Raw genomic sequence first — 57,671 nt, 5'->3', positions numbered from 1 at the left:
ATCTTTTCTTGCCCTTTCGGCCACTTTGTCCTGGAAAATCCACCGGCGAAACATTTACTGCCAGAGTATTGGATCCGCTTCGATTAACTATAGAGGTAACATCAAAGGCTTTTGAATTAAACATACCAGCCATGTTTCCAAGTTTTTGACCATTAAGCCATATTTCACTTTTGTAGTTAATCCCGTGGAATTTTAACCAGATCTTTTTATTCGAGAAGGTCTTTGGAACTTTAAATTCTGTTCGGTACCAATAATGGTAAAACTCCCTTCCGGCATCTGCCATATCAGGAATAACTTTCTTGGTACGCCTGTTAACATCCCCATAATAAGGGTCAGGATATATTTCATTCTCCACCAGAGAAGTAAGCACTGTCCCAGGAACAACCGCTTTCATCCATTCATCTTTATCACCATTTCCAGGTATAGAAATCTTGTCACCACCCGGAGCCAGTGAATCATATTTCTTTAATTGCCACTCTGAATTTTTTGAATAAGCAGGGTTGGAATTTAAGAAAATGGATTGCTCAGAAGACGGCTCACTAATATGTTGTTGAGACACCTCTTTATCTACCTTTATGCTTTGCGCATTAACGAATAAGGGTAGAGCATATATTATAATTATCAAACGATGAATAATCCTGTTTTTCATAAGTTGTTTTTTTGACTATTTATTTTCTTTAGCAATTTGGTTCTTTCCCCATACCACATCCTGATTTACCTCTACATCTTTTTTCAAACTATTTCTGGCCAGCCATAAGAGTACTAAGGCTAATAAGAATAGAGTGCCTGCGAGTACAGAGAGAATGTAAAGACCTTCATTAAAGTTTTTTACGGCAAAAAGGAGTAAAGAACTAAGAGCTACTGCAAACATGATAAACATGGGAATAAGCACGAAGTACGAGTTCACCTGTTTCTTAATTAACCACACTGCTACTGTAAGTAAGGCAAGGGCAGCCAGTAACTGATTTGCAGAACCAAATATGGGCCAGAGAGTAGTGAATTCCCCGGTGGTAAGAAGAACAACAGAACAAAATACTACAATAAGAGTAGCTATATATCGATTTCCTCCTATTTTCTTTCCCGCATTATGCTCTACACCATCAAAAAATTCCTGAAATGTAAATCTTGCCAAACGTGTGCAAGTATCCAGCGTGGTAAGCGCAAATGCCGACACTGTTAGGGCTACAAAAGATGTTGCCAACGCATTAGATATCCCTGTAGCTGAAATTATTTGTCCTAAACCATCAGCAAATAGCGTGACGGGTCCATCAGTAACTAAACTGCTTACGTAATCTGTCCTTGAAATCACCATCACCGCGCCAACAGATAGAATTGCAAGAAATGTCTCTATTAACATTCCTCCAAACCCTACCATTTTGGCATCTGATTCTTTATTAAGCTGTTTGGAGGTAGTTCCGGAAGCTACTAAAGAATGAAAACCACTAATTGCTCCACAGGCTACGGTAACAAATAATACCGGAAATATGTAACCGAGATCCTGCGTATACAGAACAATATCGTTGTCCATTTTTACTTCGGGATTGGCCACAAACACGCCAACGACTGCGGCAATCATAAGACCATACAGCAAATAACTAGTGAGATAATCACGAGGTTGCAGGAGAAAAGTAACCGGAGTTACTGAGGCTACAAATGCGTAAGCCATCAATATAAAGATCCATAATTTATAATCTAGGACTACTGGAATCTGCATACCAATGTAAACAAAGAAGTACATTAATATTACTCCAATAATTGTGGTGATAATAAATGCTGGCTTTGTATTCTTTAAAATTTTATTGATCAGACCAAAAACAACGGCTAACAATATAAATAGAATAGAGGCCGAAGCCACATATGGATTATTGACAAAAGTCTTTGCTATAATATCTGCAAATACACCAATAATGAGGATCAAAGTGGAAAAACTAAAAATCAGGAAAAGTATTTTACCAGTTTTTCCGATCTGCCTTTCAATAACATATCCAATAGATTTTCCCTGATGTCTTACAGAGGCAAGCATACTGGTTAGATCATGTACCGCTCCGAAAAAAATTCCACCTACCAAAATCCATATAACAGCGGGAATCCAACCAAAGGCAACAGCTATAACAGGGCCTATAATTGGACCTGCACCTGCGATGGAGGCAAAATGATGCCCGAGTACTACTGGAGATTTTGTAGGTACATAATCCACACCGTCCTCCAGGTTATGGGAGGGAGTAATATTGCGGTCGTTAATCCCTAACTTATTTGAAATATATTTCCCATAGGTAAAGTAGGCAGCCACTAAAATAATTCCGGAAATAACGATAAGCACAATAAGATTCATAAACTTTCTATTCTATTATACCTTATTCCCTAAACAGGGTTATTACATAGGTATCTTTAATTATTTTTAATCGATTACCTGTACTACTACCTTTCCAAATCGATGTCCAAGGCTCAACGTTTCTTCTCTATAATGTAATGTTGATGCTATCGTCATTGGTTAAGTTTTCAGTCTTGAATATAATCCTTTAAAAAGGCAGGATAAGTCTTCCCATTAGCCGTACCCTGTCCCGGAACATTCTTTCCATATGTTATGGAATCCCCCAAGCATAAAATGGTACTACCAGGTTTGAGCCAGCTTTCATTTTTAAGAACTTGAAAAATTTCTTTTGCAATTAGCCTATAACCTTTAGCTGTAGGATGAACACCATCTTCTTCTTCACTATTAAGCTCATTTTTGATATACAGATCTCTATTATGATCTGGGACTTCCTTGTCTTTAAAAATTCTGTTTATATCAACAAAAAGAGCATTATTATTTAGAGACAATAACCTCATAAAATGGGCTACGGAATCCAGTTTGTCATTTGGTGTATGATCATATAGTGTTTTATCATGTCTTTTATACAAATAGTTAGCATCCACTGGCGGTGGGCTTACCAGAAGAGTTCTTATATTATGTGTATTTAAATGCTTCAGCAAAAGACCAAGGTTATGTTCATATTCGCTATATGATATCATGTTTTTTGTATTCAGCATATCATTGGTTCCTACCATTATTATCACTACATCAGGATTTAATTCAAGTACATCGGCATTTATTCGATTCAATAAATTCACAGTGGTATCGCCACTAATTCCAGCATTTATAACAGTGATTTTTTGAGCAGTTACCTGATGTAATGAGAAAAAAACACCGAGAACCACTACGATAAATATCCTCCAAACTGTAACAAACATTATATCAATAAAATTTTTATCAAATTAGCCTCCACCATATTTACTAAACATTCCTTAATAACCTTATTTTCGGCCTATTTACTCTTGCTCAATTTGAGTACCTGACCGTCTTTTACCAGTTCTTCTTTAAGGACCTCATAATTAATCTCCTGGATAGGTACATTCTTATCAGTAGCGATGGCAGCTACAGTAGCAGCACTCTGCCCAAGTATCATGAATACCGGCTCCATGCGAATGGAACCAAAAGCAATATGAGAGCTTGATACTGCAAGAGGAACCAGAAGATTAGCACATTCTTCCTTTTTAGGCATTATTGTCCCGAGAGCAATTTGATAAGGTTCTTTAGCATGAACACCTATATCACCTTCGTTCTGAACATAACCTTCAGAGGTTATATAACGCTGCACGTTGTGAGAATCCATAGTATAAGATCCCATTCCTATTGATTTGGGCACCTTACGCTTCCCTAGAATGTCATGCTCTGTCATTACATAATCACCAAGCATGCGCCTTGCCTCACGCACATAGATTTGGTGAGGCCAATGATTATTATCCTTAAATTCGTCCTTCGCATATCCCCATTTTTTGAATTCCTGCTGAACATCTTTTGGAACTCTAGGATCATTTGCAATAAAATACATAAGACCCTGTTGATAGTTCACATGTTCCTGAACAATTTCAGCTCTCCGTTCGTAAGATGCTTCAGGATATTCATAGTTGGCTCCTATAAAATCAGTACTAAATGGCCCGTGATTATTGGTATCTGTCTTTAAATTGGGAATAGGGTCAAACTTATTAAAGGTTTGATCCCAACCAGAATCGTATAAACGCGCCAGAAGTTCATATCTTGCAGGGTCGTAATCTTCTGGTTTGTAAAAAGGAACTCGGTTTTCTTCAACTGTAGTAAGACACAACCTGAAATTGTAAGCCTGTACTTTTTCATCGGCCTCGCCATACTTACCCGGATCTTCAGCAGACACGCCTTTTATAAGACCACTTGACGGATCTCCAGGAATTTTATGGGGGCTAATTTGAAAATTTTTAAAATTATGTTTATGATGAAAAACATCAACTTGTACACCATTCCATTGTTCCCCATAGGTTGCATTGGATTCCCGTCCCACATCATAACTCACACCTGCGGCAGCCATTAAATCACCTTCATAGGTTGCATCTATAAAAACCTTACCAATGTAAGTTTTTCCAGAAAGGGTGGTAAAACTCTTAATTTTTCCATTTACCATTATTACCCCATTCTCCCGGTTTAACATCTCCTCCTTATGAACTGAAATGTCATTTTCTCTAATAAAATCATCAAAAACCTGTTCAGCTATATGAGGTTCAAAAATCCACATGGTTCTATTATCTCCGTCAATAGCAGGTGTCCCCTGACCCTGGTTACCATAATCCTCACGAAGTTGCCATCTCCAGCTATCGTCCTTGGTATAATAATTATAAACCCGCTGATAGAACTCCCGTGAAAGCCCACCTATAACTTCTTTCTTTCCAGTATCTGTATATCCTAAACCGGAGGACGAAAGTCCACCAAGATGTTTATCTGGAGAAACCATAATTACAGATTTCCCCATCTTTTTTATTTGTACTGCCGCAGTTACTGCTCCAGAAGTTCCTCCATATACAATAACATCAGCTGTAAAATCTTCAGTTGCTTTTTTTGCTTCTTCTGTAGAGTTTTCTGATGCCAATTTGCAACTTGAATCCATAGCAACTATTACTAAAACAAGTAAAACTTTTCTTAATCCAATCATAACTAAAAATTCCTGATTATTTGAAATTAAAAAGTAGTGGAATTACCTTTTAAAATTTTATTCAATTCCGCTTTCATTTGTTGAACTCTTTCCGGATGCTCATTAGCAAGGTTCGCCGTTTCGGAGGGATCTTTTGACAAATCATATAATTCATAATAGGGCTCTCTTTCCTTTCTCGGTACCTCTATAAATTTCCAGTTATCCTGTCTCAACCCATATACATCGTTTCCGGCTTTCACTACTACCGATCTCCTTTTATTCTTCTTTTCCCCCGCAAAGGCTGATAGATTATTTAGTCCATCTGTGGTGACGTCATTATCTAATTTATAACCGGCCACGGGTGCCAGTGTAGCCATAACATCAGTAAGAGAAAAAATTTCATCTGTTTCTTCTCCTTCAGGGAAATGACCTGGCCATCGTGCAATTAACGGAGTACGTACACCCCCTTCCCAGGCACTCCGTTTAACTCCACGTAATATACCATTAGGACTATGCCTGTCCAGGGTTGATAAATCTTTTGGAGCCATATACCTTCCTTCGGAATCAATAAAATGACCGGGTAATTTATTAGCTGCATTTGAAGCATCCATGCCATCATATGAAGTACGAAAAGCAGAACCATTATCACTTGCCAAAATAACTATAGTATTATCGGAAAGCCCCAGATTGTCTAGACCTTTGAGTAATTTACCGATATAAAAATCGAGTTCATGTACGTAATCTCCATATGGACCAGCCTGAGTAGAACCCAGAAATTCCTTGCTTACCGCAAGTGGAACATGTGGGACATATGGTGAGTAGTACAAGAAAAATGGCTTATCCTTTTTCGCACTCGCATTTTTTAAAAATTCCAGTGAAGCATCTGTAATGTAAGGCAGATAATCATCCATAGGAATCATATCAATGCTTTCTTTATTGGGCGTTTCATCTATTGTATAAAAGTCATGTTCAAGCGCACCAATTATAGTTTTATCTTTAAAAACAAAACATTCACTTGCGCAACTAAAACCTATCCAATGATTAAACCCATGGTCTATGGGCCCGTCTGACACCTCTCCAAAAAGGTCAATATTTCTTCCATTATCAGGCTCGTAAAACTTACCATAGCCTACCGGTTTTTCCCCATCCAAAGTAGGGAAAAGCGTTCCTAAATGCCATTTCCCAAAGCCTGCCGTAGTATAGCCAGACTTCTGGAACATTTGAGGTAATGTGAGTTGACCATCCTTCATCATGGATCTCTCATAATTTCGCATTACACCGTGCTTTTTTCTACTGCGCCATGCATATGTCCCGGTCAATAAAGAATATCTTGTTGGAGAGCAAATAGCAATAGGACAGTAGGCATCGGTAAAACGAATACCTTGTGAGGCTAAAGTATCAATATTAGGAGTGGGTACAAGTGAGTATTCATTGTAAACGCCAATATCTCCATAGCCTAAGTCGTCGGCTAAAATGAGTATAACATTTGGCTTAGGCTTTTTAGCTTCAACATTTTTTTGAGAGTCGCAGGAACTTAATATTCCTGCACTCACCAAAATTATGAGAATGGTGCATGAGAATTTCATAGAAAAGATTTCTAGATTACGTTAGAATTTAAATAAGAATAAAGGAGCCGGATGAAATTTCCGGCCCTCATATCAGGCTAATTCAACCCCATTAATATCCCGGATTTTGGTCTCCAGGTCCTAGTGCCGGGTTATTATTTATTTCATCTACTGGTAATGGAAGAAGTAAACTAACGTCATCCCAGACTTTTCCTGTAGCCTCAATAGCCTCCTTTGCTCGTCCAGTTCTGAGTAGATCATTCCATCTCTTCATTTCCAAGTTTAACTCATAAACCCTTTCTTCGAGCACAACATCTTTAAAATCTGCATAATTCATTCCTTCAGGGAAATCCACATTAGAAGGTGAATCCAACGGTACACCATATCCTCTTCTTCGAACAATATTTAACCTTTCAGTAGCAAGAGGAGTTGGTCCTCCGTTAACTTCGCTTGCAGCCTCAGCATAAATAAGATACATTTCAGCCAAACGATAAAAAGGAATATTATTTCTGCCATCAAAACTACCGGTAGTTCCAGCATCCCTATACTTATTAAAAAGTTTAGGAGTATCTGCAGGCAGTGGAGTAACTTCTCCATTACCATTTACATATTCTGTATAAATAGAGAATTGTTGACGAAGGTCGGTAGTATCCCAGTCCCAAACCAAACTTCCTTCTACAGGTAACCAAGCGTGGTATCCACCCACAGAATAACCTGTATTTCGCAAATGAATATGTGTAGCTATCCCGTTACCATTAGTTATCGACTGATGTGCAGAAAAAATTTCACCACTATGAGTAGTTGATTCAGGACCATAGATTTCAAGAAAATCGTCTGCCGCCTGTACTTCGACCAAAGAAAAAGGACCGCTATTAATTATATCATCTGCCATTTCCATAGCTTTAGACCATTCTTCAATATTTAGATATGTATCGGCTAAGGCCGCTTTTGCCGCCCAAGAGGTAACCCTACCAGTTTCAGACTCGGGAAAAGTATCGGCCAGATCAGGAATGGCTTCATGAAGATCGCTTATTATTAGTTCCCATACTTCAGAAGCCGATGCTCTCGGAGCTGGAATCTGGTCTAAGGATGTAAATTCTTCAGTTCGAAGTGGAACCCCTCCCCAATATTTAACTAAATTCATATAGAAAAATGCCCGTAGAAACCTTGCTTCTGCAATGTACTGGTTTCTAAGATTTGCATTCATGTTATCTATACCAGCTACATTGTCAATCACGGCATTAGCCCGGTTTATACCCCTATATAAATCATTATAAGCATCCCATACCCTACTCTGACTCGTATTGTCCATAGGCGAATCGTATACACTGAAACCCGCCTGGCTGCCACGTCCGTTAGAATAATCTGCTCTATTTTCTAATAAAGACATGTAATAAATACTGGGAAACTCACCCTCTCGACTAAAAATTCCATAAACTGCGGTAAGAGCTGCAAATGCATCTGTCTCGTTCTGATAAAAATTTTCTTTTACAAGACGGCTCTTAGGATATTCCGCAAGCGCATCTTCACATCCAGTAAAACATAGGTTTATTATTACTATCGCTAGGAATATTATTAATTTTCTCATTTTTATTTTTTTTTAATTAAATCTTGAAATTAAACCCAATAGTGAAAGTTTTCGCAGTTGGATAAGCGGTCTGTGCAATTCCTATTCTTAGATCGCCAGTTCCTCCCCGGGTATTCACATCTGGATCCAATCCTGGGAAATCTGTAGAGGTAAGAAGATTTTGTCCGCTTACATATACTTCCATCGAACTCACCCCCCAATTCAATCGATCTCCAGATAGAAAATATGCCAGCTTAACGTTTTTCAGGCGTAAATAAGAAGCGTCCTTTACAAAGCGGTCTGATATCCTTAACTGCGCACGATTAGAACTAGGAGCCGGATAAGCTGCATCGGTATTCTGAGGAGTCCAGTAATCGTTGTAAACATCTACGAGCTGATTACCCCCCGTACTAAAAGAATTAGCGATATATCCACCGGTAGCCCAGAAGAGTTCATTCCCTTGAGAACCTTCTATAAAAATGTTAAGACTTAAATTCTTATATCGCAAAGTATTATTGAGACTATATATATAATCAGGATAGGGATCGCCCAGAATCGTCTGATCTTCACTGTTAATTTGATCATCTCCATTCAGATCTTTATACTGAATTACTCCATTCTCGTCGTACCCGTCCTCAATATATCCATAAAACACTCCTAATGGCTCTCCTTCCCTGGCAAGGTTTATCGAAGAATTAAAAGGAATATCTAATGACCCTCCTAAAATATCCTGTCCAATGGTAATCACTTCGTTTTTATTAAATGAAACCATTGCATTAACATCCCAGGTAAAATCGCTTTTACCAAAAAGAGCTCCGGCACTAAATTCCATACCTGTGTTTTGTATCTCTCCAAGATTAGTGATTTGAGAAGTAAATCCTGTTGAACCTGGAAGTGGTATAATTGCCAATAGGTCTTTTGTGTTTTTCTTATAATAGTCTACAGTAAGTCTATACCTGTCATCAACAAAAGCTGCATCCAAACCTATACCTAACTGGGAAGTGGTTTCCCATTTAAGGTCTGGGTTAGGAGCAGAGACATTGGCAAAACCTATAACGTCCGAGTCGCCGAAAGTAGCCCGTTCTTCTGCAAGAGTATTTAATGATTGATAAGCTGCAATAGCAGTACTACCCGTCTCGCCATAACCCACTCGAAGTTTGAGATCTGAGAGGTCCTCAAAATCCTTTAAAAACTCCTCATTACTTATTCTCCATGCAAAGGCACCTGAAGAAAACACTCCCCATTTATTATTTTCACCAAACCTGGAAGACCCATCAGCTCTTACACTTGCAGTGAATAAATATTTATCATTTAAATCATAATTTATACGACCTAACCACGAAAGTAATTTCCAATCGGTAACATTGGAAGAATTGGGATTCGTATTTTCGGCACTTCCTAATGAATTATCTTCAAGTATATCCGTGGTGAAACCGCTTGCACTTGAACTATTAAATTTTCGACTATAGGTCTGTACAGTGAATCCAGCCACAGCTGATAGATTATCATTTTGACCAATAGCAGAATTATAAGATAAAATGTTTTCATTTAAATAAGAAATATCCCTGGTCATCCGAAAAGAAGCCAAACCTTCCGGTGTTCTATTTACAATGATAGAAGGCGAATAATAGTTTCGCTCCAAATACTCTTGCTCTACACCTCCTAGCACCTTAAATTTCAACCCCTTAAAGATATCTACTTCAACCGCCATATTAGTCAGAATTTTGGATGACGTCAATAATTCCTTTCTCTCTTTATACAATAGTGGATTACTTAATGCAGTAGGGCTAAAGGGATAAATACCCACATCGCTAAAATTTCCCTCTTCATCATAAACAGAAATAGTTGGCGGAGCCTGTAAGGCAGCTGACCAAATATTATTTCCGGCATTTCCATTATTTACGTCGGCATCGTTTATTTCGCTGCGTGTAGCCACAGCATTGGCGGTTAATCTTGTCCAGTCGTTTACTTTTTGATCTAAAGCAAGTCTAAGGGATCCCCTTTTTTGCCCCGTACCTTTGATAATTCCGTCCTGATCAAAATAATTGGCTGATGCCGAATAAGACGAACCATCAGTTCCACCTGAGAACGTAAGTGTATGATTCTGTATACCTGCGGCTCTAAAAATTTCATCTTGCCAATCCGTTTGTACATTAGACAGGTTATTAAGATCAAAAGGCTCAGGTGTACCACTGTTTTGAGCAGATATATTTGCCATCTCCGCAAATTGCTGAGAATTCATAAGATCATAAGTTTTCAGTACGTTCTGCACCCCATAATAACTCTGTATATCGATAACACCTTTTTCACCTCGTTGACCTCCTTTAGTGGTAATCATAATCACCCCATTTGCTCCACGGGAGCCATATATTGCAGTAGCAGAAGCATCTTTGAGAATATTGATAGTTTCAATATTTGCTGGATTTAAAAATTCTATACTTCCCGTAATAGGGAAACCGTCTACCACATATAAGGGATTATTATTTCCAAGATAAGAATTTCCCCCACGAATCTGAACTTGAACTCCTGAACCAGGTTGCCCAGAATTTTGAGAGACCCTTACACCCGCAGATCTTCCTTTTAAAGCCTGCTGAACATCTGTTGTCGGCAGAGCATTTATCTCCTCCGACCCAACAGTGGAAACAGCACCAGTTACATCTCTTCTATCAACGGAGCCGTATCCAACTACAACAACTTCATCAAGTCCGCTTTGGCTCTCCATTAAACTCAGATTAATAGTGGAAGAGTTACCTACCAGAACTTCTTTAGACTGAAATCCTAAAAAACTGAAAATTAATACTGATTCTTCACCTGATACAGTTATTGAATATTCTCCATCAAAGTCTGTTACGGCCCCATTTGAAGTTCCTTTTTCGATTATATTCACTCCTGGGAGTGGCATCCCATTTTGATCAGTGACAATACCCGTTAATTCCTTTTGGTCCTGTACCTTGATTAAACTGGAAGTACTCTCATACCCTTTAGGTTTCGCTATAGGCTTTAGAAGGACCTTCTCATCATAGATCTCATAGGTGGTCACACTTTCGTCAAAAAGCAAATCAAGGATTTTTTCTAAACGCTTCTTTTTCACATTAACACTGACAATTCGGTTAAGATCTACAGTATTAGTATTGAAAATAAACTTAAATTCTGTTTGAGCTTCAATTTCATCAATAATTCTCTCGAGCTTAACATTTTCGAGATCCATAGAAATAGGAGTCTTTTGAGAATACGAACTACCCGCTTGCACTGCAAACGTTATCGTAAAAAGAATAAGTGAAAGTTTCATTTTTAGGTCGTATTTGAATATCCACAAGTTCTGATTGGATTTCCATAATTTTTTCATAATTTTCAATTGATTTTAGTGATTACCCTATTAAATCACTTCTAATTGATCGGGGAATGTTGGAGCATTCTCCGATTTTTTTTAGAGGAAGTGATTACTTTTTCAGAATAGAAATGATATTACATAAGCTATGATTTTATTTAATATTGATTTCATTATTTATTATTCGATAATCTATACCATAGATCCTGTTAAAATATTCCAGTACCTGCTCTAGACTTTCACTTTCAACATCAATAGTTGCGTTGAATTTCTCCTTGGCCAGATCAGCATTGGTATTGTGAATTTTTACATTATAGTGACGCTCAAGTTTTTTAACAATATTTTGAAATGGAGCCTTTCTGAATACTACAAGTCCATCTGTCCACGACGTATAAATTGAAGTATTCACTTCCTTGGTTTGAATCTTATTTTCCGATTTCTTAAAAATTCCCTTCTGTCCAGGAGCCAGTAAGGTCCCTTCTTCTTCAGAATGGTCAGACTTAAGTAGGACAGACCCCCCAACCAGTACGACTTCTGTTGATATATCCTCCCTGTAATTAGCCACATTGAATTTTGTCCCTAATACCTGGATATTTAGCGAATTTGCAGCAACTACAAACGGATGTAACGAATCATGCGCAACATCAAAATACGCCTCTCCTTCTAAAAACACCTGTCTTTTTTTTCCGTCAATAAAATTTACTGGATATTTAAATTCGCTTCCAGCGTTAAGCATTATTTTAGTTCCATCGGAAAGTTTAATCTTGAGCTGCTTTCCGTAGGGAATTTTAAGAGTATTGTAGACCAGCTCTGTTGCAGATTTCTTTTTAGCGTAAATCAATTCTTCACCATTCTGCTTTCCTATTGTATTTCCATTATTATCGGTAAGTATTATGCTTCCATCATTCTGAAGCACTTCAACTTCCCCATTTTCCCGCTCTAGTATAATCATTTCCTCCCCTGACACAATCTCAGCACTTTCTTGAGATATAAAAATCTGATCTCCGTAGTAATAAAATAGGCCAACCATAACAATCAAAACTGCAGCATATTTAAAAATAGCATTACGTCTTCTTTGTACTCGGAATTTCTGCTTTTCATTTCTTATCTCCTTAAGTAAGCTCTCTTTCATTTTGGTTATATCCTGGTTATTCATCCCTAAATTAATTGCGAAATGGGTTTTCAAATAATCTTTAAATTTTTCCAGGTGTAATGGGTCTTTTATCCATTCGTTTAAAACATCAAGATCATTTCTACTAGCAGCTCCATTGAGATATCTAAGAATTGATTTTTCTATTTTATTGTTTTTCATAAGAGAGAATATCTTCTATAAGTATTACAGAGTCAATTAACAATACCCTAACATTTTATTCTTTTTTTTTATATATTCGGATTTTTCATTGATAAACATTAAGGAATATGAAAGTTAATTATGACTTTAAAGACAATGCTATTCTTATAGAATATCTAAAGAAGGGAGAAGAAAAAGCCTATGTCTTTCTACTTGAAAAGTTTCATAGAAGATTATTTGCGTATGCCCTCACTTTTGTAGATGAAAAAGCGCTAGCCCAGGATATTGTACAAAGTGTATTTCTCAAGACCTGGCAGTATCGCAAAAAGCTAAACCCTGAATATTCTATCCAAAGCTTTTTATACAAGGCAGTATATAATGAGTTTATTAATACTTATCGTAAAGATAAAGCTACAATGATGTTGGAAAAGAAATACTACGAAGCAATGTATACAGTTGTGGAAGAGATGGACGAAAGGAATTTATCTGAAATCATTGAAGCGGTAACGCGGGAAATTGAATTATTGCCTAAAAGATGTAGACAAGTATTTACTTTGAGCAAACAGGAGGGCCTTACAAATAAGGAAATTTCCGAATACTTAAACATCTCAGTGAAAACAGTCGAGGCGCTTATCACCAAAAGTTTCAAAATACTACGTAAGAAACTAGATAATAAATATGAAAGTATTTTGTTCTTTCTATTCTCAAATCAAACTCAATTCCTAACTAAATCCTAGTAGCTTCTCAATAAAATCACGTCAACATGCTTCGAACCCGTAAAATCATGAAAAAAAAAGTTAATCTTAAGATGATTTTGAGATGCGTGTTTTATTTTTGAACCATTCCCGTAGTCTCGATCAAGATTTTTGTGTTCATTGGCAATCGCTAATTGCTCAAGGCATACCAAATCTATGCTGAATTTCTCCTTTGTTAAATGCTTATATCCTACCGAAAAATTTTATTCAAATAAGTTTCTTTTATGAATATCATATGCATAAAATGAAATCATGTACTAGAGAATCATACAAGAAAAGGGATTTTCAATTCAAAGTAAAAACATCATTCTTAGGGTGCTGCAGCTTAAAAATCATTACCAGGACCTTACTTAATTCTAACCGAAATTTTCATTAACCAATTAGAACTTATTATAGTAAAGGTCTTCAATTTTAATCATTAAAAGTTAAAATTTGTTAAAGCGAGACCAATCCGGTGACCAATTTTTTCAAGGCTATGTAAAGGCGTGTAAACTCTATATATTTTAAAAATTGGTCGTTCCCTCCGACTCCACTCTATAGCCCCGAATCACCAATGATATCGGGGCTTTTTATTTACAGGTGACAATTTAGGTGACAATTCGATAGTTCTTATTTTATGAGAATTATTCGATTTTCAAAATTTTTAAAAATCACCAGAGCCTGCATCTATACCGTAATCTTTTGGGATAAAATACTATATTCGTTTTGATATAACGTGTTGTGCAAAATTCTCAAAAGAGCATGAAGAAAATAATTTTTCTATTTCTTATTACTATTATTAGCAGTAGTTGTAATAACCATAAAAAAGAAAATCTTTCACTCAAAAATCAAATTGAAAAGGAGAAAAAGAAAGTTGATAGTTTACAAAAAATAATAGATACTCTACAGACTAAATTCATATTTGATAATTTGAAAATACTTCATATTCCAAATAAAAACCAACCAATAAAAGAAGGAAAAGAATTTAGTGGAAAAATCTATTTCGTGGCGTATAATAGAGAGGACCGTATCCTATTTTCAGATAAACTTGAATTTAAAAATCCAGATACAATTTCAAAAATTGACTATGGTGGATTTGAATATAAATCAGTTGGTAGAAAAGGTGAAAACAATTTTTATTTCAAAGCTCTGATTAATGACAGAATTTCTTTAAAATCTAGAACAGGTTCTTTTGATGGGATCTTAATGAGTTATAAGATTATTACAGAATGAGAACTTTGCACAACAACAATTCATCGCAAATAACGGGTATTGCCGAAAAAGTGTAATTTAGAAAACCAGGAAATAAAAGATTAATCCGACAAATACGAGTCCCTACTCCCGCTACTTGTCCATAACCGTAACCGTTGTAGCAAATTTTTGAAGAAAGTAATCTACATATCAATTATTCTAATTTTAAGTTTATTCTCTTGTAATCAAAGGGAGGAAAAGAATTGTTTCGAAAATGAAATTTATTATTATCCAGAAAGGGGAAAATTTAATGATAGAACTAATCTTTCAGATATATTTATTGAGGATATCGAAGATTATTCAGAACTACTAAAGGAAATTGATCGAATTGCTTGTAAAGATTCTATTCCTATAATAAATTATTCAACTAAAAAAGCAAAATTTAAGCTCTTTCCCTGGTATGAATGTTCAGAAAACAATATTGTAAGTTGTCCAACATTTCGGTCGCGAATATTCATTCAAAATGATACAATTCTCACCAATTATAAAATCAAACACTCTATAGATAGTTTAGGAATAATTCTAAAAAGACATCTTTTAAATAATGGTAAAGATTTCAATTATTCCGATTCACCAGATCGTGCTGGAATAGAAGTATATTTTGAAGGAAAGACTAAGTCGGATGAATTTGAAGATTTTTTAATTAATTTATCAGAAAAATTCAACCAACTAAATAAGGAAAATGTGGACACTTTATACTTGAAAATATATTTTAGAGATAGACCATTAAGAATGGTTCCAATGCCCCCACCGCCTCCTCCTAAACAAAATTAGAGAACAAAAACTTGCAACAACAATGGTTAATCGCAAATAGACGGCATCGAGAAAAAAGAAAAAAAATTAACCTGACCAACAAACCAATACTAAGCCGACAAATCAGCGTCCCTACTCCGCCAACTGGCGATAACCGGAACCGTTGGCTGTAATTAATTAGAGTGAGTGTAACTAAAGCAATTTTATTAGCCCTTCTACTAATAATAGTTTTTCTCCTTGTTCAGCTAGGAGTATTTGGCTTATTTAATTTATTCGATCAACCAATTTCATTATCAAATTCACATCTCAAAGGTGTAAGCAAAATCTTAGGTTTCTTAATTAGCTACTTCACTATCTTTCAAATATTCTGGAAAACAGAGATTCCGAGAAAAGCTGAGTTCAAATTAAATAATTATAAATTTTCAATTTTAAAATACTTAATAATCGTTTCAATAGGATTAGAACTAATTTATCAACCTCTATTTGACTTAGATAAATTAATAGAATTCTATGTGAATGGTTTTATAGATTTTCCGAAAACAAATCATTCAATTGATAAAACTGATTTAATTTATCAGATTTCAACTGTTATTTTTATAGCTCCAATTTTAGAAGAATTATTTTTCAGGAAATTTTTAATCTCAAAACTTCTAAAAAAATATAAAACATCAACTTCCTTATTAATTTCAAGTTTTTGCTTTGCCATTATTCATATAGAAACGCCTTATAATTTAATTCCTTCATTAATATTTGGCATACTGAGTGGTTTGATTTTTCTAAAAACTAGAAAAATTCTCTACTCGATTTTTTTTCATATTTTAATGAATAGCTATTATTTCATATTTCTAGTTAATGCTGAGAATTATAATAATTGGATCAATAGCTTAAATTTTAATTATGTCTACTGGAGTTTAATAATTTTAGGATTAATATTTACATTCGTGGGGATGAAGAAAATAACTATAGCCAACAACCTATATCGCAAATGGCGGGTTTAATAGAAAAGAACTAAATTAGTTCCCATAATAAACAAAACCGTTAAACCGACAAATTCGCATTCATAATTCCGCAACTTGCGGTGACCGTAACCGTTGTAGCTAATGGCTCAACATCACTCTGAACTCAATTATTTAATTCGATTATATGTATTTTTGCTATAAATAAATACAACACAATGTATGAATAAGTCAAAGTTCTCAAAGATTATTGCCGGTACCATGACATGGGGTGTTTGGGGGGAAAATTGCAACGGAAAGCAGATGATTGAATTGATGAATTGTTGTTTAGAAAATTATATCACTTCATTTGATCACGCTGATATATATGGTGATTATACAACGGAGAGTGCTTTTGGAGATGCTTTTAAAGAAAGTAAAATAGAGAGAAGCAAAATACAATTGATTTCTAAATGTGGAATTCAACTAGAGTCGGAAAAAAGAAAAAATTCAATAAAACATTACGATTATTCCACATCCTATATAATTAATTCGGTTGAACAAACATTAAGAAACTTAAGAACCGAGTATTTAGATTTACTTTTGTTACACCGCCCCAGTCCTTTAATGAAAGTAGATGAAATTGCAGAGGCGGTTGAAAAACTCAAAAGAGATGGGAAAATTTTAGATTTTGGAGTTTCAAATTTCACACCACAACAAACTGACTTAATTGAAACTAAAACCAAAATAAATTTTAACCAAATTGAGTTTTCCATAACTGATTATGAAGCTATGCTAAATGGAAGTTTAGATCATATGCAGATAAATACCATCACACCCATGTGCTGGTCTCCTTTAGGAACAGTCTTTAAAGAGGATAACGAGAAGTCACATCAGTTAAAAAAAATTGCTGCAAGTTATTCTTTAAAATACGATGTCCCAATTGATGTCATATTTCTAGCATGGATTTTAAAACATCCTTCGGGAATTTTACCTGTTTGTGGAACTACAAACCATTCAAGACTAACGGATTTAATGAAAGCGACCACAGTAAATATGGAATTGCAGGATTGGTTTGAACTTTGGTCAGTTAGTTCAGGTATTCCAGCACCATAATTTAAATATGAGATATCCTTCTATGAAAAACATAAAAGCTCATAATCGTTTAATCACCACTAGCTACAACATCTGTTAAGCGCAAATAGCTGGATTAGTCGAGAAAGTGTACTTAGATATCTATAAAAAAACAATAAAGCCGACAAGAACATGTTGCCTACTCCACGCAACTTGCGATAACCGGGAACGTTGGCAACAATAACTCAACACTATTCTTAAATCCTAATTTTTTGTTGTTAATTGAATAAAAAAGATAAAAGCGAAAAACAATTTAAGCTATATAATTATAGACAATGAAAATTTTAAGGATCTCTTTATTTATAACAATATTAATACTCATTTTTAGTTGTTCTTCAACAAATGAAAAACTAGTAATGACTGATAATAAAGGTGGTTATATATTTCACCTTTTAGATAATGATGAATACAATGAAAATGGGAAAGTAGAAGTTTTTGGTCAAGTTGTAGATATAGAAACAAAAAAACCTCTAAGTAATAGTGAATTGATTATTGGCTGTAAGAAAGTTATAACTTCTACTACAGGGAAGTATTCCATAATTATTGAAAAAGATCAATTATTCTACGTTCAAGTTTCTTCAATTGGATATAAGAAGGTAGAAACAGATTTTATAAAGTTTCAAAATCAAAACTCAATTAATTTAGATTTCTTCCTTGATGAGGATGATAAGCCTTTAATAAATTGTGAAGGCAATATTTAAGTAACTCGTTATTAATATCAAGTTACTTTTTAGCCATTCTAGATTTGATATAAGTTAATTCAAAAATTTAAAATAATTACAATTTTCGTTACGCTTGGCAACAACGGCTCATCGCAAATAGACGGTAGCGTTAGAAAGAAAATAATTAACTTGACCAACAAACTAACACTAAGCCGACAATTCCGTGCCCCTTACTGCGCCAACTGGAAATCACCGTAACCGTTGACACTAATATTTATGAAGAAAATAGTTTTAATAATACTAATCCTTTTTTCAGGAATTGAAGTTCTGGCTTGTAGTTGTGAAACTCCAAAAAAAGCGATAGAATTTTACTATTCTGACTATGTTTTAGAAGCCATAGCAATTGAAAAGTCGGTAAGGTTAGATTCTTCTAATTATGATGTTAGATTTAGAATTATCAAACAATACAAAGGCTTGAAAAAATCTAAATATGTGACATTTAATTTCAGATATCAAAAAGATGATGAAAGAGATTCATGTTACTGGGAAATCGATGAAAATCAAAAATGGTTAATTTACGCTCGTCGAAGAAATGGAGAATTGACGTTCAGTTATATGTGTTCAAACTCAAAACCTTTAAAAAAAACTCTAGATAATGAATATCAATTCTTCCTTAAAAATGGTAATAATTTCGACCCGTCAAAATATACATTTTCATCGCTTGATGATTCTTTTAAATTATCTAAACCTAAAAAAGATATAGATTCAATTATTTCAGATTTAATAAATAGTAAAAACTATACAACTAAAAGAGTTAATGTAATAATTGATATAGATGAGAATGGTGATTTAATTGCTGCTAATTTATGGTCTGAAAAATTTTCAGACAGACTTGGAGAAAAAATTACTGATAAAATGTATGGATTAAATAAGACTCCAAATATAAAATATAGGAATCCGGAAAATCAAGCAGAAACAGATTTACTAAATATCAATAGAAATTTAAAAAAGTGGGATAAAGTAAATATTCCGAATACAGAAACTTCAGTGAAATTTAGACAATATTTACAGTTTTATATTGAACAAGATACAAACAAATTGTATTACTAAATACTAGTGCCAACAACGGCTCATCGCAAATAGACGGTAGCGTTAGAAAGAAAATAATTAGACTTGACCAACAAACCAATTTTAAGCCGACAAATCCGCGTCCCCTACTCCTTCAACATGCGAACCGGAACCGTTGTGGCTAATTTTTTAAAAAGCATACTGATTATTAAAAAACTCAAAAATTTGGCAACTTCAAAATATTAGTACATTTAGAAGATTGAGAGGTAAAGAATGATTAAAAATAGAAAAGCTAAATGGATCGTAAGAGTACTATTACTCGTTGGAACGATAATCTCAATGTTTTTTGTACCATGGATTTTGGTAAAGGCTTGGATTTTGCCGTTACCTGATACAGTCCAAAAACAAGTAGATGAAGCAATTGGACATGGTTTTGACGGCATGATTATTTATGTGGATCAAGCAGGAAAACCACCTAAATATTACACGGGTGGTTGGAAAGATAGAGAAAATAAAATTCCAGCCGAACCAAATTCATTATTCAAAATTGCCAGTATTAGCAAATTATATACCGCTGTAGCAGTTACTAAATTGGTCAGAGAAAATCTTTTGTCTTTTAATAAATCACTCATTGATTATCTTCCAGAACTTAGTGATAGGATTGAAAATGCTGAGGAAATTACCTTGGAGATGATGATTCAACACCGTTCTGGTATTCCAAATTTCACAGATAATCCAACTTATTGGGAAAACGAACAGGTAAATAGCAAAAATGCTTTGGATTTTGCTCTAGACCTACCAGCCAGTTTTAAACCCAATGAAGGATATGAATATTCAAACACGAATTATTTATTGCTACGTAAAATCATGGATAAGGTTTTAGGATACAACCATAACGAATATATTAAGGAAAAAATATTGAATCCTCTCGAGCTTAAGAATACCTTTTTTTCGATTAGCCAAGTTGATTTAGACAATGTAATGAGCGGTTATTATGTAGGACATAATGAGGATTTTAAGGCCCGTGAATATGGAATGTTGGCTACAGCAGAAGACGTTGGTATTTTCTTACGAGCCTTAAACGATGGTTCAGTGTTTGACAAGGGAGAAAAGGAAATTTATCCATACGAATATAGTCACGGGGGTTTGGTTGTTGGTTATCAGAGCCTTGCAGAATACCATGAAGATATTGATGCTGTAGTTGTGCAATTTATTAACACTACGGATTTTGAGGGATATGAATGGAATTTATCGGAGATTGTATTTAACCGAATTGTGAAAATAATTCGCAAAAAAACTAGCCACAACAATGAACTAAGATAAAATCCAGATACTTTTAAGCTAATTCCAACATATAATCTTCTTGTAATAGATTCTTAGTTGAGAAATGTAAAATGCTTGACTGAGCTAATAGTCAATATTATAAGGGAGTTATTGAAAATGGGTAAAATACCCAATATGAAAGATTTTTGAGGAGTCTTACAGGTAAAAGTTGAATTTGAAGTCCGATAAGTTTTTTTTAAAGGCATTAATTAATTATTCTGTTAGGAAATTCGATTTTTGGAACAAAAGGTCTAATCGTATCCTTTTTTACACATTCATCATTATAATTAAAGTGTAGTTCTATTTGCTGGTAATCATCCAAAAATTTAACTGTAACGATCCAGCAAAATTGTTCTCTTCCATTGATCCATTTTGGTTCTTGCTCCAAATCCATTTTAATTCCTATCACTCGAAGTTTTCTTTTGTTTGCGCTAATTTGAACAAAGAAAGGATCTAAACTTATAATCTGATTATCTACCCTCATTAGAATGAAATTTCATTTTCCGGTGAATCCCATGGAGTCCCAATTAAACTCGCAGACCGGCTTGGACGAGGGTTCGGGACCTGCATAGCTCCACTCTATAGCCTCGAATTATCAATGATTACGGTTTTTTTTGGTTTTAAGGATGGTTTTTCCGTTCTCTGTCAGCAGACCTATTGTAAAAAGTATACTTATATTTCTGTTATCTTCGAAATAAAAAATGCGTCGCTATTTTCTTCAGATTCTCATTTTAGTTTTGCTTACCGGATGCGGAGTTTCAAAACATAAGAATATTCTTTACCTAAAGAAAGCTGAAAAATCTGAGCAGCCAGGTTTAAATATTTTTTCTCCAAAGAATAAAAATAGTCTGGTGAAGTCTCCAGTTCTTATTTTTGTACACGGCGGAAATTGGGATAGCGGGAAAAAAGAGATGTATAGCTTCTTTGGTAAAAACTTTGCTAAAAAGGGAATCACCACGGTGGTGGTTGGATACACTCTTAGTCCGCAAGCTGACTATAAAGAGATGACTTCCCAGATCGCCAGTGCTATTCAATGGACAAAAAATAACATTGAACATTATAATGGGGATCCAAATAAGCTCTTTTTAACAGGCCACTCTGCTGGAGGCCATTTAATCTCACTGGCAGTAATGAATCCTGAATACAATATTGATACTAATGATATTTCAGGAATTATATTGAATGATGCTGCGGGACTGGATATGCATCATTATCTTCAACAAAACCCGCCCAGTACTACAAATAACTATCTTACTACCTGGACCAACAATCCCGAAAACTGGAAAAAAGCCTCCCCTGTTTTTTATCTAGATGAAAACACTCCCCCATTTTTAATCTATCTGGGTAAAAAAACCTATCCCTCTATAATCACTGCAAACAAAAGATTTTTGAAGGCGCTTCAGCAATATCAGCCTAAAGTAGCACCGGTACTGATAAATAAGAAACACATCCCTATGATGACTCAGTATATCTGGCCCTGGAGCAACCGATATAAGGAGATCATCAATTTTATGGAAGCGAATTCAAAATAAAGCTTCTGAGATAGATCTTAATATTACTATTTCCTATACAAGATTTCTTTAATTTTTCAGGAACTATAGTTTCTTATTTTTTAAAAGCAGCTTTCCAGGCTTTTTTCAGCAAATTCACCACTGGCAGAACCATGGCTCCAACCACCAGTCCTACCAAAAATTCTCCAAGTATACTAGGCAGGCTGTGAATTAAATCATGTATAAAATGAATATTATGAACAAAGATTCCGCCGGAAACCAGCATTAAAGCAATGGTGCCTATCAAAGAAAGGCTTTTAATAACCCATGGAAGTGCTCTCACTAAAAATTTCCCGACTTTATCTGAGAAACTATCATCCTGTTCGTTCAAATTGATAAGTTTAGCACCAAACTCATCCATTCGTACAATCAGGGCCACAATGCCATAAACTCCAACCGTTGCAATAAGGGCTATTATGGTAACTACAATAATCTGCGTAGAAATCGGTTCGCTGGTTACAGCACCCAGGGCAATGATCACAATTTCTACAGACAAAATAAAATCTGTAATAATTGCCGACTTAATTTTTTCTTCTTCCCTTGCTAAAATTTCTTCCTCAGAAAGTTCTTCCAGTACTGGTTTTTCTGAAGGATGAGCATGCGGAAATATATATTCATAGATTTTCTCTGCTCCTTCATATGCGAGGTAAAGCCCGCCAAGAATTAAAATGACAGTGATCGCTGTAGGAAGAAAAGCACTCAGCAAAAATGCAATTGGTAAAATTATTGCCTTATTTAGTAAGGAACCTTTGGTTATAGCCCAAAGCACAGGTAGTTCCCTGGAAGAGATAAATCCAGAAGCCTTCTCAGCATTTACAGCCAGATCGTCCCCAAGAAGACCAGCCGTTTTTTTTCCGGCGACTTTTGTCATTACCGAAACATCGTCCATAAGCGCTGCTATATCATCTAGTAATGCAAAAAATCCTGAAGCCATAAGTTTGATCTAAATTTAAAAGGAAAGCAAGTTCTATTTTTTTCTGAAAATGAGAAAGGTAATTTATGATCTATTTTGAAAACAACGATCATTTTAAAAATTCTTATTCAAGTGGGACTATTTAAATTGTGCCTGGACTCTAATCCTATTGCTTCCTCTTTATAAATTGCGTGTTTTGGAATTGGTATTCTTACACCTTCCCTGTCTAGTTCTTTCTTAACAGCTTCCAGTTGCTCCCAATAGGCAGGCCAGTATTCTACAGATTCTACCCAGCACCTGGCCTTAATTTTCATTTGATAATCCCCTATTTCATCTAACCATACATCAACAGGCAGATGCCTGGCAAGTTTGGGATGCTTGTTCATTCCGTTTATGATTATTTGGCGGATTTTATCAATATCTTCATCAAAAGCAAATTTGAGATTAAGATCTATACGGCGATATTTTTCCATCGTGCGATTATCCACATCACTATTTGAAACATTTCCATTAGGCATAGTAATCATCCTTCCGTCGAACGTCTTAATTCGGGTATATAATATATCAATCTTTTCTACAAAACCCAGGTTATCATTTACGTGAATGAGATCTCCCGCCTTAAATGGCTTAAAAACAAGTATAAGAACTCCTCCAGCAAAATTGGATAAACTACCTTGTAATGCAAGTCCTATGGCGATACCCGCAGCTCCAAATACTGCTATAAAAGATGTGGTTTTAATAACCAGAATAGATCCCATGATAAAGAACAACAAACCATAGAGTAAAAAAATACTAAGGCTTTCTACAAAGGTTTTTAAGGAAAGTTCGGTCTTAGACTTTCTTAAAGCACCCCTTAACAAGCTCATGAGAAGCTTAATTGCAAATATTCCAATTATAAATGTGACTAAGGCATAAATAAGTTCCGGCCCTATCTCCAGTAAAAATTCTAAAAGTTGTGATTTTAATTCTATCCAAAAGTCTTTATCCATAGGTTATTAAGGTTCCAATTGAGTTTTAAGATATAAAGATGCGACACTTAAACAATAATATCAGTCTAAAGTCCTATAAATTAAAGCTTTTAAGACTTGTTACAGGAAATAAAACAATTTGAAACATTTCCTGAAAAGAAATTTTCTCTTCTTAAAACACATCATTAATTACTGTATTTCAGTAATTTAGGTTTTGAATTTAATTATAGAGTATGAAAGTATCTAACTATCTTCTATTAATCTGTCTACTATTCACGGCATGTAAAATTTCTGACCTGGGTAAAAATAAAGAAACAAATGAGCGTATTCTTGAGGAAGCAAAAACCTATAAAAACTTTAGAGGTTATGAACCTGTAGACCCGGTTGAATTTGAAGATAAAATTCTTATTGCAAATGATCAAAATTCAATCATTTTAAAAGATATGAAACTTTTAAACCGGGAAGAAATTCTCGGTTTCTTAAACAATGAAACGGTATTAGTATCTATTGGTCAGCTTAACCGGGATGGTGCTATTAGTTATCTGCCTATTACATTATCTCAAAAGAATACCAGTTATAAGATAACCATGGATTATATGAAATATGCCACCCTCGCTCAGGTTTCCAACAACCAGTTTATTGGATCTAAAAGAGTGGGTGTAGGTTTAAGGCTGATTTCATTGATCACTACTGCTGAAACCGGAATAAATATCGGTGACCTGTACGCCATTGGTCTGGCGGCAAAAGAGGGCAAGTTAAGTGGCACGATGATTATTGAAGTGATAGGAATAAAATCTAAAGAAGTAACCACGCTTATCCCACTGCCTTCAGAAATTAATCAGACGACCATTCAAAATGCCATGCAGGCACTGGCCACTATTAAATCTAAAATCTATGATGAAGAAACCAGGCTTTATCCTCAGGTTATGGCTATTAAGAAATATAAAAATGAGGAAATTCAAATCGTAAAAACTAACGGCGACACTGTTTTCAATATTGAAAATGCTATAGAAGACCATAGTATTCAATTGCAATTTGGAAATATTAAATTCAGTTCAGAAGAAAAACAGGAAGAAGCATCTCTTTTGCTGGTCGAGGCTTTGAGAAGCATTATTAATAAAAATATAGAAACGTCCATCAAGAGTTTGCAGGAATACGAGCAGGCTTTTCCTCTCTATTCTGTTGATATCGTTCTCGATAAACTGGAAGAATCGCGCACAGATCTTCAGGATAAAAATTCTCCTGAATGGAAAAAAGTGTATCAACTTATCCTGGATAATTATGCGGAAAGGCTTCCTTCGTCAGTGATTCAAAAGCTGGAAAATTCTTAAAATCGTTTCAGATTAAATCTTCATCTTTAAAATTTGAAAATCGCCTTTCTTTATCTACTATGAAAAAAACGATCCTCTTTATCTTTCTGCTGTTCATTTTCTATAATAACCAGACGTTTTCCCAGCAATCTGAACTTAATATTTTATATGTAGGGAATAGTCTAACCTATACCAACAATCTTCCCAAACTGGTAAAAAAAGCTGCCAGGAGAAAAGGGATGAATGTTAAGTCTGAAATGATAGCCCATCCCAATTATGCATTGATGGATCACTGGAACGATGGAAAAGTCCAGAAACTGATATCAACAAAAAAGTTTGACCTGGTAATTTTGCAACAGGGACCATCTTCACAAGCATTCGGAAGACAAATCCTACTGGAATACGGAGAGAAATTCAAAGATCTATGCCAGAAGAATAGTACCAGGATCGGCTATTTTATGGTCTGGCCGGCTAGGGATCATTATCAAACCTTTGATGGGGTGATCGCCAATTATCGCAAGGCTGCTCAAATCCATAATGCAATTCTTTTCGCCGTAGGTGAAGTCTGGAAATTCCATTTTGACGATACTGGAAATTATGATTATTACGGCCCTGATAAATTTCATCCTTCAGAGAAAGGAAGTAAGGCAGCCGCTGAAGTTATAGCTGAAGAATTGTTAAAAATGAAAGTTAGTTTCAATTAAAAAACTCCCTGATGTTGATCAATTTCAGGGAGCCTTTAGTTTTATTACTGATATTCTTAGTATTTAAGCCGGGATCATTTTCGCCTTTTCTTCCCTATCCCAATTTCTATGCATTCCTATTGCTTTAATAAAATCGGCAGGCTTTTTATTAATACAAACTGCTGCATCATCTTTAAAGTCTTTACCAAAAGTCTCATCAAATAATTCTTCGCCTTCAGCATCTACCGCAATGGCTTTACAATGTTTTAAAGCTTCATTAATAAATTTCTTTGCCTTGGCTATCTCTTGGAGAGCTTTTACACTTTTAGAACCTCCGGGGATATAAATTGCATCAAAAGCAACGCTTTCTGTTGTCATCAGTGCAGCATCAACCTTATGCATATCACCTTCAGAACATTCTACTTTTCCGCCATGAGTTGCTACCAGGTTTACCACGGCATTCTTCTTTTCCAGCGCTTTTTTCATGTTACCTACATTTTCAGCATCAAACCCATCTCCTACTAAAAATGCAATTTTTCTAGTTGCGATACTTTCGGCCATTAAATGTGTCTGACTTAATGCTTCAGATTTATCTATATAATCCTTTCTTTCTGTTGGTTCGTTCTTTTTCCCGTCATCATCTGCGCCTATAGCCTGGTTCACCGGTTTTTCAATGTTAGAAGGAACTTTCATCCCTAAATTATCGGCTACCTTATTGGCCAGATCTTTATCAATTTTATTGATGAGCCATAGCATACGCTCTTTAATATGATCCTGAGTACATTTTCCAAGCTCGAAAGAATAGGCTTCTGCTACGTGATTTTTCTCCCAGTCTTTTAAACTTCGGTAAAAGATTCCGGGTTGTGAAAAATGATCACTAAAACTCTCACTTCGCGCCCTTACTTTATTGGCATCAATTCTTTCTTCATAACTGGTAAACCCACCTTCTGCCATTTTTGCCAGATGCGGACATCCTCCGCTCATAGAATTTGGAAAGTAAGCAGTGTTTCCTTTATTCACTGTCATACGCATATGTCCGTCACGCTGATTATTATGCGTGGGATTTACAGGACGGTTAATCGGAATTTCATGGAAATTAGGACTACCCAATCTTGAGAGCTGTGTATCTGTATAGGAGAATAGTCTTCCCTGTAATAAAGGATCATTGCTAAAATCTATCCCTGGAACTATATGTCCTGGATGGAAAGCAACCTGCTCGGTTTCTGCAAAGAAATTATCAGGATTTCGGTTAAGGGTCATTTTTCCTATTCTTTGAACAGGCACTATTTCTTCCGGAATTAATTTTGTGGGATCCAGGAGATCAAAATCAAATTTGTGTTCATCCTCTTCCGGAACTACCTGAATTCCCAACTCCCACTCTGGAAATTGTCCTGAATCTATAGCATCCCATAGATCTCTACGATGAAAATCTGCATCGGCGCCGTGCAATTTCACTGCTTCATCCCAGGTAACAGAGTTTACTCCTAGCAATGGCTTCCAGTGAAACTTTACAAAATGGGATTTCCCTTCTTTATTAATAAGTCTGAATGTGTGGATTCCAAAACCTTCCATCATTCTTAAACTCCTGGGAATCGCACGATCACTCATTACCCAGATATGGTTATGCAATGTTTCAGGCGTGCGAGAAACAAAATCATAAAAAGTATCATGGGCTGAAGCGGCCTGCGGAATTTCCCGATGTGGTTCAGGCTTTACCGAATGGATCAAATCTGGAAACTTCATCGCGTCCTGAATAAAGAAAATAGGCATATTGTTACCTACCAGATCAAAAATTCCTTCTTCCGTATAAAATTTTACTGCAAATCCTCTTACATCCCGAGCCATATCTGCAGAGCCTTTGGAACCAGCAACGGTTGAAAATCTCGTAAAAACAGGAGTTTTTCTATTCGTATCCGTAAAAATACCTGCTTTCGTATATTTTTCCTGGCTTTCATATAACTCAAAAAAACCATGGGCGGCACTTCCCCTGGCATGTACAATTCTTTCCGGAATTCTTTCATGGTCAAAATGGGTGATTTTTTCCCTTAAAATAAAATCTTCTAATAAGGTTGCTCCGCGTTCACCGGCCTTTAAAGAATTATTGGTATCGTTTACTTTTACTCCCTGGTTGGTGGTCATTGTTTTCCCCTCGTGGTCAGATATGTTCTGCTGCATATCTTTTTTCTTTGCATTACCTTTATCTTCCTTCATTTTTTGAATTTTTTAGTCTCTTAAAGTTATCAATCTGAATTAATTCCCTACCTGAAGTACTAGTTAAAGATTCATCAAACTTTTCTTAATTTTAAGAAATACACCTTTATTAGGATACTTTCCAATCGTTTGGATAATTTCCAATTTAGCAGTAATTTTCACCCATGAAAGATGTCAAGTTCGCCATTACGGATATTGAAACCACAGGTAACGGGATAAAAGGGAACAGGATTACTGAGATTTGCATTATTGTAGTTCAGAATGGGAAGGTGATAAATGAATATTCCTCCCTGGTAAATCCAAGTCAGGCCATCCCCCTATATATTGAAACTTTAACCGGTATCAATGATGAAATGGTCCTCCATGCTCCATCTTTTTCCGAAATAGCACATGAAATTGAGAAGATCACGAAAGACTGCATATTTGTGGCGCATAATGTGAATTTTGACTATAATATTGTGCGTGCTGAATTTACCAGCCTTGGTAAGGAATACAAACGGAAAAGACTATGCACGGTAAGACTCACCAGAAAACTGATCCCCGGACTGTTTTCTTATAGTTTGGGAAATATTTGTACTTCGATAAACATTCCGCATATAGATCGGCACAGGGCAAAAGGTGATTGCAACGCCACGGTAACGCTTTTCCAAAGGTGTCTTTCTTTAGATCCCGAGTTTGAAGTTATCAATCAGTTACTGAACCAAAAGACGGCAGCTTCTTACCTGCCACCTAATTTTAAAAGTTCAGATTTCGAAAAACTTCCTGCCGCTACCGGTGTTTATTTTTTTAAAGATAAAGATGGAAGGCCTCTTTATATAGGAAAAGCAAAAAATATTAAGACACGTATAAAATCCCATTTTCAGGAAAAATCGAATAGAAAATATAAACTGATGCAGGAAACTTACAGCATCGACTATGAACTTACGGGCAGCGAACTGCTTGCCTTACTAAGGGAATCTGAATTGATTTTGAAGTATTTTCCGAAGTTTAATAAAGCTCAAAAGAAAATATCCCGCCCTTATACGCTTACCTCCTATCACAATCAAAAAGGAATTGAGCAATTCGCATTGCATAAGAATAAGATCGCCCCAGTGAGCTGGATGAAATTCTATACACGGGATGAAGCAATAAAGTTCATGGAGTTCATTTGCGAAGAATTCAATTTATGCCCAAAATATTGCGGTCTACAGGCAAGTGCAAAAGTTTGTGATCATTATAAAATTAATTCCTGTGGCGGAGTCTGCCAGAATGAGATAAGCATTGAGAAATATAATAAGCGAGTAGAAAAGGCCATTGATTATATTGGAAAATATGATGATTCCTGCCTTCTTCTGGAAAAAGGTCGTACAAAAGAAGAAAAATCATTCATTTATTTAAATAAAGGTAAATATGCAGGTTATGGATATATTGGCCCTTCAGATGATTTTAATCATCCGGAAGAATTTAAAAATTTCCTGACACCGGCAAAAAATTCCAGTTATGCTGATAGAATAGTAAGCCGGTATTTAAAAGTAAATAGAAGTTTTACTAAAATTAGCCTGAGCGATGATGATAGGTCAGTTGATTTAATAGAACACGCTGGTTCTGTTGGGTCCAGACCATTTAGAAATTCGGCTAATCGCCGGGCTGGCGGTTACGAAAACCTTCAGATTACGAGAAAAATAGGTCTCTTTAGTGTTCACTGATCCTAGTTTCAGCGTTACCGGTATCTTTAAACTGGTGTTTTTTGAAGTGGCCTTCATAAATATATTTGCTACCCCTATAAAATCATCCTTTCTATCTAAGGCGGTAGCAACAGAAATTATATAGCTTTCGTCCCAATTGGAGATAATTATTGGAGGGTCTATTTGTTCGCGAATATCATAAACAAAAAGATGAAGACAATATTCCATGTCATATTCAATATCCAGTTGATGAAATTGAATTTCTACAAATACCTCGATCGCGGTATCCTGATTCCCTATATGAATTTCTTTTGGAAGACCTCGCACCTCCACTTTTAGAATTTTAGCCATTGATATTAAAATTAAAAAGATATATAGAACAACTCTACTTCCTACACCCTTCTGTTCACACTATAGCCAAAGATCACAGGTAATATCATTTGGCTTGATAGAGATCAATGTTCACTAAGATTAACGTTTGATAATTCTGGACTTATCAGTTAGGCCTTTCACATTAATTTCCGGGTTTCCATATACATAGATCTTACTCTTACCCTCGGCATCAATTTCGATTTGTTTAGAAGCATCTACATGAATATCAGACCTGTTTTTGCTATTCAAAATCGCTGTTTGGCTTTTTAATTTCTTCGCATTTAAATTAGAAGAATCTTTTAAATTATATTCCGCATGATTAGAAGAGCCATCCAGTTTTAAATCTGCAGAATTTTCCAGATTTACCTTTAAATTTGGTGTATGAAACTTCGCTTTAAGGTCTGACCTGTTCTTCATATTTATAAGGATATTGCCCGCGTCTGAATCTATTTTCCCCCCTGAATTATCAGAGAAATATGCTTCTAAATTTTGCTGAACGTCCAGATCTAATTCAATTTTCGCAGAATTGTTTAAAACTATAGAAAGCTTTTCGGCTTTAAATTTAGAACTGTTCTTCACTATAGCCTGATCATTTAGAATAAGACTGTTTAAATGCTGAATATTGAGGTTTAAATAAAGTTTTTTACTGCCGGTGATCTTGCTTTTTGTTGAAACTCTCAAAGTTTCATCTCTCACTTCTATTTCAATTTCCTCCAGTAAGTTCTGGTCTGCAGTTAAAACATAAGAATTTCTATTAGCGCTTTGTAACTCTACCGTAATATTGTCAGAAATTTCGAGCTTGTTAAAGCTTTCTTTAATCTCTCCAGAGGTGCTAACTACCTGTTTATCGCCTTTAATCTTATCCTTTCTCTGAGCTTTAATCTGAAAAGGAATCATTAAAATAATCAGAATTAATAGTAGGGTTTTCATAATTATCGAATTAAAACTCCGGGAGGATAAGCCTATTCAATTTAATCTATATAATATTGATAAACAACAATTTACAATCATTATTTAGAATTCGAAATAAGTTGAAAAATTCTTTCCAGTTATGTGTTCAAAAATGTCCAGGCTTCGCCAGGCTGGTATTTATATATCCGTTTTAAAATAATTTATATTTGAAAAGATTCAATTTCAACAAATGCACCCAGAAAACATTCATAAGGATTCTTACAATTTCGATGCTCTAACAGTATCCAATCCTGAATTATCAAAATTTGTTTTTATCAATAAATATGGAACTCCAACCATCAATTTTGCCAATTCAGAGGCCGTACTACAATTAAATAAAGCATTGCTAAAGCATCACTATGAAGTTGAAAACTGGAGTATTCCCAAGAACTATTTATGCCCGCCTATTCCCGGACGAGCAGATTATATTCATTATCTGCACGATCTGCTTTCAGAAGAAAATATTGAAGGGCCCATCAAGGGGATTGATATTGGTGTGGGAGCAAATACCATTTATCCAATCTTAGCACATACCATTTATGGCTGGAAAATGCTAGGTACCGATATTGAAGAAAATTCTGTTGCAATTGCAAGATCCAATGTTCAGGCTAATAAAAACTTAATTGATCATATCGAAATAAGACATCAAAAAGATCGAGGCAGTATTTTTAAGGGAGTTGTTAAGGATGCTGAATTTTATCATTTAAGTATATGTAATCCACCTTTTCATTCTTCAGAAAAAGAGGCTAAAAAGGCTGCTGGCAGAAAAATTAAGAATCTAAACTTAGATTCTTCAGATTTAAATTTTGGCGGACAGGCAAACGAGTTATGGTGCAATGGTGGTGAAGCACTATTTATAAAAAGAATGATAAAAGAAAGTATTTTATTCAAAAATCAGGTTGGCTGGTTCACCTGTCTGGTTTCGAAAAAAGAGAATCTACCTAAAATACACAAGCAGCTTAAAAAATTGAACGCTGATTTCAGAACTATTGCAATGAACCAGGGAAATAAGAAAAGTAGATTTATAGCCTGGAAATTTGAATAAACTCCTGATTAGTTGAGTTATAACTCAAAACCTGAAAATCTATATCTTAGCAAAAACAGGAACCTCATGCTCTCAACCATTGAACATACCATTACGGCAATTGTATGCCTTATTACCGCGATCGTAATTCAACGTATTTTTGTAAGGGAACGCTCAGGTGATGCTGCGGAAGATTCAATTAAAGGGATCAAATGGTTCGGCCTTGCGATCTTCACCTGGGGTTTTGGAGCTATTCTTAACCTACTCTTTATTGAAGTTTTTAACTGGTCAGTTACTCATAAAATGGTTATCTACACTGGTGTGATGATCTCTCTGGCAAATTCACTATTTATTCTATTGTCACTTCCCTCTATAGAGCATTCTAAAAAACGCAGTTTTATCGTAAAACTGGTAAAGCGATTTGGGACCAGGGAATTTATTGGACTGTATAGTGGTGTCATGGGAATGATTTCTTTTGTTTTTATTACAGCTTCTTATAATAATGAGGGAAGCAGCAATAATTTCATCTGGTTAATAGACATCCCGATTTCAATTTTTGTAGCGCTATCCCTTCTCTATGAATTGAACAGCGCATTCTCTTCAAGAAAAATGAAATTTATGTTGCTACCGACATTTGCCCTTTTTGTGTTAATATTATTCGCCGTAAGCCACAGAATAATCCCACAGGATAGAGCTTTAGAAATTATAGATCAGCAATTCTGGGCAATGGTTGGAAGTATTACCGCTATCTCTTTCAAGTTCCTTTTTATCCTATTATTTTCAATCCTTTTATATAGCTGGAAATTTCTTTCTGAAAAAGAGCATCACGAATCACTTGCCAAAGAATTGAACTTGGAAAATTCTAAACTAAAATTAAGATTAGGCCGGCTGGAACTTTCAAATGAAAGCCATCTTGATACCATAAGTTCAATGAAAAAAGAACTTTCAGCATTTAAAAAAAATCAAAAAGTAAACTTTTCTGACCGACAGAAAGAGGTTCTGGGCAATCTCGCCTATTTTGGAGTTGACAAATCTTATGCTGAAATAGCAAGTACCATGAATATTAGTCTGGAAGGTTTTCAAACCCATATTTATCAAATTAAAAAACTCCTTAATATTAGTGGTAGTGGTGGAAAAGAACAATTGATCACTTTCGCCTTAGAGAATAATTTCAGTTCCTTTGCCACGCCACATGATAATAAATAAGCACATGCTTAAGCCTTCCTTTTAAAATAAAACAGCACTACTTAAGCTTTAAATCAGTGATTTTTTAGATCAACTTGTCTTAAAATTTTCAAGTATGTCTATAGTCTTAATAAATGCATCTCAAAATTTAGATGAGATGATTAATGAAAAGTTTAAGAATGCTACCAGCTGGTTTATAGATGGGATTTTCGCTGAAATTCCGTTAACTCAGAATGTTGGAATTCCCTGGGTTTTGATTGTTCTTATTCTGGGAGCTCTCTATTTCACCCTTTATTTCAGGTTTGTAAATATTACAGAATTTTTTACAGCCATAAAGGTAGTCCGCGGAAATTTCGAACATCTCGAAAACCCAAATCCAGGTGAGGAAATTGTAGAAATAAAAGAAGACAAATCTGGTCCAGTTAAGGTGGTAGAAGGAGAGGGAGAAGTTTCCCATTTTCAGGCATTAACGGCAGCAATCTCCGCAACAGTTGGTCTCGGTAATATTGCCGGTGTTGCCATTGCACTGGGAATTGGTGGCCCCGGAGCAACTTTCTGGATGATATTGATAGGACTTTTAGGGATGTCATCAAAATTTGTGGAATGTACTCTCGGCGTCAAATACCGTGAAGTAAATGCTGAAGGAACCATTTTTGGAGGCCCTATGTATTACCTTAAAAAAGGTTTAAAAGAAAAAGGATTTCAAAAACTCGGAAGATTTCTGGCTATTATTTTCGCCATAATGTGCATTGGTGGAAGTTTTGGTGGCGGAAATATGTTTCAGGTCAACCAGGCATTTAAACTTTTTGAACATGTAACCGGAGGTACTGAAAGTATCTTTCACGAGAGAGGGTGGATTTTTGGCCTCATCATGGCTATTATGGTAGGCACTGTTATTATTGGCGGAATTCGCAAAATCGCCAGGGTCACAGATAAGATCGTGCCTTTCATGGTAATCACCTATATCCTCGCGGTGATCGTTATTCTTGGAATAAACTATCAAGAAATACCAGATGCTTTTCAGTCTATCTGGAATGGAGCATTTAATCCGCAAGGTATTATTGGCGGATTTGTAGGTGTTTTGATACAGGGATTCAAACGAGCTGCTTTTAGTAATGAAGCCGGAATTGGAAGTGCTTCAATTGCTCATAGTGCGGTAAGAACAAAATATCCGGCGAGTGAAGGTCTTGTAGCCTTGCTTGAACCTTTTATAGATACAGTGATCGTTTGTACAATGACGGCGCTGGTACTTATTATCACGAATGTTATTACTCCAAATATGGCTTTAAACGATGAAGAAGGAGTATTATTAACTGCTCAGGCACTGGAAAGCGGAATCTCATGGTTTCCTTATTTATTATCATTTGCAGTGATCCTTTTTGCATTCTCCAGCATGATCTCATGGTCCTATTACGGTTATCAGGCCTGGAGTTATCTCTTCGGAAGAGGAAAAAAAACAGAGTATGCCTATAAAATTTTATTCTGTATTTTCACAATTATTGGTGCCGCTGCAACATTGGGCGCGGTAACAGATTTTAGTGATGCCATGATCTTTGCCATGCTAATTCCAAATATGATAGGATTATTTATATTAAGCCCGAAGGTGGCAGAAGAGTTAAAACGTTACCGAAAATTAATAGCATCGAAAATATGAATAGCGTCAATATTTTATAGGTAAGCGTCATTCACTAAACCAAATCTTAAGTATTTTCAAAATGGTTCAATTTTTTAAGGAGATAGGCATTGGCAAGTCTATCTCCTTTTTTGTCTGTATCATTAAATACTCAAAAACAAATTTTTAAAGTATCTTGGTGTAAATGTTATGGTGCCATTGCCAGATGGAATCGTAAATAATGTTTTATGAATATAATAGATATTAACACAGAGGGTATTAAATTATCTTTTTTAAACGTCACGATTTTTTACTTAAATTTTACTGGCTCTAATAGTTCAGGACATTTTCTGGCAGTAATAATGTAATAGAAATGAGTAAATCTGATATCTTTAATATTGTCCATAAACGCCTCGAAAATGATCTTCCTCATTATCTCACCTATCATGATGCCGATCATACAAAGAGTGTTATTGAAAGATCTATATTCCTTGCTGAAAAAGAAAGATTAATTGAATCAGATATTGAACTGATAAAAGTAGCTGCTTTATATCATGATGCCGGCTTTATGCTTGGTCGTGAAAATCATGAAGAAAAAAGTTGCAAGCTTGCCACCAAAGAGCTTCCCGATTTTAATTTTTCAAAAGAACAGATCAAAACTATTTGTGGGATGATTAACGCAACGAGAATCCCCCAGAAAACCCATAATATCTATGAAGATATTGTGGCTGATGCAGATCTATTCTACCTGGGAACTCATACCTATGAGTATTATTCAAACAAATTATTTCAGGAATTAAGACATTTCCAACCAAAAATAACCGAAAAAGACTGGCTCAAGATCCAGCTCGATTTCCTGCAATCACATAAATTTCATACAAAGTATGGGATTGAAATTTTAGCACCAGTAAAAAAAACGCATTTAATGAAATTAGTAAAAAAGTGGACTAAACTGGTAGAATAATCAAATCTAAGAACTCAAAAAATTAGCGATTTTCCCCTGGTAGGATAATTAAAAAAATAAGTATAACTTTGGCTTTCAAAGTTTTGGTTATCGAGTAAGTATATAGCATAGGTGATATTTCAACCTTATTCTTTAACTAACCAACTAAAAAAAGGGATGACGAAAGTTGTCCCTTTTTATGTTATAAAACATTGTTATTTAGTTTTTTGGATGCACATATATCAGAATTATTTTCGTTATTGAATATTTAAAAATACCTGCATCCAAACAACTATGATAGATTTAGCTCTAATCGATTATACCTGATTTTTTCCTTTTTTGCACTAACTACTTGGCGTGGAATTTTATGTCTCAAAAAATCAGGTAAAAGTTGATCTGAATATTTTTTTTCTTAAAAACAATGCCATAGTGGCTACCACTTTTATAACAGACACTCCTAATTTAGTGGCAGACAACGTTAGAAACAACGGATTTTCAGGCAACTGGGTTTGGTGGGCTTTCCTCCTAACTGGTCTAATTACAGTATTTATATAAGCCGAGCTTTGGAGAAAATCTAATGTTTATACAAGTATTTAATTCTATGAATTAAAGTATGGCGAATACCTGAAAGCATCGATCTTAACAATAGTGATAATAATTTTATCGCTGATACTTCGAAAGTTCTGGTTCAGGATAAAGACAGACGTATTTTAATAAAAAATGCTCCGATTACGGAGCATTTTCAATATAGGCTTGTTTTGTATTTTTAGAAATAACAACCACCTTTTCTTCTACCGGGGTTGGCTGCACTATCAAATATTTTAAAACTAATACTTAAAAGTATTTGGTTTAATCTGGAATCATCAAAATCTGCTGTGTTTATACCATATCCATCCTGACCTCCATTTACAATATTAATGATATAAGGTTCTTTTGTAGCTAAAGTACGATCATAACGTAAATCCAGTTCAAATCTTCCAAAAGCAGCTTTGATACCTGCCTGAGCAGCTAAAGGACTATTCTGAGCCACAACCGGCTGATCTGCTTCATTTCCTTCTAGACTAACTTCAATAATTTTTTGATATGCAGGTCCTGCATATATATCAACAGGTCCCCAAACATTATAACCAAGTAGCAATGGGACACTTACTTTATCCAGTGAATAAGTAGATGGCTGGGTGGGAAATCCAAACTCAACTTCCATAGCGCTGTAGATTACCTCTGGACGGATCAAAAACTTATTAAATCTAACTTCAAAAAAACCGCCGCCATGATACTTAAATTGAGAGTCAGCCTCCACAGTCCCACTAAAATCTGTGCCGCCTCCAGGTCTACCTGTAATTTGACCACCCATAATATAACTAGGTCCACCTTTTAATCCGAAGCTAAATTCCTGAGCATTAGATGCTGAAAAGCAAAACAGAGCGATAACAAGTGTATAAAGTGCTTTATTCATAATCATAGTATAATTCACGGAGATTCGGGGTTAAATATATCAATTTAATAGACTAATCAAATAGTTGAACCTATGTTTTTAACGTAAAAAAAAATGATTCCGTATACCGAAATAAAAAAAGCACCAATAACTGGTGCTTTTAAAATCTATAAAAACTCGAAATTAATCGGTAGTTTTATCCCCTTCCCATTCTGAAAAGCCTCCTTTAAGATTATATGTTTCAGCAAATCCCATTTGATCTAAGAGTGTACACGCCTGTGAACTTCGCTTACCAGAACGACAATAAATATAATAATGTTTTGATTTATCTAATTTTTCTACTTCATCAATAAATCCCTGTCCTTTATAAATATCTATAATTTTTGCTTCAGGAATATATCCTTCTTCTACTTCTTCGTCTGTACGTACATCAAGAATGACAGAATCATTATCATTTTTTTGTTGCTCCTGCCATTCTTCCTGACTTAATTCTTTCATGGTCTAAAGTTTTATTATTGATTTTGTAAATATAACCTCATTTTTTTTTTTGAAGGCTTCACGAGAAACTGAGTGATAATTTTAACAGAACATTAAATAAATCTATCAAACATTGAATTATATTTGTACATACAAATGTTGTTTATACAAATGAAAATTGAAGAATTACTAAAAACAAAAGATACGATGTCGCCATCTAAAAAGCTGGCGTTAAATTTAATTGTCACCGCTAATCATATAAGTGATAAGGTACAATTTGCCATCAAACCTTTTGGGATTAGCTCTCAACAATTTAATGTTCTTAGAATTTTACGAGGACAAAAAAATAAACCCGCAAATCTTTCTACGATTCAGGACAGAATGGTCAGCAAAATGAGTAATACCACAAGACTGGTAGACAAATTGGTTGAGAAAGGTTTAAGCGAAAGAATTGTTTGTCCTTCAAATCGTAGAAAAATTGAAATACGAATTACGGCAAAAGGACTTCAATTATTAAAGGAGTTAGATCCTATTATTGAAAATGTGGAAAATAGCTTTTCAGAAAATTTAAATGAAAAAGAAATAGAATTACTAAACACTAAATTAAATGAGCTTAGAAGTTAATACAAAAAATACTTACAACGAAGATCTAAACTGGCGGTATGCCACCAAGAAATTCGATTCAGAAAAAGAGATTAACGAGGAAGATCTAAATACTTTATTAGAAAGTATTCAATTATCTGCCTCTTCTTACGGATTACAACCTTACGAAGTAATAGTAGTAAAAGATAAAGAGACAAGAGAAAAATTAAAATCTGTTGCATGGAATCAGACTCAGATAACAGATGCCTCCTACTTATTGGTTTTTGCAAATCTTACACATGTAAATGAAGCTTATGTAAATACCTATCTAGACAACATTGCTGAAACCAGGAATATGAGCAGGGAAGATCTTCAAGGTATGGAAGATATGATCAAAAACACCACCCTAAAACTGCCTGCAGATGCTCAAAATACATGGGCCGCTAAACAAGCATATATCGCCTTAGGAAATTTATTATCTGCTGCTGCAAACCTAAAAATCGATACGTGCCCTATGGAAGGATTTGATGCTGAAAAATTCGATGAAATTCTCGGATTAAAAGACAGAAACCTAACAACAGCAGTGATTGCACCAATTGGATATAGAAGTGATGAAGATCAATACCAACATCTGGCCAAAGTAAGAAAATCAAAATCAGATTTAATAGATATTATTTAATAACAAAAATTGAAAATTATGAAAAATAGAATTTTAAAAGGCGGTGTTGCCGCAGTAATCGTATTAGCCACATTTGCTTTTACAAATACGAAAAAAGAGGTAAAAGTAGAATCAAGTACCATAACCTGGACTGGAGAAAAAGTTACCGGGTCTCATAATGGAACAATCGAACTTGAAAGCGGACACCTTATGATGGAAGACGAAAAGATCGTTGGAGGTGAATTTGTAATGGATATGACTTCAATCACCGTTACAGATCTATCTGGTGAAAATAAAGGAAAGTTAGAGGGCCATTTAAAATCTGAAGATTTCTTCGGGGTTGATAATCATCCAACTGCAAAACTTGTTATTACCAGTGCAGCTTCTAAAGGCGATGGAAAGTACGGCATTGTAGGTGATCTTACCATAAAAGACGAAACTCACCCAATCACTTTTGATTTGGAAATGAGTGGAGATTCAGCTATGACCCATCTAACGATCGACAGATCAAAATATAACGTAAGATACGGTTCTGGAAGTTTCTTTGATAATCTTGGAGACAAGACTATTTATGACAATTTTGAGCTTGATATCAATCTGAAATTCTAAGAATATTTTCCCGGAATTCATCCTTAGGGATTTTATTTAAAAAAATATTTGTTTAGAAAAATTTCATCTCTATCTTTGAGGTCATGTTTAAAATGAATAGAAATAACTGGTGGTGGAATAACTTACGTCAAACTTCGTGAGCTAAACTGCTATTTTCAATATAGAAATTAAAAAGGCTTGTTTCACGACAAGCCTTTTTTTATTGCATAAAATCTACTTTACATGTTTCAACTAAACACATCCTATAAAAAAATTCTTGCTGATACGATTACCCCGGTAAGTATCTATCTAAAGTTACGGGACAAGTACCCTAATAGCTTATTGCTGGAAAGTAGCGATTATCACGCCAGTGACAATAGTTTTTCCTATATCTGTTGCAATCCCATCGCTTCCTTTAAACTGGAAAATGAAATGATTACCACCACATTTCCCAATGGAAGCTTGAAAACTTTAAATATTGATAAAAAGGTTTCGGTACCACAGGAAATTCAGAAATTCTCACAGATGTTCAAGACAGATTCTTCTGAATTCAAGTTCATCAATAACGGTCTTTTTGGATATATCGCTTATGATTCGGTTCGATATTTTGAAAATGTAAACGTAACCAGAAAAGAGAAAGACCTTAAGATCCCTGATATTTATTACGCCGTTTATCAGAACATAATTGCCATCAATCACTTCAAGAATGAGGCCTATATTTTTGATCATTCATATGATTCAGAAAATAAGATCGGAGAAATTGAACAATTATTGAAAGTAAAGAACTTTGCTTCTTATAATTTTAGCAGGAATGATAAGCCTAAATCCAATTTAACAGATGAAGAATATAAAACCGTAGTAAAAGAAGCGAAAGAACATTGCCATCGCGGGGACGTATTTCAATTGGTGCTGTCCCGAAGATTCTCTCAGAAATTTAAGGGTGATGAATTTAATGTGTATCGGGCTTTACGAAACGTAAACCCTTCCCCTTATCTCTTCTATTTCGACTACGGAAACTTTAAAATTTTCGGTAGTTCTCCGGAAGCGCAGTTGGTTGTTGATAAGGGAAGAGCTGAAATTCATCCCATCGCCGGCACCTTCAAGAGAACCGGAAATGATGAAAAAGATGCTGAAATCGCTAAAGAATTAGCGGTTGATGAAAAAGAGAATTCTGAGCATGTGATGTTGGTAGATCTTGCCAGAAATGATCTAAGTCGAAACGGAAGCGATGTGAAAGTCGAAAATTATCGTGAAATTCAGTTTTTCTCTCATGTAATTCACTTGGTAAGTAAAGTAACCGGAAAAAAACATCCCAATGTTTCCACCCCACAAATCGTAGCTGATACCTTTCCTGCCGGAACTTTAAGTGGTGCTCCAAAACCGATGGCTCTTAAACTCATTGAGAAATTTGAAAATGTTAATCGTAGCGCATATGGTGGAGCGATTGGTTTTATGGATTTTGAAGGCAACTTTAATCATGCCATTATCATCAGGTCTTTTGTGAGTAAAAACCATGAATTACATTATCAGGCCGGAGCCGGAATTGTTTCAGAATCTAAACCTGAAAACGAACTACAGGAAGTTTATAATAAATTAGGAGCTTTAACTAAAGCCCTTGAAATTGCTGAAGAAATTTAGAATGAAAGAGATAAAGAAAATACTGGTAATAGATAATTACGATTCGTTTGTGTATAATCTGGTACATTATCTTGAGGAACTAGATTGCAAGGTGATAGTAAAGAGAAACGATCAGTTGCATATAGATGATGTGGAAGAATATGACAAAATCCTATTGTCTCCCGGTCCCGGAATCCCTGAGGAAGCCGGACTTCTAAAACCGATCATTGAAAAATATGCGGCTACAAAAAGCATTCTTGGCGTTTGCTTGGGAATGCAGGCAATTGGCGAAGTTTTCGGCGGTAAATTATTGAATCTAGATGAAGTTCATCACGGGGTAGCCACTAAAATTGAGTTGTTCGTAAATGACGAATATTTATTTGCTGGCCTGGAAAAAGAATTAATGGTGGGAAGATATCATTCCTGGGTTGTGGAAAAAAGCTTACCTCCTACTTTACAGGCTACAAGCTATGACGAGAAAGGAGAAATTATGTCGTTAAGACATAATGAATTTGATGTACGCGGAGTTCAGTTTCATCCTGAATCTGTGCTTACTCCTGAAGGAAAAAAAATGATCAAAAACTGGGTAAATGGTCCTAATTCTGATAACGTTCAGAAAGAGGAAATATCAAAATCAGAAAAACCAATTCTATAAATTGATAAAATTCGTCATCCTGAAATAAATCCAGGATCTCTAGAGAAGCTAAATCAAGTTCAGCTTGGCGCAGTGAAGATATTATAAATATGAAAGAACTTTTAAACAGGCTTATTAGTCACGAAACTATTAGCACCGAAGAAGCCAAGCAGGTGATTTTCAATATTTCAGAAGGGAAATATAATGAAACACAGATCGCTGCTTTTCTAACGGTTTATATGATGAGAAGTATCACCATTGAAGAGCTGGAAGGTTTTAGAGATGCCCTACTGGAATTATGTATAAAAGTAGATCTATCTGGTTACGATGCCGTAGATCTCTGTGGAACTGGCGGCGATGGGAAAGACACTTTTAATATTTCTACCACCTCCTCCTTTGTTACTGCCGGCGCCGGTGTAAAAGTTGCCAAACATGGTAATTATGGGGTTTCCTCGGTGAGTGGAAGTTCCAATGTGATGGAATATCTTGGAATCAAATTTAGCAGTAATGCCGGTTTCCTGGAAAAATGTATAGATCAGGCCAATATTTGTATTTTACATGCTCCGTTATTTCACCCGGCAATGAAAAATGTTGGACCGGTTAGAAAAAGTCTGGCGGTAAAAACTTTTTTCAATATGTTGGGACCTATGGTAAATCCAGCTTTTCCAAAAAATCAACTGGTGGGAGTTTTTAGTCTTGAATTGGCAAGAATGTATGCTTATCTCTATCAAAATACCGATAAGAATTATACGATTTTACATTCGTTAGATGGCTATGACGAGATTTCTCTTACCGGCGAAACTAAAAGTATTAGTAATTATTCTGAAAGAATCCTGAAAGCTTCAGATTTTGGAGTTTCAGAATTAAAACAAACAGAAATTGCCGGCGGCGGCTCTATTGAAACTTCAGCTGAAATTTTAACCAATATTCTAAAAGGAAAAGGCAACGAAGCACACAATAATGTGATTTGCGCAAATGCAGGTATGGCAATTGCAACTTCCAGAAATTTGAGTCCGCAGGATGGTTTTGTTGCAGCAAAAGAATCTTTGGAATCTGGTAAAGCCTTCGAAAGTTTTAAAAAATTACAGGAATTAAGTCAAAATTGAATTAAATGAACATTCTCGATAAGATCATTGCAGATAAATTCAAAGAAGTTGAATTAAAGAAATCACTAATTCCGGTTCAGCAATTAGAAAAATCGGTTCTATTTGACAGAAAATGTGTTTCACTGGCTGAAAATTTACGAACCGGTTCTGGTATTATCGCGGAACATAAAAGAAGATCGCCTTCAAAATCTGTTATTAATCAAAGCCTGAATGTTCAGGATGTAGCGAAAGGCTATGAAGAAGCTGATGTTTCAGGAATCTCAGTACTTACAGACGGGAAATACTTCGGTGGTTCACTGGAAGATCTGCTATACGCACGTGCTTCAGTTAAAACACCTATTCTTAGGAAGGAATTTATGATCGATGAATATCAGGTTTCCGAAGCAAAAGCCTATGGTGCAGATGCCATTCTATTGATCGCTGCGGTTTTATCTGAAAAACAATTAATCTATCTTGCAGATTCAGCAAAAAAGCTTGGCATGGATGTTCTGCTGGAAGTTCATAATGAGAAAGAATTACAAAAATCATTAAAGGTAAATACCGATATGATTGGTGTTAATAACCGAAACTTAAAGACTTTTGAAGTAAGTATTGATAATTCAAAAAAGCTATCGAAACTCATCCCAAATGAGTTTGTAAAAGTTTCAGAAAGCGGAATTAGTACTATTGCAGCAATTGCAGATCTTAAAAATTACGGCTACGAAGGATTCCTGATCGGCGAGAATTTTATGAAGACGAATAATCCCGGAGCTGCGGCGAAGAAGTTTATTACAGAATTAAAAGCTATGGTATAAATGGATCAAAATAACACGAAAGAAAAAGCCCTGATCACTTCGGCCTCTGGACAAAGTTCAGGATTGAGCCTCAAGGTTTGCGGAATGCAGCAGGCCGGAAATATGATTCAGGTATCAGAATTACAACCTGATTATATGGGACTGATATTTTATAAAAAATCACCGCGTTATTTTGATGGAGAACTTCCCTTGATGGCTCCTGAAATTAAATTAACAGGTGTGTTTGTAAATGCTGAAATTCAGGAAATCACAGAAAGGGTTTCCAAATATAATTTACATGCGGTTCAACTTCACGGTGATGAATCTGCAGGTTTCGCGAAAGATCTTAAAACTGAACTTCAGAAATCTGGAAATACACCAGAATTGATTAAAGTTTTTTCTGTTAGCGATGATTTTGATTTTCAGGAAATAAAAGCTTTTGAAGGTATTGTTGATTATTTCCTTTTTGATACAAAAGGGACACTGCGAGGAGGCAATGGAACTAACTTCGACTGGAAAATTTTAGAAAATTATCCTTCTAACACTCCGTTCTTTTTGAGCGGTGGTATTGGCCCCGAACATGGAAAAGCAATCGCTGAATTGAAAAGTCATTTTTACCGAAAAGGTAAACCAGATCTACTGTATGCCGTAGATGTAAATAGTAAGTTCGAATTGAAACCCGGCTTAAAAAAATTAAAGGAATTGAAAGATTTTAAAACTCAGATAAATTTATAGAATGAGCTATCAGGTTGATGAAAAAGGATATTATGGTGAATTTGGCGGTGCCTATATCCCTGAAATGTTATATCCAAATGTGGAAGAATTGCGTTCACGCTATCTGGATATCATGAAAGAAGAATCTTTTCAGAAGGAGTTCAAAGAACTTCTGAAAGAATATGTAGGTCGCCCTACACCACTCTATTATGCAAAAAGATTTAGTGAGAAATATGGTACAAAAGTATATCTAAAAAGAGAAGATCTTTGTCATACTGGTGCCCACAAAGTAAACAATACCATTGGCCAAATCTTAATGGCTCAAAAACTTGGTAAAAACAGAATTATTGCAGAAACCGGAGCAGGTCAGCATGGAGTAGCGACAGCTACTGTATGTGCGTTAATGGGAATGGAATGCATTGTCTATATGGGCGAAATTGATATAGATCGCCAGGCACCTAACGTAGCCAGAATGAAAATGCTTGGTGCCAAAGTGATTCCTGCTAAATCTGGAAGCCGCACGCTTAAAGATGCGACTAATGAAGCCATTCGTGACTGGATCAATAACCCGGTAGATACACATTATATTATTGGATCTGTAGTAGGGCCACATCCCTATCCAGATATGGTTGCAAGATTTCAGGCGGTAATTTCTGAAGAGATCAAAGTTCAGCTGAAAGAAAAGGAAGGTAAGGAAGACCCCAATTATGTCGTGGCCTGTGTAGGCGGCGGAAGTAACGCTGCCGGCGCATATTATCATTATTTAGATAATCCTGAGGTTGGAATTATTGCTGTAGAAGCTGCCGGCAAGGGAATTGATTCTGGTGAAAGTGCAGCTACCTCAGCGCTAGGAAAAGCTGGAATCATCCATGGAAGTAAAACTTTATTGATGCAAACAGGTGACGGGCAAATTACCGAACCCTATTCTATTTCTGCCGGACTCGATTATCCTGGAGTTGGACCCATGCACGCTAACCTGTTTACCAGTGGAAGAGGTGAATTTATAAGTGTTACCGATGAAGCTGCTATGAAAGCTGGTCTGGAACTGGCAAAACTGGAAGGTATTATTCCCGCTATTGAAACTTCTCATGCGCTGGCCATTTTTGAAAACAGGAAATTTAAGGAAGATGATATCGTGGTAGTAAATCTTTCAGGACGTGGAGATAAAGACCTTAATACGTATATCGAATATTTTAATCTATAATACGTCACGCTGAACTTGTTTCAGCGTCTCATGAGATTCTGAAACAAGTTCAGAATGACGGTTCAAAGTGACCTTTAAAAATGAACAGAATAAATAAAAAATTACAGGAAGATCATAAACTCCTATCTATTTATTTCACTTCCGGATATCCGGATTTTGGGGATACTGAAAAGATCATTGTTGATCTGGAAAAAAGCGGTGTCGATTTTATTGAAATTGGATTGCCATTTAGTGATCCTCTAGCAGATGGGCCTACTATTCAGGAAAGTTCTACCAAAGCGTTAAAAAAAGGAATGACGACTTTCAAATTATTTGAGCAACTGAAAAATATTAGGGAGAAAGTGGAAATTCCACTAATTATTATGGGTTACTTTAATCCTATACTTCAATTTGGAGTTGAGGAGTTTTGCAGAAAATGCCAGGAAACTGGTATCGACGGACTCATTATCCCTGATCTTCCGGTAGATGTTTACCATGAACAATACCAGGAGTTGTTTAAAAAATATGGCTTGAGAAATATCTTTTTGATCACTCCGCAGACTTCAGATGAACGTATTCAGTTTATTGATTCAGTGTCCAACGGATTTATTTATATGGTAAGCAGTGCCAGTGTAACCGGTTCCACAAGTGGTTTTGGAGAAGACACCAGAGCTTACTTCAAGAGAATAAATGATCTTCAGCTCAAAAACCCTCAAATTGTCGGCTTCGGAATAAAGGATAACGAAACCTTTAATCAGGCTACAGAATATTCTAAAGGAGCGATTATTGGCAGTGCTTTCATCAAACATTTAAATGAAAAGGGGACTTCAAATATTGGTTCATTTGTTCAAAGTGTTAAAGCTTTAACCTAATTGTAACAACATCTTAGCAGCTTTTAAGACGAGTTCTGCTTATCTTAGTTTAAATCTTAAAAACAACTGTTATGGGAGGACCAATTGAAGATAAACACAAGGAAAGAAGTAAGGAGCAAAAGAATCCTACAAATCCAACTGGAAATCGGAACGAAGAAACGAATAAGGTGGACATTGATGAAAAAACCATAAAGGATCAACAGAATAAAAAGTGATTTATGGGTAAAGGCGATAAAAAAACAAAAAGAGGAAAAATTGCAATTGGCACCAGTGGAAAGTTAAGACCTAAACGTAAAAAGTTTAAGATTAAACCAACCACACTGGCTGACCAGGATAAGAAAGAATTGCAATGAATTAGAAAAATTCTTTATACTGAAGAACCCTGAAATCAAGAGTATTGAATTCAGGGTTTTTCTTTTTGAGATCTTTATATAACTGCTGACTCCCAACCGCAATATTTGCTGCCCCGGAAGGAGCAATGAGTGAAACAGTCTTTATTAATCTTCCATCCAGTACGAACTGATGTATTTTAGGCGATTTATTAGAAATTACTTTCATTTTTATTGCTGGATGTTTCTCTTTCAAATATCTTCTGAAGAAAAATTCCGGTCCGTTTTTGGAGTTTCCCCCGGTAAAAAGCAAAGTATCAATTTTAGGATGCTTTCGCAATATTGCGATCATATCACGTAATTCTACTTTTTGCATACCAAGATCTGAAGCATCAATCTTTTCTCTACGACTGCTTTCCACTACATCACAAATTCCAACACCCCTTCTTTTTAGAAAATCTTTACGTTGTTGAATCGCTTCCTGTGTATTTTCAAATTTCAGATTAAGGTCAAAAATTCTATCCAAAATGATCCATAACTGCCCATCGCGGCTTCCATAGCAAAAATCTACGTCATCTTCCTTAAATTCACGTTTTGTGAATCTAGGCGGTGGTAGCGTACCTACAACCAGTTTTGTTGCTGTTTCAGGAATAAATGGCGGATATGGATGTTTGTGGTGGAAAAGTTCCAAAATTTCAATTTTTATAAAACGTTATCATGAACTTGTTTCAAGATCTTTGAAAAACTGAAACAAGTTAAGCTTGACGGAATTTCTTACCTAATAAAAGTCGGTTCATTTTCATTCGCTGTATGCTCCTCGCTGTATCGATAATCATCGTAGTCAAATCCCTTTATATCCTCCAGGGTTTTGCAATCCTTATCAATAATATAGCGCACCATAGATCCTCGAGCTTTTTTAGCAAAAAAACTAATGATCTTCAGCTTTCCGTTTTTGAAATCTTTAAATACCGGAGAGATCACAGGTACTTTTAATTTTTTAGTATCAACCGCTTTAAAATATTCGTTACTGGCAAGATTTAGAAAAAGTTCGTCATCTTCCATTTCGTCATTCAGGAATTGCGTTACTTTTTTCTGCCAGACTCCATAAAGATCTTTTTTTCTTTCAATCCCAATTGACGTTCCCATTTCAAGACGATAAGGCTGAATAAGATCTAAAGGTCTCAAAATACCATACATTCCAGAAAGAATTCTCAGGGAATTCTGAAGTCTGTCAAGTTTATCTGTTGGGATGGTATACGAATCAAGTCCTGTATAAACATCCCCATTAAAAGCATATATCGCAGGACGGGAGGTTTTTTTGTCATGCTCTTCCACAAATTCCTGGTATCTGGTATAATTAAGATCTGCCAGCTTATCGCTGATGCCCATCAATTCTGATATCTTCTTTTTGCTTTGCCGGGAAAGTTTTCGGTTCAGTTTAGACGCTGTTTCCAAAAATTCAGGCTGGGTTCCCCTGGTAGTTGGTAATTTTGATTCATAATCCAGCGTTTTAGCTGGCGAAACAACAATTTTCATTTCTTTTCGGTTAATTTTATACCAAAGATAATCTATCAGTTCAAAAACCGAAAAATACCTGAAATTTGTTTCTTATGAATCTATAGAAGCCGTTTATGCTAAAGGTTTTCCAACTGATTTTTAGCATATCCCCGCCACTTCTCTATACAATTCACCATATCTTCTGGGATATCTGAATTAAAGCTCATCCACTCACCGGTCTTTGGATGTTCAAATCCTAAAGTTTTGGCATGTAATGCCTGTCTTGGAAGTATTTTAAAGCAGTTATCTACAAACTGCTTATACTTTGTAAAAGTAGTTCCCTTTAAAATCCTGTCACCTCCATAACGTTCATCGTTAAAAAGAGTATGACCAATATACTTCATATGAACCCTGATCTGGTGTGTTCGCCCGGTTTCCAATTTACAACCCACCAAAGTAACATATCCTAAGCGCTCAAGAACCTTATAATGAGTTACGGCAGGTTTACCATTTTCGGCATCATCGCCTTCAAAAACTATATTCTGAAGCCTATTCCTTGGGTTTCTGCCAATACTCCCTTCAATAGTCCCTTCCTCTTCAGCGACATTTCCCCAAACAATAGCAACATATTCACGCTCGCTACTTTTATCGAAGAATTGTTTTGAAAGATGCGCCATGGCTTCTTCAGTCTTGGCGACTACCAAAAGTCCGCTGGTATCTTTATCTATTCGGTGCACAAGTCCGGGGCGATCACTACTATTATTTGGCAAATTGTCAAAATGATGCACCAGTGCATTGATAAGGGTTCCGCTATAATTGCCGTGACCGGGATGCACCACCATTCCTGCAGGCTTATTTACTACAAGTAAAATATCATCTTCATAGACGATATCCAGTGGAATATCTTCAGGGACCAGTAAATATTCATAAGGCGGATGCTCAAACATGACCTGTACGGTATCGCCGCCTTTAACTTTATAATTCTGCTTTACGGTTTCCCCGTTTACATAGATATTTCCGTTTTTGGCTGCTTTCTGAATTTTATTTCGAGTAGCATTTTCGATGAAATTCATCAGATACTTATCTACTCTTAAAGGATTCTGCCCTACCTCAGCCTTAAATTTATGATGTTCATAAAGACTTTCGTCCTCATCCTGATCTTCAATCTCTTCTCTCTGGTCTTTATTAGAATTCATCTACCTCATTTTCAGGTTCACTTTCTGTATCCAGGGTATCAGTATCATTCTCTCGATATCTTCCACTACCATCACCAAGTACCATATCAATAACCGATGTTTTCATAATTTCATCCCCGGGAGCTATTAGTTTTCCTTTATGTCGCAATTCAAGTACCGCATCTTCAGCAATGTCTGGTTTGTAACTAATCTCACCAATCTCAAATCCAAGAGATCTTAAAGTTGGCTCTACCTGTCTTCTGGTTTTTCTGATAAGGTTATTAGGCACTTCTATTTTTCTATATCCTGAAGGATTTAAGGTCAAATAGATTTTTCTATCTTCTTTTACAAATTTACCCGGTGCAGGAACCTGATCTATCACAGAATATCTTGGAAAATCGGGATTGAAGTTCGCTGAATCTAAGATCTCATAATCAAGATCCATTTCATCAAGCCTGTTTTCCACATTATCCAGATTCATTTTAGCCAGGTCTGGAACTTCAATTCTTTGATCCTGATTGGTAGCATAATCAAGCCATTGCATCGTTAAAAATGAAAGCACTACTAATACAATAACGGCAAGCACCAGTTGAATTAAAAAGGTCTTGCTAAATATAAATCGAAATAATCCCATAGTTTTCTAGATAATGAGCAAAGATATAAAACCCATTGGTTTTGGTGACTGCCCTTTTAAGTGATATTTTTGTTTAACGACATCTAACCGGATATATTGACTATGAAGAAAAAAATTGCCATTGCCATGGGTGGTTATTCCAGCGAATATCGCATTTCCATCAACAGCGGAAATATCGTTTATAAACATCTTGACCGTGATCTTTATGAACCTTACCGCGTTCATATTTTAAAAGGAGAATGGTTTGTGGTAGCTGAAGATGACACGCCATACCCTATCAATAAAAGCAATTTTACGGTTAAAATGAATGACAAGATCATAAAATTTGATTGTGTCTTTAACACCATTCATGGTACTCCCGGTGAAAATGGTTTACTTCAGGCTTATCTTGAGTTAATAGGGATTCCGCAAACCAGCTGTGATTATTATCAGTCTGCTTTAACTTTCAATAAACGGGATCTTATAAGTGTGCTTCGACCTTACGGAGTTAAAGCGGCAACGAATTATTTTCTGAATAAAGGTGAGGAAATTGATACGGCAGATATCGTAGACAAAGTTGGATTACCTTGTTTTGTAAAGGCTAACCGCGCCGGAAGCAGTTTTGGAGTTACAAAAGTAAAGACGGAAGATGAGATCGAAGATGCTGCAAAAACTGCCTTTACTGAAGATGATGAAGCTATCATTGAATCTTTCCTTGACGGAACCGAAGTTTCCGTAGGTGTTATCACGTATAAAGGGGAGATCATGGCACTACCGGTTACCGAGATCGTTCCTGAAGGTGAATTCTTTGATTATGCCGCGAAGTATCTTGGAAAATCACAGGAGATCACGCCGGCCAGAATTACTGACGAAGACACTAAAAAAGTGCAGGATATTGCGATCATGATCTACAAGAAATTAAAAATGAAAGGTTTTTCAAGATCTGAATTTATTTTCCATCATGGCGAACCTCACTTTATAGAGATGAATACAAACCCCGGCATTAGTCAGGCTAGTATTTTACCTCAACAGGCAGAAAAGGCCGGTATAAGCCTGAAAGATCTTTTTGGAAGCGCTATCGAAGCGGCTTTAAAGCAAAAGTGATAATTTCTAATTATCTTTTACATTTATAACCTATCAAAAACCGCCTGATGAAAAAAGCAGTTTTTCCGGGATCTTTCGATCCGCTTACACTTGGACATACCGATATTATTGACCGTGCGCTACCCTTATTTGACGAGATCATTCTGGCGATTGGCACCAATTCCAGCAAAAAATATATGTTTAGTTTGGAGGAAAGACTTCATTTTTTAAAAGAAACCTATAAAAATGAATCTAAGATTAAGGTTGAAACCTATAAGGGCCTTACAGTTGATTTCTGCAAGTCTCAAAATGCAGGTTTTATTCTACGTGGATTACGAAACGGGCAGGATCTTGAATTTGAAAAATCTATTGGGCAAACCAATTACAAAATGTCTGGCATAGACAGCATCTTTCTGCTTTCCAGTTCCGGCAAAGCTCATATTTCTTCTACGGTAGTGCGGGATGTCATGCACCATAACGGCAATTATGAGTTTATGGTACCAGATGTGGTTAGGAAAAAGTAGTTCTCCATTTTAAGCCAGAAGCGCAGAACCTTTGAGATTCCTCACTACGTTCGGAATGGCACAACTTGGTCATTCAGAGCGCGATGAAAAACCTCACCATCTGAGACCCTGAAATAAATTCAGGATAACGATGCTCTCTAGTAGTCGTCATGCTGAACTTGTTTCAGCATCTCTTGAGATTTCTCATTTCGTTCGAAATGACATTATAAATCAAACTTTAATCTTACTCCTCCAAAATAATTTCTTGGATTGCCCGGATAATAATAACGGGGTGCAGAGCCTCTAAAGCCAACTGCGTTTGTTACTATACTCGCCGCATAATCCTCATCCAGAATATTATTAATCCCGAAATTAAATTGTAGATGCAATCTCTGGCTTAAATTCCAGTTATAATTTAATTTGAAATTCAATAATTGGTAAGGGTCTGTATATCCGGAATTATCATCATCCAGCGCCATTTCTCCGAATGCCTGAAAATTGATATTCGCAGTAAGATCTTTAAAACTGATCTCCGTTCCCGGTGAAATCATATATTCAGGAACTCCCGGAATGGTATTCCCCGAATAATTTTCACCTAGATCTACAAATTTATCGAACTCGAAAAAATTGAAATTTGAATTAAGAAATAATTTGAGCTGAAGATCTGGAGAGAGATTTGTTCGATAGGCTGAAGTAAATTCAATCCCGTTATGATCTGCTTTCCCTGCATTTACACCAACAAACTGGTCTGGCCCTACCCTTCTTGCTACCAGTAAATTTCGAATTTGAATAGAATAAAGGTTTAACTCCGTATAAAGTTTGTTATTCAACCAGTTTCCTTTAAATCCGACTTCATAATTCAAGCCGGTTTCAGTTTTTAGATCAGTATTTATTTGTCCTTCCGGAGTTAAAGTTTCAGCAACCGTTGGTGTAGAAAATCCATGACTGGCAGAAGCATAAAAGTTTTTTCGCTCAAAAGCTTCATAGCTTAAGCCTAATCTCGGTGATATTACCGGATCAAAGCGATAATCCCCAGACTGGTTACTATCATCTGAATTAAACTTATCCTCAAGATCATACACCGTCGAGTTAAAGTTTAGACCTGCTTCCAAAAATAACCTTGAAGTAATCTCCATATTCATCTGAGCAAAAACATTGATATAATTCCTGTTCTGTTCATTTAAACTCAAACGATCTCCCTGAACGCTTCTTCTTCCCTCTATTTCTTCATAAAGATTCTCAAAAGTTCCGGTTTCATAAAATTCTAACATCGTTTCTGCTCCAAAACTAAGTTCTGAAGCTTTTTCAAAAACGGAAGTTTTGTAATTGAATTTAGTCCTAACACCGAAGGAATTTCGATCCTCATCCAAAATATTAAAAGGTCTTGGCTCATAGCCATCCCGGGAATTATAAAAAACGGAAGTTTGATTTTTAAAATTTGAAGAGAAATTATGTTCATAAGAAATTCCAAAGATATTTTTATCATAAGATTCATAACCCGCTGCCTGGTTCCAGGTAAAAGCTGCTTTTTCAGGATCATTCCTGAAATCATCTTCATTTAAAGAGCTTGGAATAAAGGCTTTCAAATTAGTATAGGAAAAAAAGAACGACCAGTAATTCCCGGATTTAGTAGTAAGGCCAGCAGAGCCTAACAATGAATTTCTTTCATAATCTCCGTTTTGACGGTAACCATCACTTTGAATATTGTTGTAATTAATAGAAATATCCAGACTGTCTTTTACGTAATTGAGATTCGCCCTGGTCTTTCTGGTATTAAAGCTGCCGTAACTGAACGCGGTCGTAACCGATTTCTGATCTCTGGTATTTTGAGCAGTATAAAGGTTAATGGCACCCCCTAAACCTGCACCAAAAACGGAAGAAACAGGTCCTTTAAAAAGTTCAATTCTATCCAGATATTCCGAATCAAAATCATCCAAAGTTAATTCACCTTCAGCTGTTGTTAGTGGAATACCGTTAATATATGCTTTAATTCGATTTGTACTATATTGAGCTCTGGCGCCAATACCACGAATATTAATCTTATTCGTATTCAATGCACCCTGACTCACAAAAATCCCGGGAATATAATTAAAGTTCTGAACCAGATTGAAATTATCTGTTCTCTGTAAATCATTTTCAGAAATAAGACTCACAGATGCGGGAATCTTCCTAATTTCCTGAGGAATATTTGAACTTCTAACAACTACTTCTGAAAGCTGATCAATTTCTTTCTGAAGGTATATTTCTACAACTTCCTGCTCACTTTGAATTTTGAGAATATTATTCAAATATTCAGATCTTGAGAACTCCAAGGTTACCGGAAACTCTACAAAATCAAATTTAAAATTACCATTCTTATCTGTAAGATTAATCACTCCAGAATCTAAATTTGCAACTGCAACATTATCCAGTGAAATGCCAGTCTTGCTATCTAAAACAATTCCTTTTAATTCCTGCGCACTTAGTTTTCCTACACACACAAGAACTAAAAGGAATAATATATTTTTTTTCAATATAATTTTATTCAGCTGAAACTCTCCAGATTACACCACCATCATCATCATTCACTAGTAAAGAACCATCAGGAAGCGTTGTCACACCCACGGGACGTCCATAAACTTCACTGGCATCGTCGTCTGCAATGAAACCGGTAAGAAAATCTTCAGGTTGTTGTGGATTTCCATTCTCGTCGAAAGGTATAAACAAAACTTTATATCCTGAAAAATTTGCTCTATTCCAGGATCCGTGCTGTCCCACAAAGGCTCCATTATGGTATTTTTGAGGAAAAGAATTTTTCTTGTAAAATGTAAACCCAAGAGATGCCGTATGAGGACCCACTGCAACATCTGGAACTAGAGATTTTTCAACCATTTCTAAATGCGGATCTTCTGCCCATCTTGGATCTTTAATCTCTCCAAAATAAGAATATGGCCAACCGTACCAACCACCTTCTTTTACACTGGTAACATAATCTGGAACCAGGTTGTTTCCTATTTTATCTCTCTCATTTACGGCAGTCCAAAGCTCACCTGTAATTGGATTCCAATCTATCCCAACAGGGTTTCTAAGCCCTGCCGCATAAATTTTTTCTCCGCTACCATCAGGATTGATCTCAATGATATTTGCTCTTCGTTCTTCTTTTTCCATACCATGCTCTCCCACATTACTTGAACTTCCCACGGTAATATAAATTTTATCATTACTGGATCCTGCAATAATATTCCTTGTCCAGTGGTGATTATAACCTCCAGCCGGTAGATCTATAACTTTCTCTGGATTCTCATCTATAGTGTTCTGACCTTCTTTATAAGGAAAACGAATTAGTTGATCTACATTGGCTACATAGAAATAACCATCCATAATCAACATCCCAAAAGGTTGATTTAAATTCTTTAAAAAAGAGTACCGTTCATCTGGTACTCCATCCTCATCTTTATCCCGAAACATAGTGATACGGTTCGCGCTTTTCTTCGCGTCATCAGACTCTACTACAAAAATATCATTATTTGGCGCCACGTATGTCCAGCGCGGATGTTCTAGATCTTCAGCAAATTTAGTTACCTCAAAACCTTCTGGTGCCTGAGGCATTTTTCCTTCCGGCCATGCTACAAGTTTACTCTCTTTTCGAACTGATTCTGAAGCAAAAGGTGCCGGTAATTTTATTTTTCCAATAGCGGTTTCAGCATAATCAGGACCAGATTGACCTAGTTCCTTCTTTTTTTCCTCACTTAGATTTTCGTTCGCCTGTGCAGCAACATCCATGGAAATAAACAAAACTCCCGAAAACACAAGGCTAGTTATTAACTTTTTCATATTCAATTTTTTATAAAAATACCTTGAAAATTGGATTTAAGAAAAGATCTTTAAAGGATTAGATTTACTTTAACAGTGCGGCTCCTCTTATAGAAGTAGTATGTTTTTTTAGCTACTCTCTGAGTTTTTATTTAAGTTTACGGCTATATTTTTAGAAAATTTTATGAAAAAACTATGGTTGGTATTGGGGATTGTGATCAGCCTTTCATCTTGTGATTTTTCTAAGTACAAGCTTATTAAGGATTACGATTTCGAAACACAATTTGAAAAATCAGGTGGCACTGAAACCGGTACTTATAAAGAAGTTATAGGATTTTACCAAAAATTAGCCGATGCTTATCCAAGTATTATTTTGCAGGAGTTTGGAGAAACCGATAGCGGCTTACCTTTACATTTAGCTATTTACAATCCTGAAGGAGAATTCGATCTTGAAAAGCTTAGAAAATCACATAGTGTCCTGATGATCAATAATGGTATCCATCCCGGAGAAAGCGATGGTATAGATGCCACCATGATGCTCTTTAGGGATATGGCCGGGGATTCTATTGCCTCCCCAAAAAACACCATTATCGCCACCATCCCTATCTATAATGTTGGCGGTGCTATAAACCGAAATTCAGGAACAAGGACCAACCAAAATGGACCTAAAGAATATGGATTTAGAGGGAATGCCAGAAATTATGATCTCAATCGCGATTTTATAAAAGCCGACACTAAAAATGCACAAACATTCTATGAGATATTTCATTATTTAGATCCTGATGTTTTTATTGATAATCATGTGAGTAATGGAGCAGATTACCAGTATACATTAACCCATTTATTCACTCAACATGATAAGCTGGGGGAAATCTGGGCGCGTATGTTCAGAAAAAGATGATGCCTGCACTGGAGGATTCATTAAAAGCCAAAGACTGGGACATCACCCCTTATGTAAATGTGTTTAATGAAGTTCCTGAAAAAGGATTTTCTCAATTCATGGATTCACCGCGATATTCTACAGGCTATACAAGTCTTTGGAATACGCTGGGAATGATGGTTGAAACCCATATGCTCAAGCCTTATGATAAAAGGGTCATGGGAACCTACGAGCTAATGCATTCCATGATTAAAATTACAGATGCTGAAACTTCAGTAATTAAAGATCTTCGCAATCAGGCCAGAAGAAAATATCTAACCGATCGCAGTTACAATCTTAAATTTGAGGTTGATAAAGAGAATCCAACAAAAAGAGAATTTAAAGGTTTTGAAGCCGAAAATATTTCCAGTTACGTGACAGGACAGCAACGACTAAAATATGATCGTGACAAACCCTTTTCAAAGGAAATCGACTATTACGACAATTTCAAGGTTACGGAAGAGATCGAAATTCCAAGAGCTTATATCATCCCGCAAGGATGGTGGCAGATAGTAGATCGTTTAAAAATGAACGACATTAAAATGGAAGCTTTAGAAAGAGATACTTTGATTAACGTAGAAGTTTATAAGATCGAAGAATTTGAAACCGTTGAGACTGCTTACGAAGGGCATTACTTACATAGTAACACCGTGGTCTCTAAATCAACAGAAAATATAAGGTTCAGAAAAGGAGATTACCTTATTACCACTTTCCAGGATGGCGCCAGATATCTTTTAGAAACATTAGAACCATCAGCAGTAGACTCTTTTTTTAACTGGAATTTCTTTGATACAGTGCTTCAGCAAAAAGAGGGTTTTTCACCTTATGTATTTGAAGATAAAGCTAAAAAACTACTGGATAGCAACATAGAGCTTAAAGAAGATTTTGAGAATAAAAAACGTAGTGATGCCGATTTTAGAAATAACTGGTTTGCTCAGTTAGACTGGCTGCATAAACAATCTGAAAGCTACGAAGAGGCACATTTACGCTACCCAGTCTTCCGACTTCCCCGCTAGGAATTTTTCAGGAAATAACATTTTAATGTTCGCGTAAGATTTTTTCAGTGCTTTCTGACTTTTCTTGAAATTTTTCCATTTGGCTTTTTTAATACCCTCTTTTACCTCAGGAATCAGTTCGCCCTCATA

Annotated in this window: 53 protein-coding genes and 1 pseudogene (2 of these 54 running past the window's edge); 31 read left to right on the top strand and 23 right to left on the bottom strand. The window is 35.7% G+C overall.

The window, feature by feature from the left end; all coding sequences use genetic code 11:
- The 8 genes from BLT95_RS13545 to BLT95_RS13510 form a co-directional block, all read right to left on the bottom strand.
- Window positions 1-649 carry the start of a sugar-binding domain-containing protein gene (locus BLT95_RS13545; RefSeq protein ID WP_089666680.1) on the bottom strand. 3,002 nt of this gene lie to the left of the window's left edge, so 649 of the gene's 3,651 nt are visible here — the first part of the coding sequence; the start codon lies at window positions 647-649; its stop codon lies off the left edge, out of view.
- 15 nt (window positions 650-664) lie between these two features.
- Window positions 665-2,332, bottom strand: a complete 1,668-nt coding sequence (locus BLT95_RS13540; RefSeq protein ID WP_089666679.1) for a carbon starvation protein A — start codon at window positions 2,330-2,332, stop codon at window positions 665-667.
- Window positions 2,333-2,499: 167 nt separating this feature from the next.
- On the bottom strand, window positions 2,500-3,231 hold the full coding sequence (locus BLT95_RS13535; RefSeq protein WP_089666678.1) for a GDSL-type esterase/lipase family protein: 732 nt from the start codon (window positions 3,229-3,231) through the stop codon (window positions 2,500-2,502).
- A 74-nt stretch (window positions 3,232-3,305) separates the two neighbouring features.
- Window positions 3,306-4,955: an FAD-dependent oxidoreductase gene (locus BLT95_RS13530; RefSeq protein ID WP_089666929.1), complete on the bottom strand. Its 1,650-nt coding sequence runs from the start codon at window positions 4,953-4,955 to the stop codon at window positions 3,306-3,308.
- 71 nt (window positions 4,956-5,026) lie between these two features.
- Window positions 5,027-6,565 carry an arylsulfatase gene (locus BLT95_RS13525; protein ID WP_089666677.1) on the bottom strand — a complete coding sequence of 513 codons (1,539 nt, stop codon included), beginning with the start codon at window positions 6,563-6,565 and terminating at the stop codon, window positions 5,027-5,029.
- A gap of 91 nt (window positions 6,566-6,656) precedes the next feature.
- The gene (locus BLT95_RS13520; RefSeq protein ID WP_089666676.1) at window positions 6,657-8,132 is read right to left on the bottom strand and encodes a RagB/SusD family nutrient uptake outer membrane protein; all 1,476 of its coding nucleotides are present in this window, start codon (window positions 8,130-8,132) and stop codon (window positions 6,657-6,659) included.
- A 16-nt stretch (window positions 8,133-8,148) separates the two neighbouring features.
- Window positions 8,149-11,400, bottom strand: coding sequence for a TonB-dependent receptor (locus BLT95_RS13515; RefSeq protein ID WP_157718067.1), 3,252 nt, complete (start codon window positions 11,398-11,400; stop codon window positions 8,149-8,151).
- Window positions 11,401-11,593: 193 nt separating this feature from the next.
- The gene (locus BLT95_RS13510) at window positions 11,594-12,751 is read right to left on the bottom strand and encodes a FecR domain-containing protein (RefSeq protein WP_089666674.1); all 1,158 of its coding nucleotides are present in this window, start codon (window positions 12,749-12,751) and stop codon (window positions 11,594-11,596) included.
- A gap of 107 nt (window positions 12,752-12,858) precedes the next feature.
- On the opposite strand from BLT95_RS13510, the gene BLT95_RS13505 reads away from it, so the two are divergent.
- From BLT95_RS13505 to BLT95_RS13470, 8 genes are all read left to right on the top strand, one after another.
- Window positions 12,859-13,467 (top strand): RNA polymerase sigma-70 factor, encoded by a 609-nt coding sequence (locus BLT95_RS13505; RefSeq protein ID WP_089666673.1) that lies wholly within the window; start codon window positions 12,859-12,861, stop codon window positions 13,465-13,467.
- Between the two features lie 759 nt (window positions 13,468-14,226).
- Window positions 14,227-14,697 (top strand): hypothetical protein, encoded by a 471-nt coding sequence (locus BLT95_RS13500; RefSeq protein WP_089666672.1) that lies wholly within the window; start codon window positions 14,227-14,229, stop codon window positions 14,695-14,697.
- A 147-nt stretch (window positions 14,698-14,844) separates the two neighbouring features.
- Window positions 14,845-15,489, top strand: coding sequence for a hypothetical protein (locus BLT95_RS13495; protein WP_089666671.1), 645 nt, complete (start codon window positions 14,845-14,847; stop codon window positions 15,487-15,489).
- A gap of 161 nt (window positions 15,490-15,650) precedes the next feature.
- Window positions 15,651-16,466, top strand: a complete 816-nt coding sequence (locus BLT95_RS13490; protein WP_157718066.1) for a type II CAAX endopeptidase family protein — start codon at window positions 15,651-15,653, stop codon at window positions 16,464-16,466.
- Between the two features lie 180 nt (window positions 16,467-16,646).
- The gene (locus BLT95_RS13485; protein WP_089666669.1) at window positions 16,647-17,519 is read left to right on the top strand and encodes an aldo/keto reductase; all 873 of its coding nucleotides are present in this window, start codon (window positions 16,647-16,649) and stop codon (window positions 17,517-17,519) included.
- A 374-nt stretch (window positions 17,520-17,893) separates the two neighbouring features.
- Entirely contained in the window at window positions 17,894-18,238 is a 345-nt protein-coding gene (locus BLT95_RS13480) for a carboxypeptidase-like regulatory domain-containing protein (RefSeq protein WP_089666668.1), read from the top strand.
- A gap of 237 nt (window positions 18,239-18,475) precedes the next feature.
- Complete coding sequence (locus BLT95_RS13475; RefSeq protein WP_089666667.1) at window positions 18,476-19,309, top strand: hypothetical protein; 834 nt, start codon at window positions 18,476-18,478, stop codon at window positions 19,307-19,309.
- A gap of 231 nt (window positions 19,310-19,540) precedes the next feature.
- A complete protein-coding gene (locus tag BLT95_RS13470; protein WP_089666666.1) occupies window positions 19,541-20,590 on the top strand; it encodes a serine hydrolase domain-containing protein in 1,050 nt (349 codons plus the stop codon).
- A 205-nt stretch (window positions 20,591-20,795) separates the two neighbouring features.
- On the opposite strand, the gene BLT95_RS13465 is transcribed toward BLT95_RS13470, so the two are convergent.
- Entirely contained in the window at window positions 20,796-21,074 is a 279-nt protein-coding gene (locus tag BLT95_RS13465) for a hypothetical protein (protein ID WP_089666665.1), read from the bottom strand.
- A gap of 217 nt (window positions 21,075-21,291) precedes the next feature.
- On the opposite strand from BLT95_RS13465, the gene BLT95_RS13460 reads away from it, so the two are divergent.
- Complete coding sequence (locus tag BLT95_RS13460; protein WP_089666664.1) at window positions 21,292-22,122, top strand: alpha/beta hydrolase; 831 nt, start codon at window positions 21,292-21,294, stop codon at window positions 22,120-22,122.
- Window positions 22,123-22,195: 73 nt separating this feature from the next.
- Here BLT95_RS13460 and BLT95_RS13455 read toward each other — a convergent pair whose 3' ends face one another.
- Window positions 22,196-23,074, bottom strand: a complete 879-nt coding sequence (locus BLT95_RS13455) for a DUF808 domain-containing protein (protein ID WP_089666663.1) — start codon at window positions 23,072-23,074, stop codon at window positions 22,196-22,198.
- Window positions 23,075-23,181: 107 nt separating this feature from the next.
- Complete coding sequence (locus tag BLT95_RS13450) at window positions 23,182-24,042, bottom strand: mechanosensitive ion channel domain-containing protein (RefSeq protein WP_089666662.1); 861 nt, start codon at window positions 24,040-24,042, stop codon at window positions 23,182-23,184.
- A gap of 212 nt (window positions 24,043-24,254) precedes the next feature.
- Here BLT95_RS13450 and BLT95_RS13445 point away from each other — a divergent pair, with 212 nt between their 5' ends.
- Window positions 24,255-25,352 carry a hypothetical protein gene (locus BLT95_RS13445; protein ID WP_089666661.1) on the top strand — a complete coding sequence of 366 codons (1,098 nt, stop codon included), beginning with the start codon at window positions 24,255-24,257 and terminating at the stop codon, window positions 25,350-25,352.
- 59 nt (window positions 25,353-25,411) lie between these two features.
- Window positions 25,412-26,035: an SGNH/GDSL hydrolase family protein gene (locus tag BLT95_RS13440; RefSeq protein WP_089666660.1), complete on the top strand. Its 624-nt coding sequence runs from the start codon at window positions 25,412-25,414 to the stop codon at window positions 26,033-26,035.
- A gap of 63 nt (window positions 26,036-26,098) precedes the next feature.
- Here the strand turns inward: BLT95_RS13440 and BLT95_RS13435 are convergent, their stop codons facing one another.
- Window positions 26,099-28,225 (bottom strand): catalase, encoded by a 2,127-nt coding sequence (locus tag BLT95_RS13435; RefSeq protein ID WP_089666659.1) that lies wholly within the window; start codon window positions 28,223-28,225, stop codon window positions 26,099-26,101.
- A gap of 164 nt (window positions 28,226-28,389) precedes the next feature.
- Here BLT95_RS13435 and BLT95_RS13430 point away from each other — a divergent pair, with 164 nt between their 5' ends.
- Window positions 28,390-29,910 (top strand): exonuclease domain-containing protein, encoded by a 1,521-nt coding sequence (locus BLT95_RS13430; RefSeq protein WP_089666658.1) that lies wholly within the window; start codon window positions 28,390-28,392, stop codon window positions 29,908-29,910.
- Here the strand turns inward: BLT95_RS13430 and BLT95_RS14350 are convergent.
- Window positions 29,791-30,240 (bottom strand): hypothetical protein, encoded by a 450-nt coding sequence (locus BLT95_RS14350; RefSeq protein ID WP_157718065.1) that lies wholly within the window; start codon window positions 30,238-30,240, stop codon window positions 29,791-29,793. The two genes, BLT95_RS13430 and BLT95_RS14350, sit on opposite strands and share 120 nt — an antisense overlap.
- 120 nt (window positions 30,241-30,360) lie before the next feature.
- Window positions 30,361-31,191, bottom strand: a complete 831-nt coding sequence (locus tag BLT95_RS13425; protein ID WP_089666657.1) for a DUF2807 domain-containing protein — start codon at window positions 31,189-31,191, stop codon at window positions 30,361-30,363.
- 211 nt (window positions 31,192-31,402) lie between these two features.
- On the opposite strand from BLT95_RS13425, the gene rlmF reads away from it, so the two are divergent.
- The 4 genes from rlmF to BLT95_RS13405 all read left to right on the top strand — a co-directional run bounded on the left by rlmF (window position 31,403) and on the right by BLT95_RS13405 (window position 35,997).
- Complete coding sequence (gene rlmF / locus BLT95_RS13420; RefSeq protein ID WP_089666656.1) at window positions 31,403-32,257, top strand: 23S rRNA (adenine(1618)-N(6))-methyltransferase RlmF; 855 nt, start codon at window positions 31,403-31,405, stop codon at window positions 32,255-32,257.
- A gap of 66 nt (window positions 32,258-32,323) precedes the next feature.
- Window positions 32,324-33,442, top strand: a complete 1,119-nt coding sequence (locus BLT95_RS13415) for a hypothetical protein (RefSeq protein WP_089666928.1) — start codon at window positions 32,324-32,326, stop codon at window positions 33,440-33,442.
- Window positions 33,443-33,536: 94 nt separating this feature from the next.
- A complete protein-coding gene (locus BLT95_RS13410; RefSeq protein ID WP_089666655.1) occupies window positions 33,537-35,075 on the top strand; it encodes an alanine/glycine:cation symporter family protein in 1,539 nt (512 codons plus the stop codon).
- A 331-nt stretch (window positions 35,076-35,406) separates the two neighbouring features.
- Window positions 35,407-35,997 carry an HD domain-containing protein gene (locus BLT95_RS13405; protein WP_089666654.1) on the top strand — a complete coding sequence of 197 codons (591 nt, stop codon included), beginning with the start codon at window positions 35,407-35,409 and terminating at the stop codon, window positions 35,995-35,997.
- 745 nt (window positions 35,998-36,742) lie between these two features.
- Here the strand turns inward: BLT95_RS13405 and BLT95_RS13395 are convergent.
- Both BLT95_RS13395 and BLT95_RS13390 read right to left on the bottom strand, forming a co-directional pair.
- Window positions 36,743-37,432, bottom strand: a complete 690-nt coding sequence (locus BLT95_RS13395) for an outer membrane beta-barrel protein (RefSeq protein WP_157718064.1) — start codon at window positions 37,430-37,432, stop codon at window positions 36,743-36,745.
- Between the two features lie 162 nt (window positions 37,433-37,594).
- Window positions 37,595-37,909: a rhodanese-like domain-containing protein gene (locus BLT95_RS13390; RefSeq protein ID WP_089666652.1), complete on the bottom strand. Its 315-nt coding sequence runs from the start codon at window positions 37,907-37,909 to the stop codon at window positions 37,595-37,597.
- Between the two features lie 150 nt (window positions 37,910-38,059).
- Between BLT95_RS13390 and BLT95_RS13385 the strand changes: the two genes are divergently transcribed.
- The 12 genes from BLT95_RS13385 to BLT95_RS13335 all read left to right on the top strand — a co-directional run bounded on the left by BLT95_RS13385 (window position 38,060) and on the right by BLT95_RS13335 (window position 46,968).
- Window positions 38,060-38,512: a MarR family transcriptional regulator gene (locus BLT95_RS13385; protein ID WP_089666651.1), complete on the top strand. Its 453-nt coding sequence runs from the start codon at window positions 38,060-38,062 to the stop codon at window positions 38,510-38,512.
- Window positions 38,496-39,149, top strand: a complete 654-nt coding sequence (locus BLT95_RS13380) for an NAD(P)H-dependent oxidoreductase (protein ID WP_089666650.1) — start codon at window positions 38,496-38,498, stop codon at window positions 39,147-39,149. The genes BLT95_RS13385 and BLT95_RS13380 overlap by 17 nt, the downstream gene beginning before the upstream one ends.
- Before the next feature lie 18 nt (window positions 39,150-39,167).
- Window positions 39,168-39,737, top strand: a complete 570-nt coding sequence (locus BLT95_RS13375) for a YceI family protein (RefSeq protein ID WP_089666649.1) — start codon at window positions 39,168-39,170, stop codon at window positions 39,735-39,737.
- Between the two features lie 222 nt (window positions 39,738-39,959).
- Complete coding sequence (locus BLT95_RS13370; RefSeq protein ID WP_089666648.1) at window positions 39,960-41,354, top strand: anthranilate synthase component I family protein; 1,395 nt, start codon at window positions 39,960-39,962, stop codon at window positions 41,352-41,354.
- Between the two features lie 10 nt (window positions 41,355-41,364).
- Window positions 41,365-41,988, top strand: a complete 624-nt coding sequence (locus tag BLT95_RS13365; protein ID WP_089666927.1) for an aminodeoxychorismate/anthranilate synthase component II — start codon at window positions 41,365-41,367, stop codon at window positions 41,986-41,988.
- An 89-nt stretch (window positions 41,989-42,077) separates the two neighbouring features.
- On the top strand, window positions 42,078-43,073 hold the full coding sequence (gene trpD, locus BLT95_RS13360; protein ID WP_089666647.1) for an anthranilate phosphoribosyltransferase: 996 nt from the start codon (window positions 42,078-42,080) through the stop codon (window positions 43,071-43,073).
- A 5-nt stretch (window positions 43,074-43,078) separates the two neighbouring features.
- On the top strand, window positions 43,079-43,867 hold the full coding sequence (trpC, locus tag BLT95_RS13355; RefSeq protein ID WP_089666646.1) for an indole-3-glycerol phosphate synthase TrpC: 789 nt from the start codon (window positions 43,079-43,081) through the stop codon (window positions 43,865-43,867).
- The gene (locus tag BLT95_RS13350) at window positions 43,868-44,581 is read left to right on the top strand and encodes a phosphoribosylanthranilate isomerase (protein ID WP_089666645.1); all 714 of its coding nucleotides are present in this window, start codon (window positions 43,868-43,870) and stop codon (window positions 44,579-44,581) included. It abuts the gene before it with no gap.
- Window position 44,582: 1 nt separating this feature from the next.
- The gene (gene trpB, locus BLT95_RS13345; RefSeq protein WP_089666644.1) at window positions 44,583-45,764 is read left to right on the top strand and encodes a tryptophan synthase subunit beta; all 1,182 of its coding nucleotides are present in this window, start codon (window positions 44,583-44,585) and stop codon (window positions 45,762-45,764) included.
- 80 nt (window positions 45,765-45,844) lie between these two features.
- Window positions 45,845-46,615, top strand: a complete 771-nt coding sequence (trpA, locus tag BLT95_RS13340; protein WP_089666643.1) for a tryptophan synthase subunit alpha — start codon at window positions 45,845-45,847, stop codon at window positions 46,613-46,615.
- 71 nt (window positions 46,616-46,686) lie between these two features.
- Entirely contained in the window at window positions 46,687-46,830 is a 144-nt protein-coding gene (locus BLT95_RS14415) for a hypothetical protein (protein WP_172822597.1), read from the top strand.
- A 3-nt stretch (window positions 46,831-46,833) separates the two neighbouring features.
- A complete protein-coding gene (locus BLT95_RS13335; protein WP_089666642.1) occupies window positions 46,834-46,968 on the top strand; it encodes a 30S ribosomal protein THX in 135 nt (44 codons plus the stop codon).
- A gap of 1 nt (window position 46,969) precedes the next feature.
- On the opposite strand, the gene BLT95_RS13330 is transcribed toward BLT95_RS13335, so the two are convergent.
- The 4 genes from BLT95_RS13330 to BLT95_RS13315 form a co-directional block, all read right to left on the bottom strand.
- Window positions 46,970-47,635: a uracil-DNA glycosylase family protein gene (locus BLT95_RS13330; RefSeq protein ID WP_089666641.1), complete on the bottom strand. Its 666-nt coding sequence runs from the start codon at window positions 47,633-47,635 to the stop codon at window positions 46,970-46,972.
- Window positions 47,636-47,718: 83 nt separating this feature from the next.
- Entirely contained in the window at window positions 47,719-48,480 is a 762-nt protein-coding gene (gene yaaA / locus BLT95_RS13325; RefSeq protein ID WP_089666640.1) for a peroxide stress protein YaaA, read from the bottom strand.
- A gap of 98 nt (window positions 48,481-48,578) precedes the next feature.
- Complete coding sequence (locus BLT95_RS13320) at window positions 48,579-49,637, bottom strand: RluA family pseudouridine synthase (RefSeq protein WP_089666639.1); 1,059 nt, start codon at window positions 49,635-49,637, stop codon at window positions 48,579-48,581.
- A complete protein-coding gene (locus tag BLT95_RS13315; protein WP_089666638.1) occupies window positions 49,627-50,250 on the bottom strand; it encodes a PASTA domain-containing protein in 624 nt (207 codons plus the stop codon). The genes BLT95_RS13320 and BLT95_RS13315 overlap by 11 nt, the downstream gene beginning before the upstream one ends.
- 102 nt (window positions 50,251-50,352) lie before the next feature.
- Here BLT95_RS13315 and BLT95_RS13310 point away from each other — a divergent pair, with 102 nt between their 5' ends.
- Both BLT95_RS13310 and coaD read left to right on the top strand, forming a co-directional pair.
- Window positions 50,353-51,333 (top strand): D-alanine--D-alanine ligase, encoded by a 981-nt coding sequence (locus BLT95_RS13310; protein WP_089666637.1) that lies wholly within the window; start codon window positions 50,353-50,355, stop codon window positions 51,331-51,333.
- 47 nt (window positions 51,334-51,380) lie between these two features.
- Window positions 51,381-51,836, top strand: coding sequence for a pantetheine-phosphate adenylyltransferase (coaD, locus tag BLT95_RS13305; protein ID WP_089666636.1), 456 nt, complete (start codon window positions 51,381-51,383; stop codon window positions 51,834-51,836).
- Between the two features lie 203 nt (window positions 51,837-52,039).
- Here coaD and BLT95_RS13300 read toward each other — a convergent pair whose 3' ends face one another.
- Complete coding sequence (locus BLT95_RS13300) at window positions 52,040-54,328, bottom strand: TonB-dependent receptor (RefSeq protein WP_089666635.1); 2,289 nt, start codon at window positions 54,326-54,328, stop codon at window positions 52,040-52,042.
- A gap of 7 nt (window positions 54,329-54,335) precedes the next feature.
- Window positions 54,336-55,628, bottom strand: coding sequence for a sorbosone dehydrogenase family protein (locus tag BLT95_RS13295; protein ID WP_089666634.1), 1,293 nt, complete (start codon window positions 55,626-55,628; stop codon window positions 54,336-54,338).
- A 163-nt stretch (window positions 55,629-55,791) separates the two neighbouring features.
- Between BLT95_RS13295 and BLT95_RS13290 the strand changes: the two are divergent.
- Window positions 55,792-57,542 (top strand): annotated as a pseudogene (locus tag BLT95_RS13290) (M14 family metallopeptidase).
- On the opposite strand, the gene BLT95_RS13285 reads toward BLT95_RS13290, so the two are convergent.
- On the bottom strand, window positions 57,510-57,671 hold the 3' end of the coding sequence (locus BLT95_RS13285) for an NUDIX domain-containing protein (protein ID WP_089666633.1). It continues 462 nt past the right edge of the window; the window shows 162 of its 624 coding nt (coding positions 463-624); the start codon falls outside the window, past its right edge; it ends in the stop codon at window positions 57,510-57,512. The pseudogene BLT95_RS13290 and the gene BLT95_RS13285 sit on opposite strands and share 33 nt — an antisense overlap.

It is taken from the genome of Gramella sp. MAR_2010_147 (assembly GCF_900105135.1).
Taxonomy (GTDB): Bacteria; Bacteroidota; Bacteroidia; order Flavobacteriales; family Flavobacteriaceae; genus Christiangramia.
Note: the sequence above shows the minus strand (reverse complement) of the source record. Positions and strands in the feature narration are given on the sequence as shown.

Excerpts from the sequence above, each read along its gene's own strand:
- BLT95_RS13385 (WP_089666651.1), top strand. The coding sequence starts at position 38,060 with ATGAAAATTGAAGAATTACTAAAAACAAAAGATACGATGTCGCCATCT.
- rlmF (WP_089666656.1), top strand. The coding sequence starts at position 31,403 with ATGCACCCAGAAAACATTCATAAGGATTCTTACAATTTCGATGCTCTA.
- BLT95_RS13370 (WP_089666648.1), top strand. The coding sequence starts at position 39,960 with ATGTTTCAACTAAACACATCCTATAAAAAAATTCTTGCTGATACGATT.
- BLT95_RS13430 (WP_089666658.1), top strand. The coding sequence starts at position 28,390 with ATGAAAGATGTCAAGTTCGCCATTACGGATATTGAAACCACAGGTAAC.
- BLT95_RS13525 (WP_089666677.1), bottom strand. The coding sequence starts at position 6,565 with ATGAAATTCTCATGCACCATTCTCATAATTTTGGTGAGTGCAGGAATA.
- BLT95_RS13310 (WP_089666637.1), top strand. The coding sequence starts at position 50,353 with ATGAAGAAAAAAATTGCCATTGCCATGGGTGGTTATTCCAGCGAATAT.
- BLT95_RS13350 (WP_089666645.1), top strand. The coding sequence starts at position 43,868 with ATGGATCAAAATAACACGAAAGAAAAAGCCCTGATCACTTCGGCCTCT.
- BLT95_RS13425 (WP_089666657.1), bottom strand. The coding sequence starts at position 31,191 with ATGAAAACCCTACTATTAATTCTGATTATTTTAATGATTCCTTTTCAG.
- BLT95_RS13390 (WP_089666652.1), bottom strand. The coding sequence starts at position 37,909 with ATGAAAGAATTAAGTCAGGAAGAATGGCAGGAGCAACAAAAAAATGAT.
- BLT95_RS13540 (WP_089666679.1), bottom strand. The coding sequence starts at position 2,332 with ATGAATCTTATTGTGCTTATCGTTATTTCCGGAATTATTTTAGTGGCT.
- BLT95_RS13375 (WP_089666649.1), top strand. The coding sequence starts at position 39,168 with ATGAAAAATAGAATTTTAAAAGGCGGTGTTGCCGCAGTAATCGTATTA.
- BLT95_RS13535 (WP_089666678.1), bottom strand. The coding sequence starts at position 3,231 with ATGTTTGTTACAGTTTGGAGGATATTTATCGTAGTGGTTCTCGGTGTT.
- BLT95_RS13440 (WP_089666660.1), top strand. The coding sequence starts at position 25,412 with ATGAAAAAAACGATCCTCTTTATCTTTCTGCTGTTCATTTTCTATAAT.
- BLT95_RS13475 (WP_089666667.1), top strand. The coding sequence starts at position 18,476 with ATGAAGAAAATAGTTTTAATAATACTAATCCTTTTTTCAGGAATTGAA.
- BLT95_RS13435 (WP_089666659.1), bottom strand. The coding sequence starts at position 28,225 with ATGAAGGAAGATAAAGGTAATGCAAAGAAAAAAGATATGCAGCAGAAC.
- BLT95_RS13295 (WP_089666634.1), bottom strand. The coding sequence starts at position 55,628 with ATGAAAAAGTTAATAACTAGCCTTGTGTTTTCGGGAGTTTTGTTTATT.
- BLT95_RS13445 (WP_089666661.1), top strand. The coding sequence starts at position 24,255 with ATGAAAGTATCTAACTATCTTCTATTAATCTGTCTACTATTCACGGCA.
- BLT95_RS13465 (WP_089666665.1), bottom strand. The coding sequence starts at position 21,074 with ATGAGGGTAGATAATCAGATTATAAGTTTAGATCCTTTCTTTGTTCAA.
- BLT95_RS13320 (WP_089666639.1), bottom strand. The coding sequence starts at position 49,637 with ATGAATTCTAATAAAGACCAGAGAGAAGAGATTGAAGATCAGGATGAG.
- BLT95_RS13460 (WP_089666664.1), top strand. The coding sequence starts at position 21,292 with ATGCGTCGCTATTTTCTTCAGATTCTCATTTTAGTTTTGCTTACCGGA.
- BLT95_RS13480 (WP_089666668.1), top strand. The coding sequence starts at position 17,894 with ATGACTGATAATAAAGGTGGTTATATATTTCACCTTTTAGATAATGAT.
- BLT95_RS13510 (WP_089666674.1), bottom strand. The coding sequence starts at position 12,751 with ATGAAAAACAATAAAATAGAAAAATCAATTCTTAGATATCTCAATGGA.
- BLT95_RS13450 (WP_089666662.1), bottom strand. The coding sequence starts at position 24,042 with ATGGATAAAGACTTTTGGATAGAATTAAAATCACAACTTTTAGAATTT.
- BLT95_RS13415 (WP_089666928.1), top strand. The coding sequence starts at position 32,324 with ATGCTCTCAACCATTGAACATACCATTACGGCAATTGTATGCCTTATT.
- BLT95_RS14350 (WP_157718065.1), bottom strand. The coding sequence starts at position 30,240 with ATGGCTAAAATTCTAAAAGTGGAGGTGCGAGGTCTTCCAAAAGAAATT.
- trpA (WP_089666643.1), top strand. The coding sequence starts at position 45,845 with ATGAACAGAATAAATAAAAAATTACAGGAAGATCATAAACTCCTATCT.
- BLT95_RS13505 (WP_089666673.1), top strand. The coding sequence starts at position 12,859 with ATGAAAGTTAATTATGACTTTAAAGACAATGCTATTCTTATAGAATAT.
- BLT95_RS13500 (WP_089666672.1), top strand. The coding sequence starts at position 14,227 with ATGAAGAAAATAATTTTTCTATTTCTTATTACTATTATTAGCAGTAGT.
- BLT95_RS13410 (WP_089666655.1), top strand. The coding sequence starts at position 33,537 with ATGTCTATAGTCTTAATAAATGCATCTCAAAATTTAGATGAGATGATT.
- trpC (WP_089666646.1), top strand. The coding sequence starts at position 43,079 with ATGAACATTCTCGATAAGATCATTGCAGATAAATTCAAAGAAGTTGAA.
- BLT95_RS13470 (WP_089666666.1), top strand. The coding sequence starts at position 19,541 with ATGATTAAAAATAGAAAAGCTAAATGGATCGTAAGAGTACTATTACTC.
- BLT95_RS13485 (WP_089666669.1), top strand. The coding sequence starts at position 16,647 with ATGAATAAGTCAAAGTTCTCAAAGATTATTGCCGGTACCATGACATGG.
- BLT95_RS13380 (WP_089666650.1), top strand. The coding sequence starts at position 38,496 with ATGAGCTTAGAAGTTAATACAAAAAATACTTACAACGAAGATCTAAAC.
- BLT95_RS13515 (WP_157718067.1), bottom strand. The coding sequence starts at position 11,400 with ATGAAACTTTCACTTATTCTTTTTACGATAACGTTTGCAGTGCAAGCG.
- trpB (WP_089666644.1), top strand. The coding sequence starts at position 44,583 with ATGAGCTATCAGGTTGATGAAAAAGGATATTATGGTGAATTTGGCGGT.
- BLT95_RS13455 (WP_089666663.1), bottom strand. The coding sequence starts at position 23,074 with ATGGCTTCAGGATTTTTTGCATTACTAGATGATATAGCAGCGCTTATG.
- yaaA (WP_089666640.1), bottom strand. The coding sequence starts at position 48,480 with ATGAAAATTGTTGTTTCGCCAGCTAAAACGCTGGATTATGAATCAAAA.
- BLT95_RS13520 (WP_089666676.1), bottom strand. The coding sequence starts at position 8,132 with ATGAGAAAATTAATAATATTCCTAGCGATAGTAATAATAAACCTATGT.
- BLT95_RS13335 (WP_089666642.1), top strand. The coding sequence starts at position 46,834 with ATGGGTAAAGGCGATAAAAAAACAAAAAGAGGAAAAATTGCAATTGGC.
- BLT95_RS13405 (WP_089666654.1), top strand. The coding sequence starts at position 35,407 with ATGAGTAAATCTGATATCTTTAATATTGTCCATAAACGCCTCGAAAAT.
- BLT95_RS14415 (WP_172822597.1), top strand. The coding sequence starts at position 46,687 with ATGGGAGGACCAATTGAAGATAAACACAAGGAAAGAAGTAAGGAGCAA.
- BLT95_RS13315 (WP_089666638.1), bottom strand. The coding sequence starts at position 50,250 with ATGGGATTATTTCGATTTATATTTAGCAAGACCTTTTTAATTCAACTG.
- BLT95_RS13530 (WP_089666929.1), bottom strand. The coding sequence starts at position 4,955 with ATGGATTCAAGTTGCAAATTGGCATCAGAAAACTCTACAGAAGAAGCA.
- trpD (WP_089666647.1), top strand. The coding sequence starts at position 42,078 with ATGAAAGAACTTTTAAACAGGCTTATTAGTCACGAAACTATTAGCACC.
- coaD (WP_089666636.1), top strand. The coding sequence starts at position 51,381 with ATGAAAAAAGCAGTTTTTCCGGGATCTTTCGATCCGCTTACACTTGGA.
- BLT95_RS13395 (WP_157718064.1), bottom strand. The coding sequence starts at position 37,432 with ATGAATAAAGCACTTTATACACTTGTTATCGCTCTGTTTTGCTTTTCA.